The following is a 54,211-nucleotide window of genomic DNA, read 5'->3' as shown; positions in this document are numbered from 1 at the left end:
CTTGCCGGGCACCGCGCCGAGCCGGTCGAACAGCAATTCCCAAGCGGTGATGGAGGTGAGGGGAAGGGCGGCTGATTGCGCGAACGACAGGCTCTTCGGCTTGTTGCCGACGATGCGTTCGTCGACCAGGTGGAATTCGGAATTGGTGCCCTGGCGCAGGATCGAGCCGGCGTAAAACACCTCGTCGCCCGGCTTGAACAGCGTGACTTCGGGCCCGACCGCATCGACCACGCCGGCTGCGTCATAGCCCAGGATCTTGGTCTCGCCCTCGGGCGGCGCTGCGCGCTTGCGCACCTTGTAATCGACCGGATTGGCCGAGATCGCTTTTACGGCGACGCGGATGTCGCGCCCTTTGGGCTCGGGCTTTGCGGTCTCGAAATCGAACAGTGAATCCGCATCCTCGATCGGAAGCGATCTCTTGTAGCCGATGGCCTTCATGGCTTGTCTCCATCAGATGGCATGCTCGCCTGCCGTCCTAACTGTCGCCCTGGCTCCGATTTGGCAAGTACTGTAAATTCGGGGATATAGTCCCTGTTTGGATACTATTGGGAAAATACGCATGAAACGCCGCAATTTTGCCCGCCGTCCCGGCTGCTCGGTCGAGGCGACGCTGGACCTGATCGACGGCAAGTGGAAGGGCGTGATCCTCTATCACCTGCAGAGCGGCACCCAGCGCTTCGGCGAATTGCGCCGCCGGATGCCCGGCATCACCCAGCGCATGCTGACAAAGCAGCTTCGCGCGCTGGAGGAGGACAAGCTCGTCATCCGCAAGGTCTATGCCGAGGTGCCGCCGCGCGTGGAGTATTGCCTGTCCGAGTTAGGTGAGAGCCTCAAGCCTGTCATCGACATCCTGAAGGCCTGGGGCGAGAGCCATCAACGGCTTCTGCCCTGCGGGCCTGCGCCCGAAGTGGAGCCGGTCAAGAGGCGCAAGCGCGCAGCATAGGTCGGGGAACAGCCATCGCGCGAGAACGGATGCGCGGCAAGACGCAGTCATGGTTCGCGCGCGGCAAATGGTCGTTCCGCACGCGTGGCTTGCATGCTTCCGACGTCAGAGGAGGGCCGAATATTGCCGCCCGGCGCCCTTCTATTGGCGGACGAACGCGCCTATATTCCGGCGTCTTTTCCAAGAGGTAGGAATGTTTCGATCGATCTGGACCGCCGTCGTCACGGCCTTGTGCATAGCCTTTTCCGCCCAGTTCAATCCGGCTGCTGCGCAGGACCGTCGGGTCCCGTCCTCGCCGGTCGAGTTGCGGCTGTCCTATGCGCCGATCGTGCAGCGGGTTCAGCCGGCCGTGGTCAACGTCTATGCGGCAAAGGTGGTGCAGAATCGCAACCCGCTGCTGGACGACCCGATCTTCCGCCGCTTCTTCGGTGTGCCGGGCCAGCAGCAGGAGCAGGTGCAGCGCTCACTCGGCTCCGGCGTCATCGTCGATACGTCCGGCCTCGTCGTCACCAACGTCCATGTCATCGAAGGCGCCGACCAGGTGAAGGTGTCGCTGTCGGACAAGCGCGAGTTCGAGGCCGAGATCGTGCTGAAGGATTCCCGCAGCGATCTTGCGGTGCTGCGTCTGAAGGATTCGAAAGAGAAGTTTCCGGCGCTCGAATTCACAAATTCCGATGAGCTGCTGGTCGGTGACGTCGTGCTGGCGATCGGCAATCCCTTCGGCGTCGGCCAGACCGTGACCCACGGCATCATCTCGGCGCTTGCGCGCACGCAGGTCGGGATCACTGACTACCAGTTCTTCATCCAGACCGATGCGGCGATCAATCCCGGCAATTCCGGCGGTGCGCTGGTCGACATGAACGGCCGGCTCGCCGGCATCAACACCGCGATCTACTCGCGCTCCGGCGGCTCGCAAGGAATCGGCTTTGCAATCCCCGCCAACATGGTGCGCGTCGTCGTCGCCTCCGCCAAGAGCGGCGGCAAGGCGGTCAAGCGGCCGTGGCTCGGCGCAAAGTTGCAGGCGGTGACGCCCGAGATTGCCGAGAGCCTCGGCCTGCGCTCGCCGACCGGTGCGCTCGTCGCGAGCGTGGTGTCGGGCGGCCCTGCGGCGAAGGCCGGCCTGAAATCTTCCGATCTCATCACCGGGATCGACGGCCAGACGGTGGATGATCCCAACGCCTTCGATTATCGCTTCGCCACCCGTCCGCTCGGCGGCACCGCGCAGATCGACGTGCAGCGCGGCGGCAAGCCGCTGAAGCTGGCGGTGGCGCTGGAGACCGCGCCCGACGCGGGACGCAACGAGCTCGTCGTCACCGCGCGCTCGCCGTTCCAGGGCGCGAAGGTCTCGACCATCACGCCGGCGGTCGCCGACGAGCTGCATCTGGACGCCGACACCGAAGGTGTCGTGATCACCGATCTCGGCGGCGACAGCGCGGCCGCGAATGTCGGATTCCAGAAGGGCGACATCATCCTCGCAGTGAACAATCAGAAGATTGCCAAGACTGCGGATCTCGAGAAGATTGCTAAAGACACGCCGCGACTCTGGCGCATCACGCTGGTGCGCGGCGGCCAGCAGATCAACGTGACGCTGAGCGGATGAGTCCGAAGCGACCACAGCAGACGCCAACGCTCTTTGCCGCGGCGGGGCTCGATCAGGAGGCTCCGCATCCGCTGCCGGATCGCTTGCGCCCGCGCGCGCTATCGGAGGTCGTCGGCCAGGACCATATCCTCGGACCCGACGGTGCGCTGACGCGCATGCTGGAGACGCGCACGCTGGGCTCGTTGATATTCTGGGGCCCGCCCGGCACCGGCAAGACCACGGTGGCGCGGCTCTTGGCGGATGCGACCGACCTGCATTTCGAGCAGATCTCCGCGGTGTTCTCCGGCGTCGCCGACCTGAAGAAGGCGTTTGACGCTGCCCGCGCCCGCCGCGAGATGGGCAAGGGCACGCTCTTGTTCGTCGACGAGGTACATCGCTTCAACCGAGCCCAGCAGGATTCCTTTCTGCCCGTGATGGAAGACGGCACGGTGGTGATGGTCGGCGCCACCACCGAGAACCCGTCCTTCGAGCTGAACGCGGCGCTTTTGTCCCGCGCGCGCGTGCTGGTGTTTCGCTCGCTCGACGCGGCCGCGATCGAAAAGCTGTTCGCGCATGCCGAGGCGGTCGAGGGCAGGAAGCTGCCGCTTGATGAAGAGGCGCGCGCCGTGCTGGTGCGCATGGCTGACGGCGATGGCCGCGCCTCGCTGACGCTCGCCGAAGAGGTCTGGCGTTCGGCCCGGGCCGACGAGATCTTCAATGCCGCGCAGTTGCAGGAGATCCTGCAGCGCCGCGCCCCGATCTACGACAAGTCGGCGGACGGCCATTACAACCTGATCTCGGCGCTGCATAAGTCGGTGCGCGGCTCCGATCCCGATGCGGCGCTGTATTATCTCGCGCGGATGTTGGACGCCGGCGAAGACCCGCTGTTCCTGGCCCGCCGCGTCGTGCGCATGGCGGTCGAGGACATCGGGCTGGCCGACCCGCAGGCGCTCGTCATCGCCAACGCGGCCAAGGACGCCTTCGACTTCCTCGGCCATCCCGAAGGCGAACTCGCCATCGCGCAGGCCGTGGTCTATCTCGCCACCGCACCGAAATCGAACGCCGTCTACACCGCTTTCGGCACGGCGATGCAGGTCGCAAAGCAAGCCGGCTCGCTGCTGCCGCCCAAGCGCATCCTCAACTCCCCGACCAAGCTGATGAAGTCGGAAGGCTACGGCGCAGCTTACGAGTACGACCACGACGCCCCCGATGCCTTCTCCGGACAAGACTACTTTCCGGAAGCCTTGGGCCGCCAGACCTTCTACGACCCGCCGGAGCGTGGCTTCGAGCGCGAGATCAGGAAGCGGCTGGACTACTGGGCCAAGCTGCGCAAGGAGCGGGGCGGGACGTAGGTTCTGCGGCGCCAAACGAAGGCTTGCATTTGCGTGTCAAAAATGACACACGAGTGCGACCGAATGATCGATCGTGCGAAGAAGCTTCCCGCCAGATTTTATGTCAGCTCGACAGGTCGAAATCCTGTTCGCGAGTGGATATCGGAATTGACTCCGGAAGATCGTCGAACTGTCGGGAAGGATATTCAGAAAGTCGAATTCGGTTGGCCGATAGGACGCCCGCATTGCGCTTCGCTTGGGAGGCGGATTGTGGGAGGTCCGGAGTGATCTCGACAGCAACCGAATTGCGCGAGTGATCTTCTGTCTGGAAGGCGGCCAGATGATCCTGCTTCATGGCCTCATCAAGAAGACGCAGAAAGTGCCAAAGCAGGATCTCGACCTTGCGCTGAAGCGCAGACGGGAGGTGACGTAATGGCGAAGAGAAAAGTGCGCGTGAGCGAAGAGACGTTCGACGAGTTTCTTGCCGAGCAAGGTATCCTTGGGGCGTGTGAGGAGCGTGCCATCAAGGAACTCATTGCCGAGCAACTCACGGAAGCAATGAAGACGCAGGGAATTACGAAGACGGCGATGGCGGAACGTATGAAGACGAGTCGTCGCCAACTCGATAGACTTCTTGATCCGACGACGCCCTCCGTGACGCTTGATACCTTGCAGCGTGCGGCGAGCGCCGTGGGACGGACGCTGAAAGTCGAATTGGTATGACATTGCCTTTATCCCGAGTGACCGCGCGCGGGACATCCATTCATCCCGGTGGGCACCTCGCCGAAGAACTGCGCGAACTCGGCATCACCGCTGACCCGGCGCTGCGCCTGGGTCACTGGTTCGGCACCAGCCCGCAATTCTGGATGAACCTGCCACAGCAATATGAGCTGCGGCTGGCGGAGAAGGAGGTCGGCGCGCAGCTAGCGTCGCTGCCCCGCCGCGCCAACGCCCAGTCGACACGAAAGCTTGGAAAGACCGCATGAGCCGCCGCATCAAGAGAATGAACCCAAAGCCCCGTTCGCGGGACGAGCGCGACGACTCACGTCCGCATCAGGCACGCGGCGCGAAGAAAGCCGGCCCGCGTTCGGGCGGCAAGCCGCCGCGCTTTGCCGGTGAGCGTGCCGAGCGGCGTGCCCCCGAACGCGCCGAGCGGCGGCCGCCCAAAGCTGCACAGGAACGGCCTGTGCCCGAAAAGCCCGTCGAGGCGCTGCTGCCGACCAAGGTGCAGACCGTCAAGGTGACGGCGGACGAGAACAACATGCGGGTCGACCGTTTCCTTGAAGCGCGCTTCCCCGGTCTGTCGTTCTCCCACATCCAGCGCGTCGTCCGCAAAGGCGAGCTGCGCGTCGACGGCAAGCGCGTCGACAGCAAGGACCGGCTGGAGGAGGGACAGAGCGTCCGCATCCCGCCGCTGAAGCTCGACGCGCCCAAGGTGGTCGGCGAGCTCTCGGAGGCTGCGCAGAAGACGCTCAAGGCGCTCAAGGAGATGACGATCTTTGAGGATGACGACGTCCTCGTTCTCAACAAGCCCGCCGGCCTTGCCGTGCAGGGCGGCTCGGGCATGACGCGGCATATCGACCAGATGCTGGAGGTGATGCGCGATGCCAAGGGCCAGAAGCCGCGCCTCGTGCACCGTATCGATCGCGAGACCTCGGGCTGCTTGCTGATAGCCAAGACACGCTTTGCGGCCTCGCATCTGACCGGCGCGTTCCGCTCGCGGTCGGCGCGAAAAGTCTATTGGGCGCTGGTGCCGGGCCTGCCGAAGCCGAAGCAGGGCCGCATTTCGACCTTCCTCGCGAAGGAGGAGAGCGAGGACGATACCATCATGCGCATCGCCCAGCACGGTGACGAGGGCGCGAGCCACGCGGTGACCTACTACGCAGTGGTCGAGACCGCCGGCAACAAGCTGACCTGGGTGTCGCTGAAGCCGGTGACGGGCCGCACCCACCAGCTGCGCGCCCACATGGCCCATATCGGCCATCCCATCGTTGGCGATCCCAAATATTTCAACATCGAGAATTGGCAATTGCCGGGTGGCCTGCAGAACCGGCTGCATCTGCTCGCGCGCCGCATCGTCATTCCGCATCCGCGCGGCGGCGTGATCGACGCCACCGCGCCGCTGCCGCCGCACATGCAGCAGTCGTGGAATCTGCTCGGGCTCGATGCAAGCCGGTTTGATCCGATCGAGAACGCGCCGGAGGAGTAGGGCGCTCAGCTCGCCATATACCCGGTGTCATCGCCCGCCTTGTGCGCACTTGCGCACTGGGGCGGGCGATCCGGTATTCCGGAAGCCGGCATTTGAGAGTTCGCTCTCACGATGTCCGCCGCGGCGTACTGGATGCCCCGGTCAAGCCGGGGCATGACAGCGGTGGTTGGGTTGCCAACTCCACTCCTCACTTCCGAAACTGCTCCAGAAACATCCGCAAGCTGTCATGCGGGCTCTCGACATCCGTGATCAGCCAGCCCTCCGGTCCGTTGACCAGGATGAAGTTCAGCGTCACGGCCTTGCCGCGGTTATCGAAGTTCGCGGCGACATAGGTCTTGTCATATTGCCTGCGGACGACCGTGATCGCGACCGGGCCGAGCTTCCAGCTCCGGCTCTGCACCAGGAAGTCGTAGGGCTCGATTCGCGGCGCGCTCCAGGCCCTGCGCACGGGAGGATCAAAGAACTGGCGGGCGGTCGCCGCATCCCGCGGCAGTCCGTTGGACAGCTCCGGCGCGCCGTCTCCGTAATGGGCATAGACGTTGCGGACCAGCGATTCCGGGGTGCGAAAACCGGCCTCCGCCGCGGCCGGCCAGAGCCCGGCTAACAGGGCCCCAATGCCCGCAAGTTCCCTCATGCCCGCCGCTCGCTTTATCGGCCGCAAGTCTTGGCTTAAAACCCTTATCTTAGAAGCCTAGCATCCAGCGACCGGAACCCAAAACTCACATGCGCGAATTGTTCGAAGAAGCCGCGGGGCAAACCCCGCCCGATCCGCGGGAATCGGCGCGCGCGTCCGCGCGCACGCCGCTGCGCAAGCGCTTCTACAAGGAGGCCGGTGTCACTGATGCCGAGGGCGGTTTTGCCATCACGCTCGATGGCAAGCCGATCCGCACGCCGTCTGGCCGCCAGGTGGTGATCCCTGCGCGGACGCTGGCCGGTGCCGTGGCCGCGGAATGGGCGGCCCAGGGCGAGAGCATCGACCCGGTGAGCATGCCGCTGACGCGAATTGCAAATAGCGTGATCGAGGGCGTCGTCGACCGCGTTGGGCTGGTCAGCGACGACCTCGCAAGATATTTCGAGTCCGATCTGCTGTTCTATCGCGCCGGCCATCCCGAGGGGCTGGTTGCGCGCGAGGCCGCGCATTGGGACCCTGCGGTGTTCTGGGCCGCGGAGACGCTGGGGGCGCATTTCATTTTGTCCGAGGGCGTCATGCACGTGAAGCAGCCCGACGAGGCGCTGAAGGCCGCCCGCGCCGCGCTGCCCGAGGACGCCTGGTCGGTCGCCGCGCTCCACATGGTGACGACCCTGACCGGCTCGGCACTGCTGGCCTTGGCGCTGGCCCATGGCGTGCACGATGCCGGTCAGGTCTGGGCCGCCGCCCATGTCGACGAGGACTGGAACGCCGAGCAATGGGGCGTGGACGAGGAGGCTGCCGCCCGCCGGGCCACGCGCCTGCGGGATTTCGAGGCTGCCGTGACGGTGTTGGCGGCGGTCAAGGCGCCTGTGGCCAAAGGTCCTTAACGAGAGGTTTACGACGAAGGCCTTAGGGTGGGGCGTGCTCGCTCCCGTGCTCCCTTGGGCCCCCTGAGATGCCGACGCCCGTCACTTCCATCCTTCCCGTCAGTGCCGCCAGCCCCGCGGCTGGTGCGACGACGCCCGATCTCGTGCTTCAGGCCGGCAGCGTCGTGGACGCACGCGTCGTCAGCGTGATGGCCGACAATCTGGTGCGGATCGCGATCGCCAACCTCTCGATGGACGTGATGTCGGAGGTGGCGCTGACACCGGGTCAGAATCTGCAGCTCGCAGTGTCGCAGAGCGACGGCACCATCCGCCTTGCGGTCATGAGCGGCGCAGGCGAGGCAACTCCCGATCAGGTCACGCTGACGCCCCGCGCCGCCTCGCTGGTGGAAAGCCCGCCGCTCGCGCCGTCCGCGAGCGCGCCGCGCAATACGCTCACTCCGTTGGAGCAGGTCGCCGTCACCGCAGCCTCGGCCGAGGCTGCGGCAAAGCAGGGCAGCCAGGCGCCGCTGTTCGCCAATCTGGCGGCAATCGTCACCGGCAGCGATTTGCCGGCGGGCTTGAAGCAGGCGGTGCTGGACGTGCTGGCACAGCAGACGACGCTCAACACCGACCTCGAAGGTGGCGACATCGAATCCGCCTTCCAAAAGTCAGGTCTGTTCCTCGAGGCGTCGCTGGCCGCAGGCACGACGCCGTCCTCCGGTGCCGTTCCGGATTTGAAAGCGGCGCTGCTGGTGTTGCGCCAGACGCTGGCCACGATCGAGACGGTCGCGCCGCAGAGCCAGGGCGCCACGATTCCGGCCAGCACCACGGCGATGCCGCAGGTCGCCGCCGCGCCGGCTCAGCCGGCAGGTGAGGTCGCGCAGGCCGTATCGCCGTCAATCGCCCCCGAGATTGCCCAACAGCCGCAAATGCCGCGCAATGCCAATCTCGCGGCCGCGGTGCTGGCCGACATGGCGGCCGACGCGCCTCAGACGGCGACACCCAGGACCATGTCCGCTGGCCTTGCCGCGAGTCTGCTGCAGGAGGTCACGCAAAACCTGCCGCGCCTGACCGGCAATGTCCCCGGCTCCAACAAAGTCGTGCCCGATGGCCACATCCTCGAGGCAGCGGCGCGCGCGACACCGCCACCGTTCCGCGGCGCGCTGCCATCGGCGCAGTCGATCGCCTCGCCATCGCTCGCGCCGGATACGCCGCTCTCTGCGACCGTGCATCGCCTGCTTGACGAGACCGATGCCGCGATTGCGCGGCAGACCCTGCTGCAGGTCGCATCGCTCCCCGATCGCACCGACGCCAGCGGTCACCGCGTTGATCCAAGCGTGCCGCAGTGGAATTTCGAGATTCCCTTTGCAACGCCGCAAGGCACCGCGATGGCGCAGTTCGAGATCTCGCGCGACGGTGCCGGCGAATCCGCCGATTCGGCCAAGCAGGCCTGGCGCGCGCGCTTCACGCTCAATGTCGAGCCGGCAGGCCCCGTCCACGCGCTGATCACGCTGAGCGGCGACAAGACCTTCGTGCGGATGTGGGCGGAGCGGCCGGCAACGGCGCAGCAGCTCCGCGCCGGCATCGGTGAGCTCAGCCAGGCGTTGACGAGGGCCGAGCTCAAGCCCGGCGACATCCTGGTTCGGGACGGCACGCCACCTCAACCGGCGCCGGCCCGCGCCGGCCACTTCCTGGATCGTGCCACATGAGCGACCCGTCCAAGCTCGCGATCGCGCTGCATTACGAGAAGGGTTCTGGCGCGCCGGTTGTCGTCGCCAAGGGCAAGGGCACGATCGGCGAAAAGATCGTCGAGATCGCCAAGGCCCACGACATCCCGATCGAGGAAAACGAGGTCTTGGCCGGCGCGCTGTCCAAGGTCGAGCTTGGCGAGGAGATTCCGCCGGACCTCTACAAGGCCGTCGCCGAGGTCCTGGTGTTCGTGCTGCGGCTGTCGGGCCGGGGGCGGTAGGTCCTACCTGTCATCGTTTCACCATGGAGCGGCTGCATGGTCGCGCCCGCTTTCATCACTCAACGGACATCGCCCTTGCTGACCCGCCGTTCCACCCTCGGCCTTCTTGCTGCGGCCGCCACCATGCCGCAGCGCGCGCTCGCCCACGTCGCGCCGCCGCGCAACGAGATCCGCGAAAGCCTGTCAAAGCGCTTCACCGATCTCGGCACGTCAGGCACCTTCGTCGGCTACAAGGTCGAGGACTATCTGATCGTCGCCAGTGACAAGGAGCGCTCGGGCGAGGGCAAGCTACCAGCCTCGACGTTCAAGATTCCGAACTCGCTGATCGCGCTCGAGACCGGCGTGGTCGCTGACCCCGACAAGGACGTCTTCCCGTGGGACGGCGTGAAGCGTCCAATCGAAGCCTGGAACAAGGATCACACGCTGCGCAGTGCGATCGCGGTGAGTGCGGTGCCGGTCTATCAGGAGATCGCGCGCCGCATCGGGCAGGAGCGCATGCAGAAATATGTCGACGAGTTCGACTACGGCAACCGCGACATCGGCGGCCGCATCGACCAGTTCTGGCTCACCGGAGCCTTGCGCATCGATCCGGTCGAGCAGATCGATTTCGTCGACCGGCTGCGCCGCCGCACGTTGCCGGTCAGCAAGCGCAGCCAGGATCTGGTCGCCGACATCCTGCCGGTGACCAAGGTCGGCGATAGCGTCATCCGCGCCAAGTCCGGCCTGCTCGGCGCCGAGCGCGGCGAGCCGTCGCTCGGCTGGATGGTCGGCTGGGCCGAGAAGGGCGAGGCGCACACGGTGTTCGCGCTCAACATGGATTGCAAAGAGCCGCGCCACATCAGTGAGCGCATGCCGCTGACGCAGGCGTGCCTTGCCGAGATCGGCGCGATCTAGCGCTATCGGATAAGCCTTGAAGCCGCGAGAGCCGTCGGGCTCGTCATTGCGAGGAGCCCTTGCGACGAAGCAATCCAGAAATGTGTCTGCGGAAAGACTTCTGGATTGCTTCCGCCTTCGCCAAGGCTTCGGCGGACAAGTCGCTGCGCTCGCAATGACGGAGTATGTAGCGTCGACGCCGGAGCGCAGACGCGCCTATCCCAGCTTGAACAGCACCTGCAAGAACGCCTCCACGGCCTTGCGCGACTCCGCAGCCGTCTTCGGATTGCCGCCGACATGCGGGTTGAGCTCGACGCAGGCATCCTTGTAGGTGAAGGGCGCGTTGGTATCACCGTTCATGAGCACGCCGCCGTCACCTTCCTTGATGCGGCAGTTGCGCACGGTCTGCGCGTTGGCGGACACGGCAACAGTGGTGACGCCGAGCAGGCCGCTGTCAAAGCCGTGCGCGCTGTCAGGATATTCCGTCAACGCCACGTCGCGGCCCGCGGCCTTGAGCCGCTCGACAAAGGCCTTGCAGCTCTTGACGGGATTGTAGTCGTCGGGCGCGCCGTGGAAGATGCGGATCGGGCGCGCGGCGACCTCGGCATCGCCCTGATACGTCGTCGAGCAGTCCGGATAGAACGGGATGTAGGCCGCGAACTGGATGCCGGACTTGTTCCAGAGCTTGTTGAAGCGCTCGAGGCTCGCATAGAGGGTCGCCTGTCCGCCCCGGGAAAAGCCCATCAGCACGATGCGATCAGGATCGACGCGCGGGTGTTTCGCCAGGATCTCCAGCGAGCGGTAGATGTCGACGATCAGATTGAGCCGGCCGAGCAGCGCCTGGTTTGGTCCCACCACCGTCAGCCCGCGGCCGGTGAATCCGTCGATCACGAAGGTGGAGATGCCCATGGCGTTGAAGGCGTGCACCCAGGCCTCGGTGGTGGCGCCGACGCCGCTGGAGCCGTGCATTAGCACCACGACGGGGAGTTTGCCGGTGCCTTGCGCGACGCGGAATTCGCCCGCCACCGTCACCGCCTTGCCGGCCGCCGCATCGCCGCTGAGGAATTGCTGGTCGGAGAGTGTGAGCGAGGGGATTGGGTAGATCTCGGCACGGGTGGCGACTTCCCTCGGCAGGGATTGCGCATGGGCGAGCACAGTGGAAACGCAGAGCGCAATGAGCGCCATGGCGGCGCGAAATGCCGTCGGCATCAGATCCTCCCTTATGACTTTGAGGGAGTAGAACAACGGAGCCGCGCGCTGTCAATTTGACGCAGGCTGTCGGCTCGTCTCAGGCGGTGTCCGTCTTCTTTGCCGTCAGCGCCTGGTCGATCGCAAAGCCGCCGATCTCGCTCATCGCCTGCGAGATCACGTCACCCTTGTGGGCAAAGCCGCTGGAGAGATAGTCGAACTGCGTCCGCGCCAGCCGCAGCACCTCGATCGGCACCGAGACCGCGGTCTCGTTCAAACTGTCGACGGAGGCGCGCAAGCTGTCCAGCTCGGTCGTCAGCTTGACGATATGGCTCTCGGCATTCTGCATCAGGCCGATCAGCTTGCCGCGCTCGGCATCGAAGGCGGCGCGCTCGGCTGCGGATGCCGCGATGACCTCGGCAAGCTGCGCCCGCAGCGCCTCGCTCTGGCTGACCATGGCATCGGAGGCGAGCTCGGCGGCCTCGCGCAGCTCGGCGTTGCGCGTGCTCTCGATCTGCTGCTCGTGATAGAGCCGCTCGGCCGACATCGCCCGCCGTGCCAGCGACTCGATCAGCCTGGCCGCGCGCAGCAGCATCTCGCCGTTCCGCCCCGACACCATGCTGGCCATCCGCCGCAGGAAGTCGATGGTTTCGGACGATGCGTTCGGCGGCAGGGGGACGACCGTCGCGGACATGTGTGATGCCTAGGCCAAGGCGTGGTGACCGCCGCCGTACCGACTGGGCTCACGCAACATTCGGCGCCTGATCGCAAGCGCGAAGCAAGCCTGAATCGGCAGGCCGGGTCAACCGGGCGGAGCTGCAAATGTGCGGGCAGGATCAGGCGTCCTTCTGTCGGCCGATCCGCCCCAGATGGGTGAAGCCGAACCCCGCGGAATATTTCAGGCCGTAGCCGAGCGCCCGGTCGATGCCGATATGGGCCAGCCAGATGAGGGCGATCGAGAGGGTGAGGGGCGAGGCGAGGCCGAAGCCCAGCGTCAGCAGCGCCACCGGCGCCATGTAGCTGTGGGCGGTGTTGTAGACCAGCGCGCCGAACCGGGGGCCGGAGAGATAGGCGAGGAAGCTCAGATCGGGGACGAAGAACAGCAGGGCAAAGACCAGCCAGGAGCCATCCCAGGCGCAGTACAGCACCACCATGCCGACGAACAGGGTGAGGCCTTCCAGCCGTAGCAGGATGTTGACGCCGCCCGTCACTGAGCCTGTCCCGGCTATTCCTTCGGTCATCGCTGCCTCCCAACAAAACTTTGGAATTCCTTACGCTTTCCCGCTGCTTCAGGGCAGCCCTGCGGCGCGGAAAGGCGCTTTCCGGCTTGCAAAATGCCGTGTTAGAACCCCCGGCAATCGCATTTAGGCTAAGAACTGGCGGGAGCAAATGAAACACATCCTGGACGCCCTTGAAGATCGTCGTGCCGGTGCCAAGCTCGGCGGCGGGGAGAAGCGCATCGAGGCGCAGCACGCCCGCGGCAAGCTGACCGCGCGCGAGCGCATCGAGCTGTTGCTCGACAAGGGATCGTTCGAGGAATTCGACATGTTCGTCGAGCACCGCTCCACCGAGTTCGGGATGGAGAAGACAAAGGTACCCGGCGACGGCGTCGTCACCGGCTGGGGCACCGTCAACGGCCGCAAGACATTCGTCTTCGCCAAGGATTTCACCGTGTTTGGAGGCTCGCTGTCCGAGACCCACGCGCTGAAGATCACGAAGCTCCAGGACATGGCGATGAAGGCGAGGGCGCCCATCATCGGCCTCTATGACGCGGGCGGCGCGCGCATCCAGGAAGGCGTCGCCGCGCTCGCCGGCTATTCCTACGTGTTCCGCCGCAACGTGCTCGCCTCCGGCGTGATCCCGCAGATCTCCGTCATCATGGGCCCCTGCGCCGGCGGCGACGTCTATTCGCCTGCGATGACCGACTTCATCTTCATGGTGAAGAACACCAGCTACATGTTCGTCACCGGCCCCGATGTGGTGAAGACCGTGACCAACGAGGTCGTCACGGCGGAAGAGCTCGGCGGCGCCTCGGTGCACGCCACGCGCTCCTCGATCGCCGACGGCGCCTTCGAGAACGACGTCGAGACGCTGCTGCAGATGCGACGCCTGATCGACTTCCTGCCGTCCAACAACACCGACGGCGTGCCGGAATGGCCGAGCTTCGACGACATCGGCCGGGTCGACATGTCCCTGGACACGCTGGTCCCCGACAATCCGAACAAGCCCTACGACATGAAGGAGCTGATCCTGAAGGTCGTGGACGAGGGCGACTTCTTCGAGATCGCGGAAGCCTTCGCCAAGAACATCGTCACCGGGTTTGGCCGCATCGCGGGCCGCACGGTGGGCTTCGTCGCCAACCAGCCGATGGTGCTGGCCGGCGTCCTCGACTCGGACGCCTCGCGCAAGGCGGCGCGCTTCGTCCGCTTCTGCGACGCCTTCAACATCCCGATCGTCACCTTCGTTGACGTGCCGGGCTTCCTGCCGGGCACCGCACAGGAATATGGCGGCCTGATCAAGCACGGCGCAAAGCTCTTGTTCGCCTACTCGCAGTGCACCGTGCCGCTGGTGACCATCATCACCCGCAAGGCCTATGGCGGCGCCTTCGACGTCATGGCCTCCAAGGAAATTGGCGCCGACATGAACTACGCCTGGCCGACTGCCCAGATCGCGGTGATGGGCGCCAAGGGCGCGGTCGAGATCATCTTCCGCTCCGACATCGGCGATCCCGACAAGATCGCGGCGCGCACCAAGGAATACGAAGACCGCTTCCTGTCCCCCTTCATCGCCGCCGAGCGCGGCTACATCGACGACGTCATCATGCCGCACTCGACAAGGAAGCGGATCGCAAGGGCGCTGGCGATGCTGAAGGACAAGAAGGTGGAAGCGCCGGCGAAGAAGCACGACAATTTGCCGTTGTGAGGGAAGGGAACGTCGATGGCACTTTGGCGTCGACGCTCGAGATTATGGCAGAGCGCCCGTCGATCGCGCGAGCTGATCTTGGGCGTGTTGTCCGCGGTCCTGACGATGGGCATATCGTGTTTCGCACAGGGCAGCGAGATGACCGTTACCGCTCGGGGGGCAGAAGAGACCGTTATCGAAGGCTACGCCGACGCCGACAATACGTGCGCGCCGGTCGAGCTTCCCCGGCTCCTGCTCGTGAAGACACCAGAACATGGGAGCGTCTGTTATCGTATTGAGGATTTCGAGGTGGCGGGCGACTCTGGAAGCGATCGATCTTGTGTCGGGCGCTGGGTCCGCGGCATCAGCGTTTTCTACTCGGCTCGGGCTGGTTACAGCGGGCCCGATAATCTCCGATACGAAGCGATCACCGATCGAAGGCAGGACCGAGTCGCTGTTCGCTTGAAGGTCCTGCCCGGCCCTACAGACGATTCCCACGCAGCGACCAACCCTGGTGGTTCTTCGGGCGAGCAAGCTATGTCGATTGGGCCAATCCCTGCTTGCGTTGTGCCGGTGTCCTAGGCAGCTGAATTTCGTTTATCCCTCGATCTGCTCACTCAAATCCAATGACTGAAGACGATCCGGCCGACGAAATCTCCGACATCGAAGATCGGATCGAGGCTCTGGCCGAGATCGCCGAGCGCTGCCGCAAGTACATCCTGGCGTCCAAGATCGCGATCGGGGGCGGGGCGGCGCTGCTGTTGGTGACGATCCTCGGTCTGTTCGGTTTCGGTCAGACTGCCGCGCTTGGATCCATCGCCCTGGTGCTGGGCGGGATCGTGTCGCTCGGCTCGAACGTCTCGACGCTGCGGCAGACGGACGATGCCATCAGTGCTGCGGAGGCGCGCCGTGCGGCGTTGATCGGCAACATCGATCTTCGCGTCGTTGCCGATGCGCCGCTGAAGCTGGTGTGACGCGCGCGCGTCTTGGATGCGTAGGGTGGGTTAGCGTTAGCGTAACCCACCTTTTTCTTTCCGCGGCGGCAGAATTGGTGGGTTACGTCCAGCGGACTGCGCTTTGCGCAGCTGCAAGGCTAACCCACCCTACGAGGTCCCGCGCGTCTTATCCGCCGCAGCGAAATGCGCCATCTGGTCGGCGTGCGCCTTTGCGAACGCCGGGCGGCCGGTGGCGCGCGCGACGTAGGCGCGGCAGGCGGGACTGTCCGCCAGCCCGTCGAAACCATCAACGACCCGCAGCACGTCCGACATCAGGATGTCGGCCACGGAGAAGGATCCCGCGAGCCATTCGTGGCTGGCCAACACCGGCTCGAGATGCCTCAGCCGAAGCTTGAGGAAGTCGTCGACGAATTTCCACGCCGCCGTGTCGGTCGGATGTCCCATGAACTTCGACATTCCCCAAGGTAGGCTCGCCATCTCCACCGAGTTGAGCGCCGCGAACACCCATTCCGTCGCCTCAGCGCGGCCGCGCGGATCGGATGGCATCAGCTTATCGCTGCGCTCGCCGAGATGCAGCAGGATGGCGCCGCTCTCGAAGATCGAGAGGTCGCCGTCGGTCAGCCACGGCACCTGGCCAAAAGGCTGGTGCGCGAAATGCGCAGGCCCCCGGTCGCCGAACGGAGCGCTCGCGACGCGATAGGGCAGCGCGGCCTCTTCGAGCGCCCAGCGCACGCGAAGGTCGCGCACGAAACCCCTGGGCTTCTCGGGAACCCAATCGAAGGTGGTCAGCGTGAGGTCGGCCATCGTGCATCTCCTCGTCCCGGGTCAGAGCAGAGGACGAGCGACGGGCGCGCGTTCCGACATCGGGTCCAGCTCTTTTTGTCGCCGGCGACTTGAGCGGTTAGTCTCGCGCCAAGCAACAGGAGGAAACCCGATGCCGTCAGCCTTCTTCGTCGTCCGCGCCGCCGTCTCCGATGCCGAAAAGCGCGCCGCGTTCGACAGATGGTACGAGACGGAACATCTGCCCGACGCCGTGAAGGCATTCGGTGTGAGCAAGGCGTCGCGGTTCTGGAGCCTCGACGATCCCTCGCTGCACCAGGCGATGTATCAGTTCGACGACGAGGCCAAGCTCGTGGCGATGCTGAAAGGTAACGCGCTGTAAAAGCTCGTCGCCGATTTCAACCGCGACTGGCCGGAGGTAAAGCGCTCGCGCGAGACGATGGTGCTGACGCAGGAGTTTTCGACGTAGAGCACATCGAACCGTCGCTTCGCAGCGAATCTGAACACAGGATTCAGCCTTGGTTCATGTCGTGGCCGCGACACTTCCTCTGCATCACGGGCACGATGATCGAAGAGGAAGAAGTCATGGAGCGCCGGAACTTTTTGAGACTTGCATTGGGACTGACGGCGGGCGCCGCCGCCTTCGCCGCGACCGCGCAGGCCGCGCCGCTGTCACCGCAGCCGCTCGGTGATCCCGCTCGCATGCCGCAAGGCAATCCCGACGCTCATCCGGCCGTCACCAGCACCGAGGAAGCCGCCAAGCTGACGCCCGAGCAGGTGCACTGGCATGGCTATCACCGCCACTGGGGCTGGCGACGCCGTCATTGGCGCCGGCATTACCGGCGCTGGCACCGCCGCCATTACTGGTAAGCTCGCCGCAGCGAGTGAATTGGACGGGGATCGCAGCCGGCGGTCCCCGTTTCGATTCCGAGGTGCTCCAATTTTTCGTGGCGGACGAATAGCCGCCAGCGCCCCCGAAATGAAAATGGCCGCGCAGGCTAATCCCGCGCGGCCATCTTGCGATGCGAAGAGATCAGAACGGGCGGCAGCGGCCGGCGTACCAGTGGAAGCCGTAGGGGCACACGCGCGCACGGGGCACGACGACAACCGGCGGAGCCACCACCACGGGGCCGGGGCGCACCACGACCGCGCCGCGCATCGGGCGGCAATTGCCATAGCGACCGCGATAGAAACCGGGGCCGCAGCCCTCAGCGGCGCTGGCCGCCTCGCTGAAACCGACGACCGCGCTGGCAAGCATGGCAGCGGCGAACAGGTATTTCATTTGATCTTCCTTCTTGTCCTTGGGGCAAATCTTTGGGGGGCGGCGCTCGCGGCGCACAATGAATCAAAAGACGCGATTCGACATGTCAAATCTTGCAACACATCGGCACGGCGCGTTCCCAACCTGCCAATCATGACCTGAATGCGGTATGAACGTTCCCCGCATGCGGCCTGGCACGACAGAAGCTGGCGCTGGCGGCCGGAAACATCCAGCACCGGCTCCACATTGGGCCGTTACATATGGGGCAATTTCTGTGCGGCCATCCTTCGAGACGCCCGCCGTTGGAGGGCCCTCAGGATGAGGACCGAGTGTGCTGCGGTGATTTCAACGATCACCGATGCTACTTAGCCTCATCCTGAGGAGACCGCGAAGCGGTCGTCTCGAAGGACGAGGCGCGCGCCCAGGTCGTGCAAAATGCCGTATGGATGGCCTGCAGCTCCCATGCCGCTGCGAGCGCGCGGTCAGTCCTTTCCGTTGCCGAACAGCGCGGCAAACTGCTTCTCGCCGGTGCGGGTGAAGTTCACGACGCGGCTGCCGGGGGTGGCGTCGCGTGCCGCCCATTTCAACTCGGCGAAGCGCTGCATCATGGCGGCGCCCAGCGTGCCGGCGAGGTGATGCCGCCGCTCGCTCCAGTCGAGGCAGGCCTTGCAGACCGGGCGGCGCGGATGGGCGAGCATGTCGGGCGAGATCTGCAGATGTTTGGCGAGAAAGCGCTCGCCCTCGGCCGTCAGCTCGATATCCTGCTTCTTCTGCCTGACCAGATTCCGCTCGCGCAAGGAATCGAGCATCTGCACGCCGAGATCGCCGGCGAGATGGTCGTAGCAGATCCGCGCGCGCCGCAACGCCGGATCCTTTGGCCCGGTGCGCACCCGCATATGGCCGGTGCGCGCCGCAAGACCGGCGAGGCCTTCGAGCACGCCGGCGACGTCGTCGTCGGTGAGGCGATAATAGCGGTGGCGGCCCTGCTTCTCCGGCTCGACCAGGCCGCCGGCCTCGAGCTTTGCCAGATGTGAGCTCGCAGTCTGTGGCGTGATGCCGGCCTCCTGCGCCAGCTCGCTCGCGGTCAGCGCGCGGCCGTTCATCAGCGCGGTGAGCATGTTGGCGCGGGCGGGGTCGCCGACCAGCGAAGCGACCATGGCGATGTCGGGTCCTGATTTCATGCTTCGATGTTAGCCGAAGCATCGTGGTCGGGCAAGGCTGTAGCGTGCTTCTGCAAACACGTCATTGCGAGCGACGCGAAGCGATCCAGATGCTTCAGCGGCGACGGTGTTGCTTGAGCCTTTCGCAGGAAAATTGGGAGTCCGCCATGTCCGTCACCGTCTTCATCCGCTACCAGCTCGATCCCTTCAAGCGCGCGCAGTTCGAGGAATATTCGAGACGCTGGCTCACCATCATCCCCAAATGCGGTGGTGATCTGATCGGCTATTTCATGCCGCACGAGGGCACCAACAACATTGCGTTTGCGCTGATCTCCTTCGAGAGTCTCGCCGCCTATGAAGCCTATCGCGCCCGGCTGCGGCAGGATGCCGAAGGCATGGCCAATTTCCATTTCGCCGAGGACCACAAATTCATCCTCGCCGAAGAGCGCACCTTCCTGCGCCAAGTGGTCTTATAAGTGGTCTCTTAAGTGGTATTGTAGGCCAAATAGCAGCAGGAGATGCCCATGATCGCCGTGATCTTCGAGGTCTGGCCCAAGCCGGAACACCGCCAGGATTATTTCGACCTCGCAGCCGACCTGAAGCCGATCCTGCAAACCATCGACGGCTTCATCTCGGTCGAGCGCTTCGAGAGCCTGACCGAGAAGGGCAAGATCCTGTCGGTGTCGTTCTGGCGGGACGAGGCGGCCGTTGCGGCCTGGCGCAACACGATGGAGCACCGCCGCACCCAGGCCAAGGGCCGCGCAAAGATTTTCGCCGATTATCATTTGCGCATCGCCAGTGTCGTCAGGGACTACAGCATGAATGATCGCGAGCAGGCGCCGAAGGACAGCCGGGCGGTGCACGACGCGCACTAGCGCTGCCCGGCGCGCTCTGGTGCTGCCCGGCGCGCTCTGGCGCTGCCGTGTGAGCGCGCCTATCTGTGCGCGGCCAACAAGGGAGAAGAAACATGCACGTCACGACGGCGGACAAGCGCGCCACGTTCAAGCAGATGCACGAGAGCGGGTGCTTCATCCTGCCCAATCCGGTCGACGTCGGCAGCGCCAAGGCATTGCAGCATCTCGGTTTCAAGGCGATCGCCTCGTCGAGCGCGGGCTTTGCCTGGACCATCGGCAAGGCCGACAATCACGTCACGGTCGAGGACGTCTGTCAGCATCTGGCAGCATTGAGCTCGGCCGTCGACATCCCCGTCAACGCCGATTTCGAGGGCGGCTTTGCGGTCGAGCCGGACAGGGTCGCAGACAATGTCGAGCGCTGCGTGCGCACCGGCGTTGCCGGCCTGTCGATCGAGGATTCCACCGGCGACAAGGACAATCCGATCTACGAGCGCGCGCTCGCGGTCGAGCGCATCAAGGCATCGCGCAAGGCGATCGGCGACAGCGGCACGTTGCTGGTCGGCCGCTGCGAAGCCTATTTGTGGGGCGTGACCGATCTCAAGCTGGTTATCGACCGGCTCACCGCTTATGCCGACGCCGGCGCGGACTGCCTTTATGCGCCGGGCCTGAAGTCCCGCGAGGACATCAGCGCCGTGGTGAAGGCGGTCGCACCAAAGCCGTTCAACCTGTTGATCGGTGCGCCCGGCCTGTCGTTGCAGGAAGCCGCCGACCTCGGCGTACGCCGGATCAGCGTCGGCGGCTCGCTTGCCCGCGCCGCCTGGGGCGGCTTCATGCGCGCGGCGAAAGAGATGGCGGAGAAGGGCACTTTCACCGAGCTCGGCAACTCTTATCCCGGCGGCGAGCTCAACAAGATGTTCAGCTGAGCGAACGACAACTCAGGAAACGAAGAGCGGAGAGACATGAGTCCGCCGCTCTCTCATCCTCTCCGTGTCGTGCCCCGCGCAGGCGGGCCATCCAGTACGCCGCGGCCTTTCGATTCAATCACGACTGTCTCGGAGTACTGGGTCGCCCGATCAGGCCGGGCGATGACAGTTGTGCGTGAAGCGAAGACGGTCGCCTGTTACTTCGCGCCGTCAGACGGCGCCTGGGTATCCGGGGCCGGCTTGCTCGGCGCCGCGCCCGTGGTCACGCCCGGTCCGGTGTTGGTGCGTGGCGTCACGTCACGCATGCCGGGAGGCGCGGCCGGATTGGTGGGCTGCGTCTGTGCGGTCTGCGAGGTCGGTGGGTTGCTGGCCTGATTGGTCGTGCTGGTATTGTTCAGGCCGTAGAACACGGCACCCAGCACCAGTGCAATCGCAACGGCGAACAGCGCAATCTTGCCGCTGGAAGCGGGGCCTTCGCCAAGCTCGGGATCGGCCTGAAGGTCGGCATCCCGGCGCGCCGCGCGAAGGTACTCATCGTCGGCGAGGTTCGGGCGGTACGGATCGTTGGGAAAACGGTCGTCAGCCATCGATTGGGTCTCCTCGGTTATGACGCCCGGACAACCCGTGGATGCGAGATTCTGTTCCGCGCTCCCTAATGCTTTCGTCGCATGTTGCCCTCGTGGCGGGAATCGGGAACCTGTTCGGACGCGAACCCCAGCGTAGGTTCCATCGTCAAGCGGGAGGGAACAAAGCGAATGTGGAACCTGCCGCCGAGCGATACGGTGCTGCATGTGCTGTCGTTGGTCGCCTTGGCCGCGCAGGGTATGACGGCCGCGCTGGCTGCGGGGCGGCGCAGCATGGACTGGTTAGGGGTCTGCTTCCTCGGCTGCATCACGGCGCTCGGCGGCGGCACGTTGCGCGATCTCTTCCTTGGGCACTATCCGCTGGTCTGGGTTGCCAACCCGATCTATCTCGCGCTGGCCGGCGGTGCCGCCTTCCTCACCATCCTGTTCGCGCGTCTCGTGCACCGGCTGAAAGTCGCCTTCATCGTGCTCGATGCCATCGGGCTCGTCGTCTTCACCATGGCGGGCTGCGACGTCGCCTGGCAGATGGGCGCCTCGCTGCCGATCGTCATCGTCTCGGGCATGGTGACTGGCTGCGCTGGCGGCGTGTTGCGCGACGTGCTCTGCAACGACGTGCCGCTGCTGTTCCGCTCCGAGCTTTACGCCAGCGTCTCGGTGGTGACGGGCCTGTTCTACGCCACCGCATTCAGCCTCAAGCTCAACGCCGAGCTCTCGACCGTCTTGACCTTCGCACTCGGCATCAGCTTCCGCCTGCTGGCGGTGCGCTACAAATGGGAGATGCCGAAATTCGTGTTCACGGGGGATGAGGAGCGGTAGGGCTCTTCCTCGTCAGCAAGCGCGCAGCTCTATCCACGACGACAGGCGACTAAGGCTCCTTCCTTGCCTTCGCGACCTGCGCCGGCGTCACCAGCAGCCCCGCATTGCCCCAGGAATTGCGGATGTAGTTCGTCACTGCCGCGATCTCCTCATTGGACAATTGCTTGGCATAGCCCGGCATCTCGCCGGTGTTGGGTGCACGCGGCGTGGTCACGGTGTGGGCGCCGTCGAGCATGATGCGCAAGGTGGAGGACGGATTGTTGGATTGCAGCAGCGCATTGCCCGGCAGCGGCGGATAGATGCGCGGGGCACCTGTGCCGTCGGCCTCATGGCAGGCGATACAGAGTTTTGCGTAGACGGCCTGGCCGGCCTTCATCTCGGCGTCGTCAGGCGGCGTCACGATGGCCTCGCGCCGGGCTGGCGGCAGGCTCTTCAAGTAAACCGCGATCGCGCGCATATCGGTTTCGCTCATCCTGGAGGTCGAGTTGACGATGACTTCCGCCATCGGTCCGCCGGCATGGCTCCTGGCGTTGCGTCCGCTCTGCAGATACTCCGTGATCTCCGCCTCGCTCCACGATTTCAGTCCCGTGCGCGCGGCGCCATCGAGCCGGGGAGCAAACCAGCCCGCGACCTCATTGCCCGACAGTGCCTGCGCGTCCCTGTCCGCGCCAAAATAGTTCTTCGGCGTATGACAGGCACCGCAATGACCGAGCCCGGTGACGAGGTAACCGCCTCTGTTCCAGGCCGCGCTCTTGCTCTGGTCCGGCTCGAATAGGCCGGGCTTGAAATACACGGCGTTCCAGACCCGCATCAGGCCGCGATAGCCGAACGGCCAGTGCAGCTCCGGCGGCTTGTTGCGGCTCACGACAGGCGCGAGCGTGCCGAGATAGGCGCGGATCGCCAGCGTGTCGTCCTTCGTCATTCTCGTGAAGTAGGGATAGGGGAAGGCCGGGTAATAGTTCGAGCCGTCAGGCGCGACGCCGGTGCGCACCGCGCGCACGAAGTCGGCGTCCGTCCAGGCGCCGATCCCGGTGTCGCGGTCCGGGGTCAGGTTGGGCGCATAGATCGCACCGAAGGGCGTGTCGATGCGCTTGCCGCCGGCGAAGGGCTTTGCCGGATCAGCAGTGTGGCAGCCCGCGCAGCCGCCGGCCTCGACCAGCGTCTTGCCGTAGGCGATCAGCTCCGGCGACGGCTCGGCGGCGCAGGCTGCGCTTCCAACCGCACTGCACAACGCCAAGCCCGCAACAGCCAAGCCAGTCAGAATCGTCCGCATCCAAAGCTTCTCCTGCGACCAATCGACCTCACCGACGTCGGCGGGACGTCAATTCATTTCGCCACAGTGGGGGTATGGTGACACAAATTGAAAATGCCCAGCGTGTTTCAGGCCACGAAATTGCGATTTTTACCCGGCGCTCCCTTTGGTCCAGATTTGTGATGCGGATCGTGAAATATCCGACATAGAGTGGCGCAATTGGTCGGCGCGCCCTAGCTAAAAATAACGGGAAGGCAACGGCTTAAGTCGGCATGACCGGAACAGGGCGGTAGCGAGGACAGCATGGGCATCAACCAGGGTCCGATCAGTCTCGATCAAAAATACACCCAGGAAACCGGGCACGTCTTCACCACGGGCATCCAGGCCCTGGTCCGCCTGCCCATGGCCCAGATCCGGCGCGACCGCGCGGCGGGACTGAATACCGCGGGCTTCATCTCCGGCTATCGCGGCTCGCCGCTCGGCGGCTACGACCAGCAGCTCTTTGCCGCCCGCAAGCATCTCGAACAGTACAACATCAAGTTCCAGCCCGGCGTGAACGAGGATCTGGCGGCCACCGCGGTGTGGGGCTCGCAGCAGCTCAACCTCTCGCCCGGCGCCAAATATGACGGCGTGGTCGGCATCTGGTACGGCAAGGGCCCCGGCGTCGACCGCTGCGGCGACGTGTTCCGCCACGGCAATGCCGCAGGCTCGGCCAAGAACGGCGGCGTGCTGTGCCTCGCCGGTGACGACCACGGTGCAAAATCCTCCACCGTCCCGCATCAGTCCGACCACGCCTTCATGTCGGCGCTGATGCCCTATCTCTATCCCTCGAGCATCCACGAGATGATCGAGATGGGCCTGCTCGGCATCGCGATGTCGCGCTATTCCGGCTGCTGGGTCGGCATGAAGGTGATCACGGAGACGGTGGAGACCACCGCGGAGATCGACCTCACGGACGAGATGAAGCCCTTCATCATCCCCGCCGATTTCGAGCTGCCACCCGGCGGCCTCAATTTGCGTTGGCCCGACGACCGTTTCGAGCAGGACCGCCGGCTGCAGGACTACAAGGGCTTTGCCGCCATCGCCTTTGCGCGCGCCAACAGGGTCAACCGCGTCACCATGGACTCGCCGAATGCCCGCTTCGGCATCATGGCGTCGGGCAAGAGCTATGAGGACGTCCGCCAGGCGCTGCGCGAGCTCGGGATCACCGAGGAGGTCGCGGCCAAGATCGGCATGCGCCTCTACAAGATTGGGATGCCCTGGCCGCTGGAGCCGGAAGGCGTGCATGAATTCGCCGTCGGTCTCGAAGAGATCTTCATCGTCGAGGAGCGCCGCGAGATCGTCGAGAACCAGGTCAAGCAGGTACTGTTCAACTGGCGCGATGACGTCCGTCCGCGCATCGTCGGCAAGATGGACGAGCACGACAAGCGCTTCCTGACCTTCGCCGCTGAGCTCAGCGTCGCCTCGCTCGCGACCTCGCTCACCGAGCGACTTCTCAGGCTTAATCTCAATCCTGAAATTGCGGAGATGCTCCGCGTCAAGGCCGACTGGTTCAACGGCCGCCAGGCGACCCAGATGCAGGCGGTCGCACCCGTCTCCCGCACCCCGTATTTCTGCTCCGGCTGCCCCCACAACACCTCGACGAAAGTCCCCGAAGGCAGCCGCGCGCTCGCCGGCATCGGCTGCCACTTCATGGCGCTGTGGATGGACCGCTCGACCGAGACCTTTACCCATATGGGCGGCGAGGGCGTGCCGTGGGTCGGCATCGCGCCGTTCACCAACGAGAACCACATCTTCGCCAATCTCGGCGACGGCACCTACTTCCACTCGGGCATTCTCGCAATCCGCCAGGCGGTCGCCTCCAAGGCCAACATCACCTACAAGATCCTCTACAACGACGCGGTGGCTATGACCGGCGGCCAGCGCCACGACGGCGATCTTTCGCCGCAGCAGATCACGCACCAACTCCACGCCGAAGGCATCCGCGAGATCTACCTGGTCTCGGAGGCACCTGACTCCTATCCGGCCGATACCATCGCGCCCGGCGTGAAGAAGTATCACCGCGACGAGCTCGACAACGTCATGAAGATGTGCCGCGAGTTCAAAGGCACCTCGGCGATCGTGTTCGTGCAGACCTGCGCGGCCGAGAAGCGCCGCCGCCGCAAGCGCGGGCTGATGGAGGATCCGGCGCGCCGCGTCATGATCAATCCGGCCGTCTGCGAAGGCTGCGGCGACTGTTCGGTGCAGTCGAACTGCATCTCGGTCGAGCCGTTGGAGACCGAGTTCGGCCGCAAGCGCGCCATCAACCAGTCCTCCTGCAACAAGGATTATTCCTGCCTGAAAGGCTTCTGCCCGTCCTTCGTCACCGTGGACGGCGGCAAGCCGCGCCACCGTGCGCCGGCGGAGCTCGCCGACATCGGCGAACTTCCCGAGCCCGCGTCGCGCCCGACGCTCGACAAGCCTTACAACATTGCGGTCGGCGGCGTCGGCGGCACCGGCGTGCTCACCATCGGCGCGCTGCTCGGCATGGCCGCCCATATCGAGGGCAAGGCCTCGATGATCCTCGACATGTCCGGCCTCGCACAAAAGGGCGGGGCGGTGCTCAGCCACGTCCGCCTGTCGGATCATCCGGCGGAGGTGACCTGCTCGCGCATCGTCACCGGCACGGCCGATCTGGTGCTTGCCGCGGACGAGGTGGTCGCAGTCGCCAAGGACACGATCTCGCTCTGCGACTCCAGCCGCACGCGCGGCATCATCAACAGCCACGTGATCCCGACCGCCGACTTCGTGCTCAACCGCGACTTCAACTTCCAGACCCGCAAGCTGAACGCGGTGCTGGAGACGGCGCTGCACAAGGACTCCGTGTTCTTCGATTTCACCAAGCCGGCCGAGCAGCTGCTCGGCGATGCTATCGCCACCAACATGATGATGATGGGCTATGCCTATCAGAAGGGGCTGTTCCCGCTGTCGGCGGAAGCGATCGAGAAGGCCATTGAGGTCAACGGCGTCTCGATCAAGATGAACAAGGAGGCCTTCCGCCTCGGCCGCCTCGCGGTCGCCGATCCCAAGCGTCTCGCCGACATGCTGAAGGGCACGGACGAAGTTGTTGCGCCCAAGACCCTGGATGCAATGAGCCTCGACGAGGTCATAGAGCATCGCGCCAAGCATCTGACCGCCTTTCAGAACAACCGTCTGGCCAAACGCTACCGCAAGCTGGTCGACCAGGTCCGCGACGCCGCGGTGAAGGGCGCCTATGGCGATGCGCTGCCCCGTGCGGTCGCGGTGAATTACGCCAAACTGCTGGCCTACAAGGACGAATACGAAGTCGCGCGGCTCTACACCGACGGCGCCTTCGAGCAGCAGCTTCGCGACCAGTTCGAGGGCGATTTCAAGTTCAACTTCAACCTCGCGCCGCCGATCCTGGCGAGCGGCGTCGACGCGCTCGGCCGCCCCAAGAAGCGCGCCTTCGGCCCGTGGATGCTGAACGTGCTCCGCGTGCTGGCAAAGTTCAAATTCCTGCGCGGCACCCCGTTCGACATCTTCGGTCGCAGCGCCGACCGCAAGCTCGAGCGCGACCTGATCGCCGGCTACGAGAAGGACGTCGCCACCGTGCTCGGCCTGCTGTCACCTGTTACGATCGACACCGCGGTCGAGTTGCTCTCACTGCCCGACCGCATCCGCGGCTACGGCCCGGTGAAGGAGAAGGCGGTGGCCGATGCCAAAGCCCGCTACGCCCAGCTCGCTGCCGACCTCGCGAGCCCGCCGTCGGCACCGCGGCAGATCGCGGCGGAGTAGGGCGCTTTCGTAGGGTGGGCAAAGGCGCAAAGTGTCGTGCCCGCCATCTCGTCGGGTATGCACCAAAGACATGGGTAGCTTCCGCCTTCGCTCTCCGAGCTACGGCGAACAAGTCGCTTTGCCTGCCTATAAACTCCGCGCGATGCGCGTTTGACATCAGTTGTGGCGCTGCGATATCAACAACCTTCGATGGTGAGGCAGCGCGCCGGTTGATGCGGTCGTGCGCCATGCAGGGCGGCGATCGATGTCATTGCGCAATGGGCTGATCGTGTTTCTGGTCGTCGGCGTGTTGGCGTCGTTGGGGATGTACTGGAATCAGCGTTCCATCGAATACGTCATGCGTGACGGCTATGCCACCACGGGCAAGATCACGTCCGCCGCAATCATCTCGTCTCGGTTTCCGTTCGTCTTCGACGGAGTCTGGCCCCGCTATGTCGACGAGAGTTTGGCGGTCGGACTGCAATGGACCGGGAAGGACGGCGTTCAGCGCGAACACAAGGGCATTGCGGTCAGCGCCGCCTATGCGGCCCGGATCATGGTCGGCAATCAGGTCAGGCTGCTGACGATCCCCATTGAGGTTATCGACGATGATTCGTCGCTTCCTGTGATTGTCGAGGATCTCGGCGACCACCTGAACCATGTCCGATCCATGTTCAAGTTCATGCTGGGAGGCACAGGAATTTGCGCCGTGCTCCTGGCGCTCGTGATCGGGTGGCAGACATGGTCGGCGCATGGACGCGGGCCGGGGCGTACCTCAGCCGCCCCCGGATCGCGGCGTCCCGTTCCGTTCAGCCTCGCGGTGCTCGCGATCGCGATGGTCGTGTTCGGCGGGTACATGATGGTCAACTCCTATGCCGAGCAAAGGACGTTGAATGAAATTCTCGAACACGGCGATGAAGCGACCGCTGATCTCACGCGCGCCTACGGTGAAGTGAACAAGGCCGGCGAGGCGCCGAGCTATCTCGTCACCCTGGCGTGGACCGATGGAAACGGACAGCGGCGGACCTATGGGCCGACCCATATCAGCCCGGCCTTCTGGGGGCAGATCACGCGCAACGGCGTCCAGACCGTCCGCCAAGCCAGGATCCGATATCTTCCCGGCAGGCCTGATGCGCGGCCTCTGATCGTCGACGACGCAGCCGAACACCAGTACCAGGATGGTATCGGCGTGAAGGCAGGCGCGGTTTTTCTGGCCTTCGGCCTGCTCCTGGCCGGGGTGATCGCGCTCCGCTATCGCGCACGGCCGAGCGCGTAAGGTGGGACAAGGCGCAAAGCGGCGTGCTCATCATCTCACCACGATGAGCCAGTAATCTCGTAGGGTGGGCAAAGCGAAGCGTGCCCAGGTCTTCCGGACTGATCTCGGCGAATAGTGGGCACGGCGCGTTGCGCCTTTGCCCACCCTACGACAGCTACCACACCATCCCTAGCGTCGTCCGCTGGGCAAAACACCCACGCCGTGGGTCAATGCCCACGGGCAAAAACATTCCACTTTACCGAAATTCGGAATTGTCGTATCGCGCTGCCACCTCATCCCCCTCAGAGGGGCGTATCGCGATCGTCACGAAACGCGGGATGGGCAGCGGTGGACGCGGGCTGCGTCGCACGGGCAATCGTCTCGTGCATACGACAGGCGCGGTCCTGCGTACGGCAAAATCGTGTGGTCCTGACGTCATTTCGCGCACAGCGGACCGTGGGTGCCCAGCCGGCACCCGGTCTTCCCTGCGCCCTCTGTTTCGAGAGGGAGCAAGACGGAAGCAAAGCTCGGGCGAGAACCGCCGCGAGGATGCGTGGGCGTGTCTCAAGGCTCTCGTGCCCCGGACGCAGCGCAGCGCCTCTTAGCGGTGCGCTGCAGAGCCGGGGCCCATGTCGCAACGATGTGCGCGGCCGCTTGGGTCCCGGCTCTGCGCAGCAACGCTAAGGCGTTGCAGCGCGTCCGGGACACGAGAGCATCGCCCACTTGCGCTCACCCGCTGCCCTCTCGCGGGGCGGAATATTTCCGCGCTTGCCAATCAGGCCAGTGCGGTTCAGAAAAAAGAGCCAAGAAGAAACGCGAGCGGAGACTGTTTTGACCATCAAGGGCAAGGCCTACATTGCCGGGATCTACGAACACCCGACCCGGCATGCGCCGGACAAATCCACCGCCCAGCTCCACGCCGAGGTCGCCAAGGGCGCGATCGAGGATGCCGGGATCAGCAAGGACGATGTCGACGGCTATTTCTGCGCGGGCGATGCGCCCGGCGGCGCTTGGCCGATGGTCGATTATCTCGGCCTCAACACCAAGAAACTCCGCCATGTCGATTCCACCGAGACCGGTGGCTGCTCCTACATCATCCATCTCGGCCATGCCGCCGAGGCGATCGCCGCGGGCAAGTGCTCGATCGCGCTGATCACGCTGGCCGGCAAGCCGCGCACCGGCGTGATGCCGCCGCGCGCGGCCGGCGCCGAGGTCGATTTCGAGTCCGCTTACGGCGCGACCACGCACAATGCCTATGGCATGTGTGCCATGCGCCATATGCACGACTACGGCACCACCTCGGAGCAGCTCGCCTGGATCAAGGTCGCGGCCTCGCATCACGCGCAATACAATCCGCATGCGATGCTCAAGGACGTCGTCACCGTCGAGGACGTGCTGAACTCGCCGATGATCTCCGATCCGCTGCATCGCATGGATTGCTGCGTCGTCTCCGACGGCGGCGGCGCGCTGATCGTGACGACGCCGGAGATTGCGAAGAGCCTGAAGAAGCCGCTCGTGCGCCTGATCGGCCATGGCGAGGCCATGAAGGGTCCGCGCGGCGGCAAGGATCTCGACCTCACTTATTCCGCCGGCATCTGGTCCGGCCCGCGTGCGTTCGAGGAAGCCGGCATCACGCCGAAGGATATCAAATACGCCTCGATCTACGACAGCTTCACCATCACGGTGCTGATGCAGCTCGAGGACCTCGGCTTCTGCAAGAAGGGCGAGGGCGGCAAGTTCGTCGCCGACGGCAATCTGATCTCGGGCGTCGGCAAGCTGCCGTTCAACACCGACGGCGGCGGCCTCTGCAGCAACCATCCCGTCAACCGCGGCGGCATGACCAAGATCCTCGAGGCTGTACGCCAGCTGCGCGGAGAGGCGCATCCGAAGGTGCAGGTTAGGAATTGCGACCTCGCCGTCGCCCACGGCACCGGCGGCCTTTTGGGAGTTCGCCACGCCGCCTCGACGGCCATTCTGGAGCGCGTGTGATGAGCGAGACGAAGAAATATCCGGCCCCGGTGACCAACCCCGAGACCGCCGCGTTCTGGGACGCGGCCAAGCAGGGCAAGTTCATGATCAAGCGCTGCACGGCGTGCGGCGAGGCGCATTACTTCCCGCGCTCGATCTGCCCGTTCTGCTACTCCGACAAGACGGTGTGGGAGAAAGCCTCGGGCGAGGGCACGATCTACACCTGGAGCCTGATGCGGAAGTCGCCGACCGGTCCTTACGCCATCGGCTACGTCACGCTGAAGGAGGGGCCGTCGGTGCAGACCAATTTCGTCGACTGCGATCTCACGACGCTGAAGATCGGCCAGAAGGTGAAGGTGGTGTTCAAGCCGACCGACGGCGCGCCGCTGCCGTTCTTTACGGTGGCGTAGACGGTCCTCATCCTGAGGAGCTTGCGAAGCAAGCGTCTCGAAGGATGGCCACAGCAAGAAGCGTTTCGGGCATCCTCATGGTTCGAGACGGCGCAAGAGCGCCTCCTCACCATGAGGATGAGAACCAGAGGAAACCAGAAAAATGTCCGCCAGATACGAAGAGCTCAAAGGCCTCAAAAACCTCGGCCAGAAATACGCCTACACCGATCGCGAGGTGATGCTCTACGCCTATGGCATCGGGCTCGGCGCCGATCCCATGGACGAGAACGAGCTCGCCTTCGTCAACGAGGGCACGTTCACGCCGCGGCCGCTCAAGGTGGTGCCGACCTTCGCGTCCGTTGCGGCGTGGGGCTCGGGGCCGGGCGAGATGAACCTCAACCGCGTCATGGTGGTCGACGGCGAACGCGACATCACCTTCCACCAGCCGCTGCCGGTCGCCGCCAACATCACCGCGGACTCCTCGGTGCTCGAGGTCTACGACAAGGGCAAGGACAAGGGCGTCGTCATCGTTCACCAGACCGTGCTGAAGAACGAGAAGGGCGAGAAGCTCGCGACACTCGTCGCCTCGCGCTTCGCCCGCGGTGACGGCGGCTTTGGCGGGCCGAACCTGACCCAGCCCGATCCTCACAAGATCCCGTCGCGCAGCCCCGACAGGACCATCGACATCACCACGCGCCCCGACCAGGCGCTGGTCTACCGCCTCTGCGGCGACCGCAATCCGCTGCACTCCGATCCCGAGTTCGCCAAGAAGGCCGGCTTCCCGCGCCCGATCCTGCACGGCATGTGCACCTACGGCATCACCTGCCGCGGCGTGCTCCAGACTTATGCCGATTACGATGCGAGCGCGTTCCGCCAGCACGTCGCGCGGTTCTCGTCGCCGGTCTATCCCGGCGAGACCGTGACCATGGACCTCTGGAAGGACGGTGACGTGATCTCGTTCGAAGCCAAGGTGAAGTCGCGCGGCGTCACCGTGATCAAGAACGGCAAGACGGTGCTGGGTTAGATCGGTCTCGCGCCCCGGACGCAGCGCAGCGCTTCTTCAGCGGTGCGCCGCAGAGCCGGGGCCCAGCATACGTCGCAAAGAACTGGGTCCCGGCTCTGCGACGCAGCGTTTCACGCTGCATCGTGTCCGGGACACGAAAGAACAAGAAAACAGGGAGAAGCCACCATGGGACTACTCGACGGCAAGGTTGCGCTGATCACCGGTGCGGGCGGGGGGCTCGGTGAGGCCTATGCGAAGCTGTTCGCGCGGGAAGGGGCATCGGTCGTGGTCAACGACCTCGGCGGGCCCCGTGACGGCTCCGGCGCCGACACGTCGATGGCGCAGCAGGTCGTGGACGCGATCAAGGCCGACGGCGGCAAGGCCGTCGCCAACGGCGCCGACATCTCCACCATGGAGGGCGGCCAGTCGGTGTTCGACGACGCCATCAAGCATTTCGGCCGCGCCGACATCCTGGTCAACAATGCCGGTATCCTGCGTGACCAGACCTTTCACAAGGCCTCCGAGGCCGACTGGGACAAGGTCATCAAGGTCCATCTGAAGGGCACCTTTTGTTGCACCATGCCGGTGTTTCGCTGGATGCGGGAAAACGGCGGCGGCGTCATCGTCAACACCTCCTCGACATCAGGGCTGATCGGCAATTTCGGCCAGACCAATTACGGCGCAGCCAAGGGCGGCATCTGGGGCCTCTCCAATGTGCTGGCGATCGAGGGCCGCAAGTACAACATTCGGATCTGGACTCTGGCCCCGGGCGCGCTGACCCGCATGACCGCAGACCTGCCCCGCTATAAGGAGAACCCGGGGGCGGCGCTGGGGCCGGACGGCATCGCGCCGGCCGTGCTATACATGGTCAGCGACTTGTCGGGCGACCAGACCGGCAAGGTGCTGGGCGTGTCCGGGCCCCGCGGCGTGCGCGAAATGCGGATGATGGAAATGGAAGGCTGGAAACCGCCGCACACGGGCTGGAAGGCCCAGGACATCGCCGATCATGCCAAGGAGATCTTCTTCTCCGAGGAGCAGATCAAGATGGGCGCGCGGCGGTTTTAGCTACACTGTCATTCCGGGGCGCGACGAAGTCGCGAGCCCGGAATCCATAACCCCGACTTGTGGTTATGGATTCCGGGCCTGTCCCTTCGGGCCATCCCGGAATGACGAAGAGAGAGACAAGGAAAGACGATGAAACTCACCGCCGACGCCAAGGGCACTTTTGCAATCGCGCCGACGCCGTTCCACGACGACGGCCGGATCGACGAGCGCTCGATCGACCGCCTGACCGATTTCTACGAGGAGGTCGGTTGCGACGGCGTCACGGTGCTGGGCATTCTCGGCGAGGCGCCGAAGTTGGATGCCGCTGAAGCCGAGCAGGTGGCGGTGCGCTACGTCAAGCGCGCCAAGAAGATGCAGGTGATCGTCGGCGTCTCCGCGCCGGGCTTTGCCACCATGCGCTCGCTGGCCAAGGCCTCCATGGATGCCGGCGCGGCTGGCGTGATGATCGCGCCGCCGCCCTCGCTTCGCACCGACGACCAGATCGTCGGCTATTTCAAGCAGGCGGCCGAGGCGATCGGTCCGGATGTGCCCTGGGTGCTCCAGGACTATCCGCTCACCTTGCAGGTCGTGTTCACCCCTGCCGTGATCCGCAAGATCGTCATGGACAATCCGAACTGCGTGATGCTCAAGCACGAGGACTGGCCGGGACTGGAGAAGATCACGACGCTCCGCGGCTTCCAGAAGGATGGCTCGCTCCGGCCGCTGTCGATCCTATGCGGGAATGGCGGCACCTTCCTGGACTTCGAGATGGAGCGCGGCGCCGACGGCGCCATGACCGGCTATGCGTTCCCGGAGCTTTTGATCGACGTCGTCAACCTCTCCAAGGCCGGCAAGCGCGATGCCGCGCATGATCTGTTCGACGCGCATCTGCCGCTGATCCGCTACGAGCAGCAGCCTGGCGTCGGCCTGACCATACGCAAATACGTCCTGCAGAAGCGCGGCATCATCGCCTCCAGCGCGCAGCGCAAGCCGGGCGCGACGATCACGGCGACAGCGAAGGCGGAGGTCGAGTACCTGCTGTCGCGCGTTGCCCGTTTCGACAAGCGCGCCAATCTCGGCCCGCAATCCAGCGCCGCAGGCTAGTTGAATGGCTGAGATCGCAGCATCACGCCCGGCCTCGACGATCCTTCTGCTGCGCGATGGGACGCAGGCCGACGGCAAGGGCCGCGGCGAGATCGAGGTCTTCATGATGGTCCGCCATCATCAGATCGAGTTCAATTCGGGTGCGCTGGTGTTTCCCGGCGGCAGCGTCGATGCTGGCGACAAGGAGATCGTCGCCCGCTCGGACCTGTATTCAGGCGGCGAAGGCTTGGGCGAAGCGGACCGCGGTTTTCGCATCGCCGCGATCCGCGAGACTTTTGAGGAAAGCGGCATCCTGCTGGCGCGGTCGAAGGCGACGGGGGCGCCAGTCGATGCCAGTCGTGCCGGCGAGATCGCAGACGCGCATCGCGTCGCGCTCAACGAGCACAAGGTCAGCTTCCTGAACATTCTCGCCGACAACGACCTCCAGCTCGCGCTCGACACGCTGGTGCCGTACGCCCACTGGATCACGCCGGAAGGCATGCCCAAGCGTTTCGACACCTGGTTCTTCCTTGCGGCCGCGCCGCCCGATCAACTCGGCGCCCATGACGGCCGAGAGTCGACGGACTCGATCTGGGTTTCGCCGCGCGAGGCGGTGGAGGGCGGCGAAAGCGGCCGCTTCAAGCTGCCGTTCCCGACCACGCGCAATCTGATCCGCCTCGCCAAACAGGGCAGCGTGGACGCGGCCCTGGACCATGCCCGCAGCCTATCCATCATCACCGTGATGCCGGTCATGACCAAGACCCAAACCGGCCGCCAGCTCCGCATCCCCCGCGAGGCCGGCTATGACGGTGAGGTGTTCGAGGTCGGGGCGCTGGGCTAATACACTTCGACGCCGAGCGAAGTATTGAGGGCCGCGGCCGCGCTAGGTTCCGTCCATCGTGGGACGGAGCGGGCGATGGACACCAGACAGGACACCAACATCGCCGTCGAACTGGCGCTGCTGGTTGCGCTCGCAACGCTGTGGGGCGGCTCCTACACTTTCATCAAGCTCGGCGTCGCCACCATTCCTCCGATCACGCTGATTGCGGCGCGAACCACGATCGCCGGCCTGCTGCTGCTCGTCGTCATGGGGGCGCGTGGCGTCAGGATGCCGACGGATGGCGCGACGTGGCGGCGCTTCGCCTTCCAGGCCGTACTCAACAGCGTCATCCCCTGGACGCTGATCGCCTGGGGCGAGCGCCATATCGATGCCGCGCTCGCCACCATCCTCAACTCGGCCGCACCGATCTTCACCTTCCTGCTCACCGCCGGCGTCACCCGCCATGAGGCGACGCCCCGCGAAAATTGTTCGGCGTCGCGGCGGGGATGGCCGGCATCCTGCTGATCGTCGGCGTCGATGCCTTCCACGACGTTGGCAGCGGCCTCCTCGCAGAGGCCGCCATCGTCGCTGCCACCATCTGCTACGCCTGCGCCGCGATTTTCGGCCGCAGCTTTGGGGGCCTCGACCCCATGGCGCCAGCCGCCGGCTCGCTGCTGGCCGGGGCCGCCGTCCTGATCCCGGCCTCGCTAATGGTCGAGCAACCCTGGACGCTCTCGCCCTCGCTCAGCTCCGTGCTGGCGTTGCTCGCGCTCGCCGTGTTCTCGACGGCTGCGGCGTTTGCGATCTACTTCCGCCTGATCCAGACCCTGGGCTCGGTCGGCACCACCGCGCAGGCCTATCTCCGTGTGCCCATTGGAGTCGCCATCAGCGTCGTCTTCCTCGGCGAGAGCCTGAGCCGGACGGCGTGGGCCGGGCTGGCCTGCGTCGTCCTCGGGGTCGCCGCCATGACCATCCCGGCCAGGCGGCCGGCCATTGTGAAATCGCCATAAAGGCAAGGCGGACCAAGCGGCAGGCGCACAATATTAAGGATATTCGGCGGCCCGTGGCATGTTTCCCCAAGGGTACAATACGTCGTATATTGGGCCTCCAATATCCCGGTCCTCGAAGCCCAATGTCCGCCGAATTGACGCCGATCCCTGAGAAAAAGCGAACCTTCTCGCTCTCCATCGGCCAGCTCACCTTCGGCAGCTTTCTGCTCGTGCTGGCGGTGATCATCGTCACCTCGACCGCGAGCGTGATCGCGATCCGGCACATCGACACGACCTTCGCCGAGCTGCAGCGGCTCCAGAGCGTCGGCGACCTCGCCGAGGACATCGACCGCCGCATGAACGAATTGCGCCTCGCCGCGCGCGACTTCGTCACCGATCCCGGCGCCGGCATCCAGTTCAAGCAGGTAGGCGAGGCGGCCTCCACGCTCAGCGACATCCTGAAGAAGACCCGCATCGAGCTCGCGCCCGAGCAGCAGGACATGATCGACGGGGTCACTGAGCGCCTGGCGACCTATCGGACCGGCCTCGAGCGGATCTCGACCCTGATCGACCGCCGCGCCCAGCTGCTGGCCGGCCTGCCGCCGCTGCGCGACCAGTTCGATGTGGCCGTCTCCGGCACCGCCGACCGTGAGCTGGCCTCGCGCCTGTCGGAGGCGCAGAGCCGCATCGCGCTCGGGCTGCTCGCGCGCAACCCGTCCGCGGCGGAGCAGGCCGCCCAGAACATGCGGGCACTGAACATTGCCGATGCCAGGTTGAGATCGGCGGTGAACGACTATGCCGAGGCCATCATGGCCGTGGCCGTCCGCGAGCGGCAGATCGCCGACATCGACCGCGAGGTGCTGGGAACCGAGGGCCGGCTGATCGGCCGCGTCACCGAGCTCCTGCGCGAAGTCAGCGACCGGCGCGGCCACGTGCTGTCGCGCGACTTTGCCCGGACGCTGACGGAAGCGCGATGGCAGAGCATCGTGCTCGGCACCATCGGCGTCCTGATCGGCATTCTCGCGGCCGGCTTCGTGGTGCGGCGGACGGTTCGTCCGCTCGCCCAGATCGCACGCTCCATTCGCGCGCTTGCGGCGGGCCAGAAGAACACCTCGATCCCGTCTGCCGACCTCGACAATGAGATCGGCGACATCGCGCGTGCCGCGGAAGTATTCCGCCGCGCGCTGGAGGAGGCGGACACGGCGCGCGAGGCGGCGGTGCGCGCGCTCACCGAGCAGCGCCTCGCCGAAGAGAGCTACCGAAAACTGTTCGAGGGCTCGATCGACGGCATCTATGTGACGACGCCGGCCGGCGATCTCCTCAACGCCAATCCGGCGCTGGCGCGAATGATGGGCTACGACAGCCCGCAGCAGCTGATCGACTGCATCAGCGACATCGCCCACACCATCTACGTTCATCCCGAGGCACGCGCCGAATACCAGCGGCTGATGGCGCGCGACGGCATGGTGCGCGAATTCGAGTATCAGGTGCGCCAGCGCAGCGGCGACATCCTGTGGCTCTCCGACAGCGCCACCGGCGTGCGGGACGAAGCGGGCAACATCGTCCGCTATGAGGGCACGCTGCGCGACATTACCGATCAGAAGCGGGCGGAAGACGCCATTGCCGAAGGCCGGCGCCTGCTCCAGCAGGTCATCGACACCGTGCCCGCGGTGATCAACGTCAAGGACCGCGACCTGCGCTACGTGCTGATGAACCGCTACATGGCGGGCATCTTCGGCATCGAGCCCGGCGACGCGCTCGGCCGCACCACGGCGGATCTGATGTCGCGCTATGGCGCGGCCAAGACCGACGAGAACGACAAACGCGTGCTCCAGCTTCGCAAGGGGCTCGGCTTTTACGAGGAGGAGTACAAGGACGCCGCCGGCAACATGCGGCAATGGCTGGTCAACAAGCTGCCGCTGCTCGATGTCGAGGGCGAGATCGAGCGGATCGTGACCGTCGCGCTCGACATCGGCGAGCGCAAGCGCGGCGAGCAGGAGATGCGCAAGGCCAAGGAAGCCGCCGAGACGGCGCTGCGCAATCTGCGCGAGACACAGGCCTCGCTGATCGAGGCCGAGAAGCTCGCCGCGCTCGGGCGCCTCGTTGCCGGCGTCGCGCACGAGGTCAACAACCCCGTCGGCATCAGCCTCACTGTCGCCTCCGCGCTGGAGCGCAAGACCGCGATATTCACCGCCGAGGTCGAGCGTGGCGAGCTCCGCCGCTCCACGCTCAACGATTTCCTCAGCACCAGCCGCGATGCGTCCTCGCAGCTCGTCTCCAATCTCAACCGCGCCGCCGAGCTGATCCAGTCGTTCAAGCAGGTCGCCGCCGACCGCAACTATTCGGACCAGCGCACTTTCGATCTCGGCGACCTCACCGAGCAGGTGGTGCTGAGCCTGCGACCGGGCTTGCGCAAGCACAATCTGACGCTCAATGTCGAGTGCCAACCCGATCTCACCATGAACAGCTATCCGGGTCCGTACGGCCAGGTGCTCACCAATCTGTTTCTCAACTCGGTGGCGCACGCCTTCCCGGACGGCCGGCCGGGGACGATCGACATCCAGGTGCGGGAGTCCGGCAAGGACAATGTCGAGATCATCTTCTCCGACAATGGTTGTGGCATGTCGCTCGACGTTCGTCGCCGAGCCTTCGATCCGTTCTTCACGACGCGACGCGACCAGGGTGGCACCGGTCTCGGATTGCACATCGTCTACAGCATCGTCACCAATCGGCTCGGCGGGCGGCTCGATCTCGATTCCGAACCGGGCAGCGGCACGCGCATCCAGATCATCCTGCCGCGCGTGGCGCCGCTGGAACAGGCTGCGGAATAGCTAGTCGACGTCAGCGAGCTTATGCAGCGTTGCGCCGAAGATCAGGCTGGCCTTGCCGACCAGCGCCGTGCCTGTCATCTCCGCGCGGGTATCCGTGTAGGTCCCGCTGACACCGATGCCGACCGGGGCAGGACCGCCGAACAGCGGATTATCGTCGCCCCGCGGCGAGGTGTGCCGTTGCACCAGCACTTCGCCTTTGAAGGTGGTGTCGTCCTTCACCACGTAGCTGCCGGTGTAATAGAGATAGGCATCGCCGCCAAGAATCTTGCCGTCGCGAAAAAGGATCACGCCGCTACCCTTGCCGACTCGACCATCGAGCAGGGTCACGTGAATCGAATAAAGGCCGTTCTTCATAACGTCCCACGGGCCGGCCGCCATCGCCCAATGGCGTAACCGGTCCGGGTTTTATGCCAAAGCGTATCGCCTCGCGCAACGCGGCAGTTTGCCGGCCGGCCGCGGGAAGTTGCCACCGCGAGCCGTATTTGTCCCGACTTGTGCGTGACGCCTCATGACGGCCTGATGATGGGGCGAGGCCGGCCGCCTGCGAATCGAGGTTGGCCCGCGAAATGCACAGCAATAGCTGCACCGGCCGCGGGGTGCTGGAGCAAGACGATGAGCAACTGGATCGATTCCGGCGGCGATGAGCCGCGCCTGTACAATGCGCGTCCCACGAATTGCAAAAGCGAACGACGACGTTCCGGCGGCGCAACTCGCTGGCGAGGCGTGACGCGACTGGCAGCGGCCCTGGTCCTGGTTGGGCTCGCAGCCCCCATCGGCCATGCGCGCGACCGCGGCCAGTTCGCCAACACCAATGCGGATTTGAAAGCCTGGTTCGATGGCCTGCGCAGCGGCAAGGGGCCGTGCTGCTCCGATGCCGACGGCTCGGCGCTCTCGGATACCGACTGGGACAGCAAGGACGGGCACTATCGCGTCCGCCTCCCGCGCTACGGCTCCGGGCTCGAAGGACAGCCGCAGGAACTGGTCTGGGTCGACGTCCCCGAGGAGGCCGTGATCTCCGAGCCGAACCGGGTGGGGCGCACCATGGTATGGCCGATCTACGGCTACATGGGCGTCACCGTCCGCTGCTTCATGCCGGGTAGCATGACTTAGCCGCGCCGGGCGGCGTGTCGTCCGGTGCGTTGACGCGGCATGCGCCGCGTCAGGTATATTTCTTGTCGCGCTCGAGCAGCTCGATGGAGATGCCTTCGGGGCCGCGGATGAAGCAGATGCGCACGCCGGGCCGGATCGTGGTCGGCTCGCGCGTGAAGGTGACGCCCTTGGCCTTGATCTCGGCCGCGACGGCATCGATGTCCTTCACCGTCAACCCGAAATGGTCGAGGCCCTGATGCGGGTGCGGAGGCGGCGGGTTGACGGCGCTGTCGCCTTCGAGCGGCGCGATGAATATCCTGGCACCGCCAAGGTTCACGTCGATCCGTCCCGGCGCGTGGACGATCTCGCCACCGAGGATGTCCCGCAGCCAGGCCGCCGTGGCCTCCGGGTCGGGGCTGCGCAGATGGACGTGATCCCAAGTGACGGCGACTGGCATTTCATGTTCTCCCAACGGGGCTTTGATGTTGCAGTGCATGTTAGCGGCCGTGGCCGGTGATCACCACCGCCCTTGCCGATTCGCAACTGCGCGGGAACCTTAGGTCGTCTTCCGGATTAAGGTAAGCAGTGGCCCATTCCGTCGTTGGACGGGCTTCGGCCGCGATCGGTGATCCAACCATGAACGCCAGGCTCGATCGGATCGGATGGGGGCGCTTTGCCAGGACCGGCGAACGAGTGGCGCGGGCCGTCACGATCGCAAGCGTCTCATTTGGCCGCAGCCTTCTGTGGCTGCTGGCCGCCATCATCGTCGGCTGCGGCGTCTGGATGCTGCTGCCTCCCTCCAAAGGCAATAGCGCTGAGCAGGTGAAGTCGGAGGTGGCAGCCGTCGAGGCGGCTCCTTCGGGCGATCCGGCAGCATCGGCATCGCCGGCTGCCGAAGCTCAGGTACCGGCCGTGGTAGACCTCGGTCGTCTCAGGATTTCGTCGCAGACCTGGCGCCGCGGCGGTCTTGGCTCAAAAGCCCTGGTGACGTTTACGCTGCGAAACGACAATGACTATGCCGTAAAGGATCTGGAAATCGTCTGCGCGTTTGTGCGGCGTGACGGCAGCCATCTCACCGATCGCCGTCGCGTGCTAGCAGATCCGGTCAGCATGAAGAGCCGCAAGACCTTTGCGCGGATTTCCGTCGGCTTCGTCAACGTGAATGCCGATCAGGCGAAATGCTCGCTGGTTGCAGCGCGCCGCGCGTAGCGGCGGCATGTTCCGGTAGCGGAAAAGTTACCCTCCTTGGCCCTTGGCGAAAAAACCTCGCATCGCCATTTGAACCGAACGGCTGGGCTAGGAACCAATTAAGAGATCGCCTGTTGAGGCGAAGAGCCCACGCGGGGATGCGGGGGGCGGAGCGTGGCCAATGCCCATCTTTCGCTATTTCGTCTATGTCGGTGGAGCTTTGCTCGCACTGCTATTCGCAGCAGACTTCGTTCGGCCATCGCAGCCGGTTGCTCAGGCCGTCGCCACCGTAAGCAATGATCAGCCGCTGATCCGGATCCGCTCCGATCGCCATCTGCCCGAGCGTGTCGTGCTCGACACCACCCAGCCCACGATCGTCCCGCCTGCGGTGAAGACAGCCGCTGTCGTCGCGCCTCAGCCGCCGGTGCAGGACAGCGCGTCGGCCGCTCTCGCGGAAATGTCGGCCAAGGCGCGGGTGCGCGAGACATTCGCCCAGTTCACGCCGGGCTCGAAGGCCGACGCCGCAGCAGCCGGAAGGAGCGATGGCAGGTCTCAGGCCCAGGCGCAGACGCCTCCGGCTTCTCCGCCTCAGCCCAAGCGCAAGGTCGTGAGGGCGCATTCGGCCCCGCCGCCCGGCCGGCCGATGATGCTGGTCGCGCAGCAGCCGCATTTTGGCCTCTTCAACACGACCTGGTGAGAGCGCCTTCGATCCGCCCCGAAACGAGGCGGGGAGGGCTTTTTATTGAGCGGCCTCTCTGCTAATTCGAATCCCTCCGAACGCTGTCCGGTGTGCTGGCTTGCCAGCATTGGTCCGGCGTATCGGTTTGCGGCCCGGTTTTCCGGGCCAGGGCGCTCGTAGCTCAGCTGGATAGAGCATCGGATTTCGATTCCGAGGGTCGGAGGTTCGAATCCTTCCGAGCGCGCCACTTCTGCGTTGCGTCCAGCCCGTTCCAGATATGTTCCGAACCGGCGCTGAGGCCGGGTCACTATCGCAAGGGCTGGCTGCGTCAGTCAGCCTGACGGACACCGCTTTGCCGCCCGCGGGCCAGCGTGTCGGAAGGCGTCTCGTGGAATGTCGCGCGGTAGGCTGCGGCAAATTCACCGAGATGATGGAAGCCCTGGGCGCGCGCGCATGTGGCAACGGTGGCGCCGCCGCCCTTGAGGAGACGGGCGCGGGTCGCCCACAGCCTCTTGAGGCGGATGTACTGATGCAGGCTCATGCCCCGCACCTTGCTCACCGCGCCGCCGAGCGTCCGGGTCGAGACGCCGAACTCGCCGGCGAGATCGGCGGTATAGATCGGCGCGGTCGGACGGGCCGCGACGTAATCGTCGATCCGCTGCACGAGCTTGATCGAACGCTCGCCCTGGACCGAGGCGCAGCGATCCGACATCGGATCGATCTGAAACAAATCGTCGAGCGCGAGCAGCAGTCCTTCCTGGAGATGGGCCGCCACCTCGGTGGTTTTGAACAAGAGCGGCTGCACCGAGGCGGTTCGCAGGATGTCGAGCAGGAGTTGCCGCGTGTGGAGCAGGGCGGGCCGGTTCGCGACATGGGCCCGTAAATCGTCGGCGTGATCGAACCAGCCCCGGTCTTTCAGCTCAGGGGAGAAGATGATCATCGCATGATGATTGGTTTGCGGCTCGACGAAATGGCATTCGTCGTTGCCGCGGAGCGTAACGAAGAAGCGCGCATCGAGATCCAGGCCCTTGAGGTTGACCTGGAGGTCGTCGGTCATGGACAGGATCACCATCCCGCCCGGCATCCTATAGGCGGTATCGAGGATGCGCGCGAACGATCGCATCATGATGATGCGGCACGCCGGAAGGGAGACGACGGCGCGGGCCGCGGCGAAGTTCGGGATGTCGAGCGGAATGCTTCGCGCATCCTCCATCGACTCGACCGGCCGAAACGCGTCGACATTGGCAAAGCCGATCAGCTGAAGCGCGGAGGATGGAGCGAGAGCGTCGAACAACATGGGTCTGGCCGGCTACTGAAATGTGACAATCAAATGGACGTCGATGTACCGCCATCAATGGCGAAACATCGCGTTTCAGTAAATCGAATTTCAGGCCGTAGTATTGCGGACATCATGCCATGACGTCCGTCGGACCGATGCCACCGTCAACGTTCTCGGCTCATCGGCTTTCCGGAAGCGAGGTCGATGAAGTGCAGCCGCGTGCAGGCGGGACAGGCAAAGGACGCAAAGCTTCGTCCCTCCGTTCTCTCCTGCTTCTCCAGATGCGTCTGCACGTTCATGCCCGTCTCAGGGCATCGAAAGACGATAAACTCGGCCATGGCCGCAGAATGACGGTGTGGGCGGCCTTCATCTTTGATCTAGATCAGTTTTGGAATCGCTCCAACCTGGCGACAACCGCGCAAGTCGTGATCTCGCAAATGCGAAGGGGCCCCGGGGGGCCCCTTCAGATATTACCAGCCGCGATAGCCGTAGCCATAATAGCGCGGGCCGTAATAGCGCGGCGGCCCATAATATCGAGGCCCGTAATATGGCCGCGGCCCGTAATATCCATAGTAGTTCGGGCGCCACCAGCAGCGCCCCCAGGCGTTGCAGACCATGCGCACCTGCTCGACGCCGGCGATATCCGGTGTTGCAGGCGCCGGCGCGATAGGCATGGCAGACGCCGCCGGCGATGCCGCCAGGGCACCCAGCATGGCACTGAACAGGCCTGCGGCGACGAGGCCGATCTTGCGAGTCATGATGTCTTCCTCCGCTTAGGCGGAACAGGATATCGAAGTTGTTCTGATCAAATTGTGGCGGAGCCGAAATGTAATGCTGATGAACGGATCTTCAGCAAATTCGCCCGGCGGGCTGGCTTTGGCCGCATGGCCAATGCCGTGCCATAGACCTTGATCCTGCGCAATTCGCAAGTCTGCCTCGGCTCATAGTGTTGCTGCGTGGTAGCAGCATGGGGCTCGCTGCCGGGCAGGGTGAACAGGATGCGAGTCATTCCAAATCTGTCGATCTCGCCGGAGAAGGTCTTCTTCGTCATCTCGAAATCGCGCCGGTCCGACAGCGAGGCGGCCGGAGGTGGCGTCATCCTGGAGTTCGGCGACGACGACATGAGCTACGGCCGCAATGGGCGCGGCGGGACCACCGACCGTGCGGAGCTCGCGGGCTTTATCCGCGATCTCAACGTCGACGAGCAGATCGACCTCGTGGCGTTGACCTGGCTTGGTCGCGGCGACGGCGATCTTTCCAATTGGAGCGAATTGCATACCCAGGCCGCGCAGGCGCACAACCAGCGCACGGCTTCCTACCTGATCGGCACGCCAATGCTCGCTGACTATTTGGAGGAGGCGATGACGCAGTTCGGCAAGTCCTTCGAGGAATTCGAAGAACATCTCTGATGCCGGACGCGGCGTCGATAAGTTTCAAGGAGAGTTGCAATGGATAAAATGAGAATCGACAAGGGCGACTGGCTGGTGGTGTGCGACGGGCGCAAGGCGCTGATTCTGGAAAACCTCGGCGACGAGATGTTTCCTAACCTTCACACCAAGGAGGTGCACGAGCAGCCCAATCCCTCGACCAGCGCGCAAGGGAGCGACGCGCCGGGGCGATTGCATGCCGCTACCGGGGGCGCCCGCAGCTCGGTCGAGCAGACCGATTGGCACGACGAGGCCGAGCGCGCCTTCCTGCGAAGCCTGGCCGGCCGGCTCGATGCCGCCGTCAGCTCCGGCGAGACCACCGGCCTGACCATGGTGGCCTCACCGCGCGCGCTTGGCATGATCCGCGCCGATTACTCGGACCTCCTGCGCAAGGCGATCCAGAACGAGGTCGGCAAGGATCTCGTCAAGCTGCCGGTCTACGAGATCGAGAAGCAATTGCTGCTGTCAGGCGCTGCCAAATAGAGGCGCCCCGCAGGGCAGGGGCCGGTATCCCTCAGTAGCAGGGGTGCCGGCGGCGATCCTGGCCGACATAGGCGGCCGCGCTCTGGTAGCAATGGTTGGTCGACGGGCCGTCGTAAAAGGCGAAAGTGCCAGGGGTGATGCCGGGCCCGTAATTGTGGACGTAGCTGATCGGGTAGGGCAGCGGATTGGCGTAGGCGCGGTAGTGCCGGTGATGGCCCCGCGCCTCCGCCAGGTCAGGGGCTAGGATTGCGGCCGACAGGGCAGCAACCGCGGCGACTAGCGTCAACTTGCTCATCTTGATTCTCCGGAACCCGCGCGAATAGGTCCGCCATCTATAGCCACTTCGAGCCGCCGGGGCACCGGTTCGATGCCTGGAAAGCCGGGCCGATCCCGCAGATTCCCGGGTGGGTGTGACAGAATTGCCGGAGGCCCCCCCAGGCCTGCCCATTTTTGGCCTTTTCGGGATGCTTAACGAATTCCCCACACAAGTAGGACCAAAGACTATTCGGTTAAGAATCCTGACGCCGGCCTTTGGGGGCTCCTGCGAGGCCGGTACATTCCTGAAGGCTGTAGCCGTCACCTCGCCATGCGCATCACGCTTTTGAGCCTGCTGTTGCTCTGCCTCGCCGCCGCCACGCCGGCGCGGGCCGAGCTGCACATCACCCGCGACCACGGCGGCTATGTCGAGGAATACAAGGCCAAGTACAAGCGCGTCCGCGAGAAGGGCGAGCGCGTCATCATCGACGGCATCTGCAATTCGGCCTGCACGCTGGTGCTCGGCATCGTGCCGATGAACAAGATCTGCGTGACGCCGCGCGCAAGCCTCGGCTTCCATCAAGCCTATTACGACAAGGCCTTCACCTTCGGCATCAAGGTAACCAGCTCCGAGGGGACGTCCGACCTGATGTCCTACTATCCCGACACGGTGAAGGACTGGATTCGGCGAAATGGCGGGCTCACCACCGACATGAAGAAGATCAAGAACGGCGTCGAGCTCTGGAAGATCATCGACCCCTGTCCAGAAGAATGGTGAGCGGCTGAGCTGAGCCGCGATCGTCCGTCGCAACGCAACATCGTCCCGGACGAAATTCGCATTGCCGCATGGCCCCCGCTGGGGCAATGAGGGCGGCAATGAATCATAATCAAGAAGCCCTGACCGCCCGCGCCGCGCCGATCCTGTTCGTCCTGCTCTGGAGCACCGGATTCATCGGTACCAAATACGTCGTCAACAACGCCGATCCCTTGACCTATCTCGCCATCCGCATGGCGATCGTGGTCGGCCTGATGGCGATCATTGCCGGCCTTGCGCGGCCGAAATGGCCCGACCGGACCGGCATCGTGCACAGCGCGGTCGCCGGCATCCTCGTCCATGGCTTTTATCTTGGCGGCACCGCGATCGCGATCGCGCATTCGATCCCTGCCGGGCTCTCCGCGCTGATCCCGGGCCTTCAGCCGATCCTGACCTCGACCATTGCCAATCGTTGGCTCGGCGAGCGGGTGACGCCACTGCAATGGACCGGACTCGTGCTTGGCCTCGGCGGCGTGGTGATGATCCTGCACAACCGTCCCATGACCGGCGAAGCCGGGCTTGGCTGGCTCGCCTCGGTGGTGTCGCTGATCAGCATCACGCTCGGCACGCTCTATCAGCGCCGCTACTGCAACCAGATCGACTGGCGCGCCGGCAATCTCGTGCAATATGTCGCTGTCACCATCTTCTTCGCGATCGGGGCCTTCCTGTTCGAAGACCGCGTGGTGCACTGGACGCGGGAGTTCGTGCTCGCGCTCGCCTGGCTCGCGGTGGCGCTCTCGATCGGGTCGATCGGGCTGCTCTACTGGCTGATCCGCCACGCTGCGGCGACCTCGGTCGCGAGCCTGTTCTATCTCGTGCCTGCGGTGACTGCGCTGATGGCCTACATGCTGTTCGGCGAGAAGCTCGATGCACTGGCGATTGCCGGCATGGCGATGTGCGCGGCTGCGGTGTTCGTGGTCAACCGGCGCTTCTAGCGCGAGGACAGGTCTCCGGACGCGCTCGCATCCGGAGACCCGATCTGAGCGCTTCGATCAGCGCTTCGCCTTCTTGGCCTTCTTCTTTGTCTTTGCAGTCTTCTTGGCGGCCTTCTTCGCGGTCTTCTTGGCCGCTTTCTTCGAGGATTTCTTGCTGGCCTTCTTGGCGGCTTTCTTCGAAGTCTTCTTCGGGGCCTTCTTGGCCTTCTTGGAAGCCTTCTTCGGCGCTACTTTCTTCGTGACCTTCTTGGCGGCTTTCCTGACCTTCTTGACGGCGGTGACTGCCGCGTCCTTGGTCGCTTCCACGGCGCTGGTGATCGTCTCGATCGCCTGTTCGGTGATCGGCTTATCGTCGTCCATATCGTGTCCCCCACGGTTTGTATGGAGCGGTGACGATAGCGCGTTTCATAATTGTGTCAAAGCAACGCTCAACCTTTGCGGATCTTCGCGTAGGCGGCGAGCGCGCGCTCGCGTCCCCTCGCGTGATCGATGATCGGGTGCGGATAGGTCTTGCCGAGCGTGATGCCTGCGCTCGCGAGCTCGATCGGCGTTGCCTGCCAGGGCCGGTGGATCAGCTTGGCCGGCATCTCTTTCAGCTCCGGTACCCAGCGCCGGACATAGGTTCCATCCGGATCGAACCTCTCGCCCTGCAGCTGCGGATTGAACACGCGGAAATAGGGCGCGGCGTCGGCGCCGCAGCCGGCGACCCATTGCCAATTGGCGGGATTGCTGCCGGCGTCCGCATCGACCAGGGTGTCCCAGAACCAGGCTTCGCCCTCGCGCCAGTCGATCAAGAGGTGCTTGACCAGGAATGAGGCCACCACCATCCGCACCCGGTTGTGCATCACCCCGGTGTGCCAGAGCTCGCGCAGGCCGGCATCGACGATCGGATAGCCGGTGCGGCCGCGCTGCCAGGCGGCGAGCGCCCTGACGTCGCGCCTCCAGGGGAAGCCGTCGAAATTTGCTTGCAGGTTTTCGCTGCCGAGGTCGGGATGATCGTGGAGCAGGTGGCGGCAGAACTCGCGCCAGCCGAGCTCGCTGAGGAATTTTTCGATGCCCGGCCCGAGTGCCGGGTCTTCCTCCGCGGCAAACCGCGCCGCATGCCAGATCTGGCGCGCGCTGAGCTCGCCGAATCTCAAATGCGGCGACAGGCCTGAGGTGCCTTCACGATCCGGGCGGTCGCGGTCTCCGACATAGGCGCCCGCGGTGTGTCTGAGGAAGTCGCGCAGGCGCTCTTGTGCTGAGGCCTCGCCCGGGGTCCATGTCTCGCGCAGGCCGCCCGCCCAATCCGGCTTGCCCGGCTCCAGCCTCCAGCTCTCCAGCACATCGCCGGCGATCTTCGGCGCGGGGCGCAGCTGTTTCGGAGCAGGCAGCGGTTTTGCCGGATCACCCAGCGACAGCACGCGCCGCCAGAACGGCGTGAACACGCGCAAGCCGCGGCCTTCCTTGGTGCGGATGGCGGAGGGCGGGACCAGGAGATCGCCGGGGAAGGTTTGCGAGTCCACGCCAAGCTTTGCCAGTGTCGCCTCGAGCTGGCTCTCGACGGCCTGATGCGGCGCCTGCGCAATTCCATTCCAGTAGACGGCGCGGGCGCCGCTTTCGCGTGCCAGTTCCGGGATCACCCTGGCCGCCGGTCCCCGGCGCAGGACGAGGGATCCGCCGCGCGCAGCGATCGCTGTACCGAGCGCTCGCAACGACTGCGCCAGCCACCAGCGCGTTGCCGCGCCGGGCGGACGTCCGACGCTGTCGTCGAGGACGTGGAGGCCGAGCACCGGCGCACCTGATGTCGCGGCGGCGTGCAGGGCGGGATGGTCGGACAGGCGAAGGTCGTCGCGAAACCAGACGATGATGGGCGGCACGCTTGGCGGGGTCAGGGTGGCCTCGTTTACGATTTGGAAAGCATGTCGGGCGCGGCGACGGGAACCCGTCGTTAATCGGACCGTAAGGCGGCTGCACGAATATGCAGGGATTACGGGGGTGGTTCCATTCATGTCCAGGGTCTTGACCGGGAAGTTCTTGCCGCAGTTCAAGCTCGGCACCAAGGCGGTTCTGTGCGCCGTGTTGCTGATCGCCGTGAACACGGCGCTCGTGGTCGGCGCCGGCTATTGGTCGCTGACCTCCGCCTTCAACGATCGCGCATTGCGCGACATCGAGGTCAACCTGCGCACGCTGGCGCTGGCCTTCACCGAGATCGTTCCGGCCGTCAAGATCACGATGCGCGATGGCTCGGTGGTGCGCGCCGAAATCCCCAAAATGCCCGACTTCAGGGATCACGCCATCGTCGACCGCGCGGTGTCCTATGTCGGCGGCAACGCGACCCTGTTCGTGTTCGACGATGCGAGCGGGCAGTTCGTCCGCCGCTCCACCAACGTCAAAAAGGAAAACGGCGACCGCGCCGTCGGCACCCAGCTTGCCGCCGACCATCCGGGGCAGGCGCCGCTGCGCCGTGGCGAGGCCTATAAAGGCCCGGCCACGCTGTTCGGCAAGTCGTTCATGACCGCCTATTTCCCGGTTCTGGACGCGGGCGGCAAGGTCGTCGGCATTCTCTATGTCGGCATCCCGATGATCCAGTACGAGAGCATGCTGGCCCATGCGATGGAGAGCATGGCCGCGGCCGCCGGACTTGCCGCGCTGCTGGTGCTGGCCCTGACCCTGCTGATCGTCCGTCGCGTCACCCGGCCGCTCACCTCGGTGACGCACTCGCTCACCGCACTTGCCAACGGCCAGAGCGACGTTGCGATCGAATGCGAGGATCGCGCCGACGAGATCGGCGAGATCGCGCGCACCGTCGCGGTGTTCAAGAGCAATTCGCTGGAGCGGGCGCGCATGCGCAGCGAGCAGGCGGCGGCCTCGGCCGCAGCGGTCGAGCAGCGCAAATCCGACCTGCGCAACTTCGTCGAGGAATTCCGCGGCAGCGTCGGCGGCATCCTCGACAAGGTGCTGACGTCGTCGGGCGAGTTCGAGCGCGCCGCGCGACAACTGACCGACGTCGCACGCTCCACCGCCGATCTGTCGGCGCAGTCCGCGGGCGCTTCCGAAAATGCCTCCGAGCACGTGCGTTCGGCGGCATCGGCTTCCGACGAGCTGTCTCAATCGATCTCCGAAATCGCGCGACGGGTGCAGGAATCGAACGCGATTTCCGCCGAAGCCGTCCGGCAGGCCGAGGCCACCGACCAGCGCATCGCGCAGCTCTCGGAAGCCGGCGCGCGCATTGGCGATGTCGTCAAGCTGATCACCTCGATCGCCGAGCAGACCAACCTGCTGGCGCTGAACGCCACCATCGAGGCCGCGCGCGCGGGCGATGCCGGCCGCGGCTTTGCCGTGGTGGCTCAGGAGGTCAAGACGCTGGCGGGCCAGACCGCGAAAGCGACCGACGAGATCTCGAACCAGATCGAGAGCATGCAGCTCGCGACCGAGGAATCGGTGTCCGCCATCAAGGCGATCAGCCAGACGATCGAGCGCATCAGCGGGATTGCCGGCTCGATCTCGGCTGCGGTCGAGCAGCAGAAAAGTGCGACCCACAACATCGTGGCGAGCGTTCGCGCGGCGGTCTCAGGCACGGCCGAGGTGGCCGTCAACGTCCGACATGCCGCCAAGGACGCCAGCGAGACGGGCGAGACGTCGAGCCGGATGTTTGCCTCGGCCCAGGCACTGTCGGGCGAGAGCCTGCATCTGAAGGCAGAGGTCGACGGCTTCCTCGACCGCGTGCGGGCGGCTTAATCGCTACCGTCATTCCGGGGCGGTCCGTAAGACCGAGCCCGGAATCTCGAGATCCCGGGTTCGATGCTGACGCATCGCCCCGGGATGACCTTTTGCGGTCGCTATGCGCGACCGCAAAAAGTCATTTCGGCTGCGGCACGATGCGCAGGTAGGGCTTCGGCTCCTTCCAGCCCTGCGGATAGATCGTCTTGGCCTCGTCGTTGGAGACCGAGCCCGCGATGATGACGTCGTCGCCCTGCGACCAGTCGGCCGGCGTGGCGACGCGATGCTTGGCGGTGAGCTGGAGCGAGTCGATGACGCGCAGGATCTCCTGGAAGTTCCGCCCGGTCGTCATCGGATAGACCAGCACCAGCTTGATCTTCTTGTCCGGCCCGATGATGAAGACGTTGCGGACCGTCTGGTTGTCGGCCGCGGTACGCTTGAGGGGATCGCCCGAAATGGCGGCCGGCAGCATGCCGTAGAGCTTCGAGACGTTGTAATCGGTGTCGCCGATCATCGGGTAGTTCGGAGCTGCGCCTTGCGTCTCCTTGATATCCTCCGACCAACGGGCGTGGTTGTCGACGGGGTCAACCGAGAGCCCCATCAGCTTGACGCCGCGCTTGTCGAATTCTGGCTTCAGCTTGGCGAGGGCGCCGAGCTCGGTGGTGCAAACCGGCGTGAAGTCCTTGGGGTGCGAGAACAAGAGCACCCAGCTGTTGCCGATCCAGTCGTGGAACTTGATCTTCCCTTCGGTGGTCTCGGCTTCGAAGTCGGGTGCGGTGGTGCCGATCGGAAGTGTCATGATTTTACCTCATCGCATTGAATCTACTTGGAAATTCTTCCCTGGCCGTCCGCCTCAGTATAGGGGTCTTACAAGGCCAAGTGAACGCAAACTGAACAGGCTCAAGTAAAATGTGAATTCCTGCCTTGAAGGGCAGATTTTCTAGCAACTTATTGTTACGGCGGCACCTGCGGCGAAACAGCTCCACCCGGGGTCACACGGTCTCGCTCGCCCCGATAAAGCCTTTTATGACTTCCATCACGCTCGCCCGGCGCGTCCTAGAACCAAAACGGTCCTGACAGCGACCAATTGGCAACCATCTAGAAAAGTCGCGATCCCCGTATCGAATCGTTAACCACCCCTTTACGCCGGCATGAAAATGCTGGCCGATCGGAAGAAGTCTGGAAGTGAACTATGTCTGCCGCTGCACCTAAATCTGTCGAGTCCTCGTCCCTCGAACCGTCCTGCCGCGATACCGCAGCCCATGCACTCTCCATCGTGCGCGACGGCGTGATCACCGGCGAAGGCCCGACCACCAAGGGAAGGGTGCATTTCTCCCGCTCGCTCGATGCCGACGACACCGCCTGGTGCACGCGGATCCTGACGGCCACCGCCGTCAACGACCAGCCGGTCAGCCGCGCCGAGGCGGAAGTCCTGTTCGAGATCAACGAGGCCGCAACCGAGCGCACCGATGGCGGCCGCTTCGACGACCTGCTTGCCAAGGCCGTTGCCCATTATGCCGCAAGCGCCTCCGGCCTGAAGGTGCCGCCGCGCAGCGTCGCGCTGTCGGCCGAGACCGACATCGAGAGCTGGGCGCCGTCCTATGCCTCCAAGGTCAATAGCGAGATGCTGGAGTGGATCGCGGGCCAGATGCGCGGCAAGCGCCACAACAACCGTCGCCTGATGGCGATGGTGGCGACGTTCCTCGGCGCCACCGCGCTGCCTCTGGCGGGCCAATTGCCGAACGTGTTCGACATTGGAATGTAAAGACTTGGGCATGTAACATTGACGCGCCTCCGATGAGGACGCGATCGAGCGGCGGGGTTATTTCCCCGCCGTTTTTTGTTTGCCGGCGTCCTGCTCGAGCCCCAGCGTGCGGCCCGGGAAACCGGCGGCGTCGAAATAGCGCTGGCTGCCGATGCGCTGGAAGTTCAGCACTGTCGTCAGGCCGCCCTCGGCGGGCTTGGACTTCAGCGTGCCGACATAGGCCTTTGGCACGGTGCCGTTGGGCATGGCCTCCGACATCACGCGGCCGACCAGGTCTCCTTTCTGCGTCGCGCGCAGGCCCATGAGCCGGGCGGCCGTCATGCCGACGTCGGCATTGCTGACCGGCAGCTCGTCGACGAAGCCGGCTTTGAAGTCCGGTCCGATCGCGGCCATGAAGTTCATGGTGTCACCGCGGCTGAAGCTGCCATGCATGCCCTGGCCCTGGCGCAGCACGGTGTCGGCGACCTGCACCGAAGAATTGGTCGGCGCCTCGCCGCAATCGCTGGCGTAGGAGCGGAAGTTGACGACGATTGACGGCGTCGGCGTCGCGGCCTTGCCGTGCAGATTGATGCGAGACAGCGGCAGCGTGCCGGGGAAGCGGCCGAGCGAATCCTCGACGAACAGGCCTGAGACGTAGTCCTGCTGGAGCAGCGCCTTGATGGTCTTCTCCGCCAGCTTCTTGTTCGGGAGATAGACGAGGTCGGAGCCGCCATTGGTGGCGACGACGAGATCGGGCTTCTCCGGATCCTTGCCGAGCACGCCGTTGCCGGCCTTGGGATGCTTGTTGCCTTCGACCTTCGCGTTCTTGTCGTTGGGATCGAACAAGGGCAGGTCGAGCGCCTTGGCGAGATCGAGCGCCAGAAAACCCATCGGCAGGAAATCCTTCGGCGTGTCGTCGTAGTCGACCTTGGCCGAGGCGCTGGTCTTGCTCTCCTTCGAGATGGTGGAGAAGCCGTGGTCAGCCGAGACGATGATGTTGGTCGAGGCGGTGAGCCCGAGCTCGTCGAGCGCCCTGCGCAGCTGGGCGAGGTTGTTGTCGGCGTTCTTGATGCCGGCCATCGAGGTCGGGCCGTTGATGCCGGGCTTGATCTGGTTGAGGCTGTCGCCGGTATTGTGCTGGCTGCCGTCGGGATCGCGCGACCAGAACACCAGCACGAACGGCTTGTTGCGGGCCTTGAACATCGGCAGCACCACCTTGGCGGCGACGTCGGCGAAATAGGCCTGCTGCGCGACGTTGGCCACCGTGGTACCCGGCGTCTTGGCATCGCCCGCCTTGGAATTGTCGCCGCGCGGCGGCGTTGCGGTGGGCAGGCCGGCCTTGGTCAGCGCGTCCTTCACTTCGTCGGACAGGGCCACTCCGTGCCTGCCGCCGGTGGCGTCGTCGAACACGATCGAATGCAAGCCCGCCTTTTCGGGCTTGTCGGTATGGTCGAACTGGTACGTCGGACCGTGCTTGCCGAGCGCAGCGGTGCTGTACCCCTTGTCGCGGGCCATCTTCAAGATGGTGTCCTCGTTGAGGTAGTTGCCTCCAAAATGCTCGTCGATGTCGCCGAGCACCTCGTCGTTCTCGATGAAGGGGACCACGGTGTTGCCGGCCGGGACGGAGGTATAGCCGGTCCAGATCGTGTTGGAGAACACGCCGGTATCGCCGAGATAATGGCCAGTCGACATCGCCGAGCCGTTGGCCATGGTGAAGGTCGGGAAGAGCGAGTGCGGGTTCTTGAAGTTGACGCCCTTGTCACGGACCTCGGCCATGGCGGGCGCGGTGTCGGGGTTGACCTTCAGCGCGCGCAGACCGTCCGGAATGAACAGGATCAAATTGCGGGGCGTGTTGTTCTGGGCGGAGGCCAATCCGGTGGACAACAGGGTCAATCCGGCGGACAGCAACAGCAATGAACGGCGCATCAGATCTCTCCCTGCGGTGAGCGGCATGGCCGCAACCCGCGGCCCCCCGGATCGTTTAGTTTCGCTGCATGACGGTCTTGTTACAAGAGCGGAGAGCCGTGCAAAGAAGGGCAGGGAGCACACACGTGTCCCGGACACGCTGCAACGCTTTTAGCGTTGCGGCGCAGAGCCGGGACCCAGCAGGCCACAGCACGCGCCGCCACATGGGCCCCGGCTCTGCAGCGCACCGTCGAACCGGACGATGCTTCGCATCGCCGGGGAGACGCTGCGCTGCGTCCGGGGCACGAGAGCATCTGTTACGCACCACTGCATCAACGCGTCATTGCGAGCGTAGCGAAGCAGTCCAGACTGCCGCCGCGGAAAGACTTGATCTTCCCCCAAAAAAGTGGACAGGGTTCAAGCCGATTTTAGCTCCATCTCGACCGGGCTGATATAGCCGATAGCCGAGTGTCTGCGGT

Annotated in this window: 57 protein-coding genes, 1 tRNA gene and 2 pseudogenes (1 of these 60 cut by a window edge); 39 read left to right on the top strand and 21 right to left on the bottom strand. The window is 64.8% G+C overall.

All coding sequences use genetic code 11. From position 1 onward, the window contains the following. On the bottom strand, positions 1–438 hold the 5' end (the start) of the coding sequence (locus XH84_RS37290; protein ID WP_128919627.1) for a zinc-binding alcohol dehydrogenase family protein. Its footprint begins 576 nt before the window's first position; only the first 438 of its 1,014 coding nucleotides appear in the window; its start codon is at positions 436–438; its stop codon lies beyond the left edge, outside the window. 121 nt (positions 439–559) lie between these two features. Between XH84_RS37290 and XH84_RS37285 the strand changes: the two genes are divergently transcribed. The 3 genes from XH84_RS37285 to XH84_RS37275 all read left to right on the top strand — a co-directional run bounded on the left by XH84_RS37285 (position 560) and on the right by XH84_RS37275 (position 3,874). Further along, positions 560–943: a winged helix-turn-helix transcriptional regulator gene (locus tag XH84_RS37285; protein WP_128919628.1), complete on the top strand. Its 384-nt coding sequence runs from the start codon at positions 560–562 to the stop codon at positions 941–943. A 193-nt stretch (positions 944–1,136) separates the two neighbouring features. Further along, entirely contained in the window at positions 1,137–2,543 is a 1,407-nt protein-coding gene (locus tag XH84_RS37280) for a DegQ family serine endoprotease (protein ID WP_164936277.1), read from the top strand. Further along, positions 2,540–3,874, top strand: coding sequence for a replication-associated recombination protein A (locus tag XH84_RS37275; RefSeq protein WP_128919629.1), 1,335 nt, complete (start codon positions 2,540–2,542; stop codon positions 3,872–3,874). The genes XH84_RS37280 and XH84_RS37275 overlap by 4 nt, the downstream gene beginning before the upstream one ends. A 103-nt stretch (positions 3,875–3,977) precedes the next feature. On the opposite strand, the gene XH84_RS41730 is transcribed toward XH84_RS37275, so the two are convergent. Continuing rightward, positions 3,978–4,208 carry a hypothetical protein gene (locus tag XH84_RS41730; protein ID WP_347338756.1) on the bottom strand — a complete coding sequence of 77 codons (231 nt, stop codon included), beginning with the start codon at positions 4,206–4,208 and terminating at the stop codon, positions 3,978–3,980. Here XH84_RS41730 and XH84_RS41725 point away from each other — a divergent pair. From XH84_RS41725 to XH84_RS37255, 4 genes are read left to right on the top strand one after another with little or no spacing between them, the layout of a single operon-like run. Then, the gene (locus XH84_RS41725; RefSeq protein WP_347338752.1) at positions 4,167–4,286 is read left to right on the top strand and encodes a type II toxin-antitoxin system RelE/ParE family toxin; all 120 of its coding nucleotides are present in this window, start codon (positions 4,167–4,169) and stop codon (positions 4,284–4,286) included. The two genes, XH84_RS41730 and XH84_RS41725, sit on opposite strands and share 42 nt — an antisense overlap. After that, on the top strand, positions 4,286–4,576 hold the full coding sequence (locus XH84_RS37265; RefSeq protein WP_128919630.1) for a helix-turn-helix domain-containing protein: 291 nt from the start codon (positions 4,286–4,288) through the stop codon (positions 4,574–4,576). Before XH84_RS41725 ends, XH84_RS37265 begins: the two co-directional genes overlap by 1 nt. Further along, complete coding sequence (locus tag XH84_RS37260) at positions 4,573–4,839, top strand: helix-turn-helix transcriptional regulator (RefSeq protein ID WP_128919631.1); 267 nt, start codon at positions 4,573–4,575, stop codon at positions 4,837–4,839. The genes XH84_RS37265 and XH84_RS37260 overlap by 4 nt, the downstream gene beginning before the upstream one ends. Beyond that, positions 4,836–6,062: an RluA family pseudouridine synthase gene (locus XH84_RS37255; protein WP_128919632.1), complete on the top strand. Its 1,227-nt coding sequence runs from the start codon at positions 4,836–4,838 to the stop codon at positions 6,060–6,062. The genes XH84_RS37260 and XH84_RS37255 overlap by 4 nt, the downstream gene beginning before the upstream one ends. Before the next feature lie 187 nt (positions 6,063–6,249). Here XH84_RS37255 and XH84_RS37250 read toward each other — a convergent pair whose 3' ends face one another. Next, positions 6,250–6,696: a hypothetical protein gene (locus XH84_RS37250; RefSeq protein WP_128919633.1), complete on the bottom strand. Its 447-nt coding sequence runs from the start codon at positions 6,694–6,696 to the stop codon at positions 6,250–6,252. 89 nt (positions 6,697–6,785) lie between these two features. Here XH84_RS37250 and XH84_RS37245 point away from each other — a divergent pair, with 89 nt between their 5' ends. The 4 genes from XH84_RS37245 (at position 6,786) to blaOXA (ending at position 10,422) form a co-directional block, all read left to right on the top strand. Continuing rightward, a complete protein-coding gene (locus XH84_RS37245) occupies positions 6,786–7,580 on the top strand; it encodes an ATP12 family chaperone protein (RefSeq protein WP_128919634.1) in 795 nt (264 codons plus the stop codon). 68 nt (positions 7,581–7,648) lie between these two features. After that, the gene (gene fliK / locus XH84_RS37240) at positions 7,649–9,268 is read left to right on the top strand and encodes a flagellar hook-length control protein FliK (protein WP_164936278.1); all 1,620 of its coding nucleotides are present in this window, start codon (positions 7,649–7,651) and stop codon (positions 9,266–9,268) included. Then, the gene (locus XH84_RS37235; protein WP_063195078.1) at positions 9,265–9,528 is read left to right on the top strand and encodes an EscU/YscU/HrcU family type III secretion system export apparatus switch protein; all 264 of its coding nucleotides are present in this window, start codon (positions 9,265–9,267) and stop codon (positions 9,526–9,528) included. Before fliK ends, XH84_RS37235 begins: the two co-directional genes overlap by 4 nt. A 36-nt stretch (positions 9,529–9,564) precedes the next feature. Beyond that, a complete protein-coding gene (gene blaOXA / locus XH84_RS37230) occupies positions 9,565–10,422 on the top strand; it encodes a class D beta-lactamase (RefSeq protein ID WP_430642020.1) in 858 nt (285 codons plus the stop codon). Between the two features lie 195 nt (positions 10,423–10,617). On the opposite strand, the gene XH84_RS37225 is transcribed toward blaOXA, so the two are convergent. The 3 genes from XH84_RS37225 to XH84_RS37215 all read right to left on the bottom strand — a co-directional run bounded on the left by XH84_RS37225 (position 10,618) and on the right by XH84_RS37215 (position 12,830). Next, on the bottom strand, positions 10,618–11,610 hold the full coding sequence (locus XH84_RS37225; RefSeq protein WP_128919636.1) for a dienelactone hydrolase family protein: 993 nt from the start codon (positions 11,608–11,610) through the stop codon (positions 10,618–10,620). 79 nt (positions 11,611–11,689) lie between these two features. After that, positions 11,690–12,283 (bottom strand): hypothetical protein, encoded by a 594-nt coding sequence (locus XH84_RS37220; protein ID WP_128919637.1) that lies wholly within the window; start codon positions 12,281–12,283, stop codon positions 11,690–11,692. A gap of 142 nt (positions 12,284–12,425) precedes the next feature. After that, entirely contained in the window at positions 12,426–12,830 is a 405-nt protein-coding gene (locus XH84_RS37215; protein ID WP_128919638.1) for a DUF4260 domain-containing protein, read from the bottom strand. A gap of 148 nt (positions 12,831–12,978) precedes the next feature. Between XH84_RS37215 and XH84_RS37210 the strand changes: the two genes are divergently transcribed. Together XH84_RS37210 and XH84_RS37205 are read left to right on the top strand one after the other, a co-directional pair. Continuing rightward, positions 12,979–14,511: an acyl-CoA carboxylase subunit beta gene (locus XH84_RS37210; protein WP_128919639.1), complete on the top strand. Its 1,533-nt coding sequence runs from the start codon at positions 12,979–12,981 to the stop codon at positions 14,509–14,511. 605 nt (positions 14,512–15,116) lie between these two features. After that, on the top strand, positions 15,117–15,464 hold the full coding sequence (locus XH84_RS37205; protein WP_128919640.1) for a hypothetical protein: 348 nt from the start codon (positions 15,117–15,119) through the stop codon (positions 15,462–15,464). Positions 15,465–15,593: 129 nt separating this feature from the next. Here XH84_RS37205 and XH84_RS37200 read toward each other — a convergent pair whose 3' ends face one another. Next, complete coding sequence (locus XH84_RS37200; protein WP_128919641.1) at positions 15,594–16,250, bottom strand: glutathione S-transferase family protein; 657 nt, start codon at positions 16,248–16,250, stop codon at positions 15,594–15,596. A 130-nt stretch (positions 16,251–16,380) separates the two neighbouring features. Here XH84_RS37200 and XH84_RS37195 point away from each other — a divergent pair. Further along, a pseudogene (locus XH84_RS37195) lies at positions 16,381–16,695 on the top strand (hypothetical protein). A 116-nt stretch (positions 16,696–16,811) separates the two neighbouring features. Further along, positions 16,812–17,096 carry a twin-arginine translocation signal domain-containing protein gene (locus XH84_RS37190; RefSeq protein WP_128919685.1) on the top strand — a complete coding sequence of 95 codons (285 nt, stop codon included), beginning with the start codon at positions 16,812–16,814 and terminating at the stop codon, positions 17,094–17,096. Positions 17,097–17,259: 163 nt separating this feature from the next. Here the strand turns inward: XH84_RS37190 and XH84_RS37185 are convergent, their stop codons facing one another. Both XH84_RS37185 and XH84_RS37180 read right to left on the bottom strand, forming a co-directional pair. Next, on the bottom strand, positions 17,260–17,508 hold the full coding sequence (locus XH84_RS37185; RefSeq protein WP_128919642.1) for a GCG_CRPN prefix-to-repeats domain-containing protein: 249 nt from the start codon (positions 17,506–17,508) through the stop codon (positions 17,260–17,262). A 461-nt stretch (positions 17,509–17,969) separates the two neighbouring features. Next, positions 17,970–18,668 carry a winged helix-turn-helix domain-containing protein gene (locus tag XH84_RS37180; protein ID WP_128919643.1) on the bottom strand — a complete coding sequence of 233 codons (699 nt, stop codon included), beginning with the start codon at positions 18,666–18,668 and terminating at the stop codon, positions 17,970–17,972. Between the two features lie 146 nt (positions 18,669–18,814). Here XH84_RS37180 and XH84_RS37175 point away from each other — a divergent pair, with 146 nt between their 5' ends. The 3 genes from XH84_RS37175 to XH84_RS37165 all read left to right on the top strand — a co-directional run bounded on the left by XH84_RS37175 (position 18,815) and on the right by XH84_RS37165 (position 20,424). After that, positions 18,815–19,123, top strand: a complete 309-nt coding sequence (locus tag XH84_RS37175) for an NIPSNAP family protein (protein WP_128919644.1) — start codon at positions 18,815–18,817, stop codon at positions 19,121–19,123. Between the two features lie 48 nt (positions 19,124–19,171). After that, on the top strand, positions 19,172–19,522 hold the full coding sequence (locus XH84_RS37170) for an antibiotic biosynthesis monooxygenase family protein (protein WP_128919645.1): 351 nt from the start codon (positions 19,172–19,174) through the stop codon (positions 19,520–19,522). A gap of 92 nt (positions 19,523–19,614) precedes the next feature. After that, the gene (locus XH84_RS37165; protein WP_128919646.1) at positions 19,615–20,424 is read left to right on the top strand and encodes an isocitrate lyase/PEP mutase family protein; all 810 of its coding nucleotides are present in this window, start codon (positions 19,615–19,617) and stop codon (positions 20,422–20,424) included. 197 nt (positions 20,425–20,621) lie between these two features. On the opposite strand, the gene XH84_RS37155 is transcribed toward XH84_RS37165, so the two are convergent. Next, positions 20,622–21,011, bottom strand: a complete 390-nt coding sequence (locus tag XH84_RS37155; RefSeq protein ID WP_128919647.1) for a hypothetical protein — start codon at positions 21,009–21,011, stop codon at positions 20,622–20,624. 168 nt (positions 21,012–21,179) lie between these two features. Between XH84_RS37155 and XH84_RS37150 the strand changes: the two genes are divergently transcribed. Continuing rightward, a complete protein-coding gene (locus XH84_RS37150) occupies positions 21,180–21,824 on the top strand; it encodes a trimeric intracellular cation channel family protein (RefSeq protein WP_128919648.1) in 645 nt (214 codons plus the stop codon). Positions 21,825–21,873: 49 nt separating this feature from the next. On the opposite strand, the gene XH84_RS37145 is transcribed toward XH84_RS37150, so the two are convergent. After that, positions 21,874–23,097 carry a c-type cytochrome gene (locus XH84_RS37145; protein ID WP_128919649.1) on the bottom strand — a complete coding sequence of 408 codons (1,224 nt, stop codon included), beginning with the start codon at positions 23,095–23,097 and terminating at the stop codon, positions 21,874–21,876. 282 nt (positions 23,098–23,379) lie between these two features. Between XH84_RS37145 and XH84_RS37140 the strand changes: the two genes are divergently transcribed. The 10 genes and pseudogenes from XH84_RS37140 to XH84_RS37095 all read left to right on the top strand — a co-directional run bounded on the left by XH84_RS37140 (position 23,380) and on the right by XH84_RS37095 (position 38,232). Further along, positions 23,380–26,871 (top strand): indolepyruvate ferredoxin oxidoreductase family protein, encoded by a 3,492-nt coding sequence (locus tag XH84_RS37140; protein ID WP_128919650.1) that lies wholly within the window; start codon positions 23,380–23,382, stop codon positions 26,869–26,871. Positions 26,872–27,115: 244 nt separating this feature from the next. Beyond that, the gene (locus tag XH84_RS37135) at positions 27,116–28,126 is read left to right on the top strand and encodes a hypothetical protein (RefSeq protein WP_245471994.1); all 1,011 of its coding nucleotides are present in this window, start codon (positions 27,116–27,118) and stop codon (positions 28,124–28,126) included. An 810-nt stretch (positions 28,127–28,936) separates the two neighbouring features. Continuing rightward, positions 28,937–30,094: a thiolase domain-containing protein gene (locus XH84_RS37130; protein WP_128919652.1), complete on the top strand. Its 1,158-nt coding sequence runs from the start codon at positions 28,937–28,939 to the stop codon at positions 30,092–30,094. Further along, a complete protein-coding gene (locus tag XH84_RS37125) occupies positions 30,094–30,483 on the top strand; it encodes a Zn-ribbon domain-containing OB-fold protein (RefSeq protein ID WP_128919653.1) in 390 nt (129 codons plus the stop codon). Before XH84_RS37130 ends, XH84_RS37125 begins: the two co-directional genes overlap by 1 nt. Before the next feature lie 142 nt (positions 30,484–30,625). After that, positions 30,626–31,486, top strand: a complete 861-nt coding sequence (locus XH84_RS37120) for a MaoC family dehydratase (protein ID WP_128919654.1) — start codon at positions 30,626–30,628, stop codon at positions 31,484–31,486. 165 nt (positions 31,487–31,651) lie between these two features. Beyond that, entirely contained in the window at positions 31,652–32,530 is an 879-nt protein-coding gene (locus tag XH84_RS37115; protein WP_128919655.1) for an SDR family oxidoreductase, read from the top strand. Positions 32,531–32,659: 129 nt separating this feature from the next. After that, a complete protein-coding gene (locus XH84_RS37110; RefSeq protein ID WP_128919656.1) occupies positions 32,660–33,613 on the top strand; it encodes a dihydrodipicolinate synthase family protein in 954 nt (317 codons plus the stop codon). Between the two features lie 4 nt (positions 33,614–33,617). Further along, positions 33,618–34,433 (top strand): NUDIX hydrolase, encoded by an 816-nt coding sequence (locus XH84_RS37105; RefSeq protein ID WP_128919657.1) that lies wholly within the window; start codon positions 33,618–33,620, stop codon positions 34,431–34,433. 75 nt (positions 34,434–34,508) lie between these two features. Continuing rightward, a pseudogene (locus XH84_RS37100) lies at positions 34,509–35,422 on the top strand (DMT family transporter). 122 nt (positions 35,423–35,544) lie between these two features. Further along, positions 35,545–38,232 carry a PAS domain S-box protein gene (locus tag XH84_RS37095; protein ID WP_128919658.1) on the top strand — a complete coding sequence of 896 codons (2,688 nt, stop codon included), beginning with the start codon at positions 35,545–35,547 and terminating at the stop codon, positions 38,230–38,232. Here XH84_RS37095 and XH84_RS37090 read toward each other — a convergent pair whose 3' ends face one another. After that, the gene (locus XH84_RS37090; protein ID WP_164936279.1) at positions 38,233–38,586 is read right to left on the bottom strand and encodes a GrlR family regulatory protein; all 354 of its coding nucleotides are present in this window, start codon (positions 38,584–38,586) and stop codon (positions 38,233–38,235) included. Positions 38,587–38,844: 258 nt separating this feature from the next. On the opposite strand from XH84_RS37090, the gene XH84_RS37085 reads away from it, so the two are divergent. Beyond that, positions 38,845–39,342, top strand: a complete 498-nt coding sequence (locus tag XH84_RS37085) for a hypothetical protein (RefSeq protein ID WP_128919660.1) — start codon at positions 38,845–38,847, stop codon at positions 39,340–39,342. A 49-nt stretch (positions 39,343–39,391) separates the two neighbouring features. Here XH84_RS37085 and XH84_RS37080 read toward each other — a convergent pair whose 3' ends face one another. After that, a complete protein-coding gene (locus XH84_RS37080) occupies positions 39,392–39,778 on the bottom strand; it encodes a VOC family protein (RefSeq protein WP_128919661.1) in 387 nt (128 codons plus the stop codon). Positions 39,779–39,957: 179 nt separating this feature from the next. Between XH84_RS37080 and XH84_RS37075 the strand changes: the two genes are divergently transcribed. The 3 genes from XH84_RS37075 to XH84_RS37065 all read left to right on the top strand — a co-directional run bounded on the left by XH84_RS37075 (position 39,958) and on the right by XH84_RS37065 (position 41,435). Further along, positions 39,958–40,530 carry a hypothetical protein gene (locus XH84_RS37075; RefSeq protein ID WP_164936280.1) on the top strand — a complete coding sequence of 191 codons (573 nt, stop codon included), beginning with the start codon at positions 39,958–39,960 and terminating at the stop codon, positions 40,528–40,530. A gap of 160 nt (positions 40,531–40,690) precedes the next feature. Further along, positions 40,691–41,206, top strand: a complete 516-nt coding sequence (locus XH84_RS37070; RefSeq protein ID WP_128919663.1) for a hypothetical protein — start codon at positions 40,691–40,693, stop codon at positions 41,204–41,206. A gap of 152 nt (positions 41,207–41,358) precedes the next feature. Continuing rightward, positions 41,359–41,435 (top strand) — tRNA-Arg (locus XH84_RS37065). Positions 41,436–41,516: 81 nt separating this feature from the next. Here the strand turns inward: XH84_RS37065 and XH84_RS37060 are convergent. The 3 genes from XH84_RS37060 to XH84_RS37050 all read right to left on the bottom strand — a co-directional run bounded on the left by XH84_RS37060 (position 41,517) and on the right by XH84_RS37050 (position 43,225). Beyond that, on the bottom strand, positions 41,517–42,485 hold the full coding sequence (locus XH84_RS37060; protein WP_164936281.1) for an AraC family transcriptional regulator: 969 nt from the start codon (positions 42,483–42,485) through the stop codon (positions 41,517–41,519). A 146-nt stretch (positions 42,486–42,631) separates the two neighbouring features. Further along, positions 42,632–42,766, bottom strand: coding sequence for a hypothetical protein (locus XH84_RS41545; protein WP_283811999.1), 135 nt, complete (start codon positions 42,764–42,766; stop codon positions 42,632–42,634). 171 nt (positions 42,767–42,937) lie between these two features. Next, entirely contained in the window at positions 42,938–43,225 is a 288-nt protein-coding gene (locus tag XH84_RS37050; RefSeq protein ID WP_128919665.1) for a hypothetical protein, read from the bottom strand. A gap of 240 nt (positions 43,226–43,465) precedes the next feature. Here XH84_RS37050 and XH84_RS37045 point away from each other — a divergent pair, with 240 nt between their 5' ends. Both XH84_RS37045 and XH84_RS37040 read left to right on the top strand, forming a co-directional pair. Beyond that, complete coding sequence (locus XH84_RS37045) at positions 43,466–43,876, top strand: DUF3775 domain-containing protein (RefSeq protein WP_128919666.1); 411 nt, start codon at positions 43,466–43,468, stop codon at positions 43,874–43,876. 39 nt (positions 43,877–43,915) lie between these two features. Beyond that, the gene (locus XH84_RS37040; protein WP_128919667.1) at positions 43,916–44,377 is read left to right on the top strand and encodes a host attachment protein; all 462 of its coding nucleotides are present in this window, start codon (positions 43,916–43,918) and stop codon (positions 44,375–44,377) included. Positions 44,378–44,408: 31 nt separating this feature from the next. Here the strand turns inward: XH84_RS37040 and XH84_RS37035 are convergent, their stop codons facing one another. Further along, a complete protein-coding gene (locus tag XH84_RS37035; RefSeq protein ID WP_128919668.1) occupies positions 44,409–44,672 on the bottom strand; it encodes a hypothetical protein in 264 nt (87 codons plus the stop codon). Between the two features lie 291 nt (positions 44,673–44,963). Between XH84_RS37035 and XH84_RS37030 the strand changes: the two genes are divergently transcribed. Both XH84_RS37030 and XH84_RS37025 read left to right on the top strand, forming a co-directional pair. Then, positions 44,964–45,410, top strand: a complete 447-nt coding sequence (locus XH84_RS37030) for a hypothetical protein (protein WP_011088070.1) — start codon at positions 44,964–44,966, stop codon at positions 45,408–45,410. Positions 45,411–45,508: 98 nt separating this feature from the next. After that, positions 45,509–46,381, top strand: coding sequence for a DMT family transporter (locus XH84_RS37025; protein WP_128919669.1), 873 nt, complete (start codon positions 45,509–45,511; stop codon positions 46,379–46,381). Positions 46,382–46,438: 57 nt separating this feature from the next. On the opposite strand, the gene XH84_RS37020 is transcribed toward XH84_RS37025, so the two are convergent. Together XH84_RS37020 and XH84_RS37015 are read right to left on the bottom strand one after the other, a co-directional pair. Then, a complete protein-coding gene (locus XH84_RS37020; protein ID WP_128948687.1) occupies positions 46,439–46,741 on the bottom strand; it encodes a histone in 303 nt (100 codons plus the stop codon). A 68-nt stretch (positions 46,742–46,809) separates the two neighbouring features. Then, positions 46,810–48,255 (bottom strand): cryptochrome/photolyase family protein, encoded by a 1,446-nt coding sequence (locus XH84_RS37015; RefSeq protein WP_164936283.1) that lies wholly within the window; start codon positions 48,253–48,255, stop codon positions 46,810–46,812. Positions 48,256–48,370: 115 nt separating this feature from the next. Here XH84_RS37015 and XH84_RS37010 point away from each other — a divergent pair, with 115 nt between their 5' ends. Beyond that, entirely contained in the window at positions 48,371–50,101 is a 1,731-nt protein-coding gene (locus XH84_RS37010; RefSeq protein ID WP_128919670.1) for a methyl-accepting chemotaxis protein, read from the top strand. A gap of 121 nt (positions 50,102–50,222) precedes the next feature. Here XH84_RS37010 and XH84_RS37005 read toward each other — a convergent pair whose 3' ends face one another. Beyond that, complete coding sequence (locus tag XH84_RS37005) at positions 50,223–50,882, bottom strand: peroxiredoxin (protein WP_128919671.1); 660 nt, start codon at positions 50,880–50,882, stop codon at positions 50,223–50,225. Between the two features lie 393 nt (positions 50,883–51,275). Here XH84_RS37005 and XH84_RS37000 point away from each other — a divergent pair, with 393 nt between their 5' ends. Next, positions 51,276–51,848 carry a hypothetical protein gene (locus tag XH84_RS37000; protein ID WP_128919672.1) on the top strand — a complete coding sequence of 191 codons (573 nt, stop codon included), beginning with the start codon at positions 51,276–51,278 and terminating at the stop codon, positions 51,846–51,848. A gap of 57 nt (positions 51,849–51,905) precedes the next feature. On the opposite strand, the gene XH84_RS36995 is transcribed toward XH84_RS37000, so the two are convergent. Further along, positions 51,906–53,753, bottom strand: a complete 1,848-nt coding sequence (locus tag XH84_RS36995; RefSeq protein WP_128919673.1) for an alkaline phosphatase family protein — start codon at positions 53,751–53,753, stop codon at positions 51,906–51,908. Between the last annotated feature and the right edge of the window lie 458 nt (positions 53,754–54,211).

It is taken from the genome of Bradyrhizobium nanningense, assembly GCF_004114535.1.
In the GTDB taxonomy this organism is placed as follows: Bacteria; Pseudomonadota; Alphaproteobacteria; order Rhizobiales; family Xanthobacteraceae; genus Bradyrhizobium; species Bradyrhizobium nanningense.
The sequence above is the reverse complement of the archived record's forward strand: the minus strand, read 5'-3'. Positions and strand labels throughout refer to the sequence as shown.

Bases quoted from the DNA above. Each gene is read 5' to 3' on its own strand.
- XH84_RS37285 (WP_128919628.1), top strand. From the start codon at position 560: ATGAAACGCCGCAATTTTGCCCGCCGTCCCGGCTGCTCGGTCGAGGCG.
- XH84_RS37280 (WP_164936277.1), top strand. From the start codon at position 1,137: ATGTTTCGATCGATCTGGACCGCCGTCGTCACGGCCTTGTGCATAGCC.
- XH84_RS37275 (WP_128919629.1), top strand. From the start codon at position 2,540: ATGAGTCCGAAGCGACCACAGCAGACGCCAACGCTCTTTGCCGCGGCG.
- XH84_RS41730 (WP_347338756.1), bottom strand. From the start codon at position 4,208: ATGAAGCAGGATCATCTGGCCGCCTTCCAGACAGAAGATCACTCGCGC.
- XH84_RS37265 (WP_128919630.1), top strand. From the start codon at position 4,286: ATGGCGAAGAGAAAAGTGCGCGTGAGCGAAGAGACGTTCGACGAGTTT.
- XH84_RS37260 (WP_128919631.1), top strand. From the start codon at position 4,573: ATGACATTGCCTTTATCCCGAGTGACCGCGCGCGGGACATCCATTCAT.
- XH84_RS37255 (WP_128919632.1), top strand. From the start codon at position 4,836: ATGAGCCGCCGCATCAAGAGAATGAACCCAAAGCCCCGTTCGCGGGAC.
- XH84_RS37250 (WP_128919633.1), bottom strand. From the start codon at position 6,696: ATGAGGGAACTTGCGGGCATTGGGGCCCTGTTAGCCGGGCTCTGGCCG.
- XH84_RS37245 (WP_128919634.1), top strand. From the start codon at position 6,786: ATGCGCGAATTGTTCGAAGAAGCCGCGGGGCAAACCCCGCCCGATCCG.
- fliK (WP_164936278.1), top strand. From the start codon at position 7,649: ATGCCGACGCCCGTCACTTCCATCCTTCCCGTCAGTGCCGCCAGCCCC.
- XH84_RS37235 (WP_063195078.1), top strand. From the start codon at position 9,265: ATGAGCGACCCGTCCAAGCTCGCGATCGCGCTGCATTACGAGAAGGGT.
- blaOXA (WP_430642020.1), top strand. From the start codon at position 9,565: ATGGTCGCGCCCGCTTTCATCACTCAACGGACATCGCCCTTGCTGACC.
- XH84_RS37225 (WP_128919636.1), bottom strand. From the start codon at position 11,610: ATGCCGACGGCATTTCGCGCCGCCATGGCGCTCATTGCGCTCTGCGTT.
- XH84_RS37220 (WP_128919637.1), bottom strand. From the start codon at position 12,283: ATGTCCGCGACGGTCGTCCCCCTGCCGCCGAACGCATCGTCCGAAACC.
- XH84_RS37215 (WP_128919638.1), bottom strand. From the start codon at position 12,830: ATGACCGAAGGAATAGCCGGGACAGGCTCAGTGACGGGCGGCGTCAAC.
- XH84_RS37210 (WP_128919639.1), top strand. From the start codon at position 12,979: ATGAAACACATCCTGGACGCCCTTGAAGATCGTCGTGCCGGTGCCAAG.
- XH84_RS37205 (WP_128919640.1), top strand. From the start codon at position 15,117: ATGACTGAAGACGATCCGGCCGACGAAATCTCCGACATCGAAGATCGG.
- XH84_RS37200 (WP_128919641.1), bottom strand. From the start codon at position 16,250: ATGGCCGACCTCACGCTGACCACCTTCGATTGGGTTCCCGAGAAGCCC.
- XH84_RS37190 (WP_128919685.1), top strand. From the start codon at position 16,812: ATGGAGCGCCGGAACTTTTTGAGACTTGCATTGGGACTGACGGCGGGC.
- XH84_RS37185 (WP_128919642.1), bottom strand. From the start codon at position 17,508: ATGAAATACCTGTTCGCCGCTGCCATGCTTGCCAGCGCGGTCGTCGGT.
- XH84_RS37180 (WP_128919643.1), bottom strand. From the start codon at position 18,668: ATGAAATCAGGACCCGACATCGCCATGGTCGCTTCGCTGGTCGGCGAC.
- XH84_RS37175 (WP_128919644.1), top strand. From the start codon at position 18,815: ATGTCCGTCACCGTCTTCATCCGCTACCAGCTCGATCCCTTCAAGCGC.
- XH84_RS37170 (WP_128919645.1), top strand. From the start codon at position 19,172: ATGATCGCCGTGATCTTCGAGGTCTGGCCCAAGCCGGAACACCGCCAG.
- XH84_RS37165 (WP_128919646.1), top strand. From the start codon at position 19,615: ATGCACGTCACGACGGCGGACAAGCGCGCCACGTTCAAGCAGATGCAC.
- XH84_RS37155 (WP_128919647.1), bottom strand. From the start codon at position 21,011: ATGGCTGACGACCGTTTTCCCAACGATCCGTACCGCCCGAACCTCGCC.
- XH84_RS37150 (WP_128919648.1), top strand. From the start codon at position 21,180: ATGTGGAACCTGCCGCCGAGCGATACGGTGCTGCATGTGCTGTCGTTG.
- XH84_RS37145 (WP_128919649.1), bottom strand. From the start codon at position 23,097: ATGCGGACGATTCTGACTGGCTTGGCTGTTGCGGGCTTGGCGTTGTGC.
- XH84_RS37140 (WP_128919650.1), top strand. From the start codon at position 23,380: ATGGGCATCAACCAGGGTCCGATCAGTCTCGATCAAAAATACACCCAG.
- XH84_RS37135 (WP_245471994.1), top strand. From the start codon at position 27,116: ATGTCATTGCGCAATGGGCTGATCGTGTTTCTGGTCGTCGGCGTGTTG.
- XH84_RS37125 (WP_128919653.1), top strand. From the start codon at position 30,094: ATGAGCGAGACGAAGAAATATCCGGCCCCGGTGACCAACCCCGAGACC.
- XH84_RS37120 (WP_128919654.1), top strand. From the start codon at position 30,626: ATGTCCGCCAGATACGAAGAGCTCAAAGGCCTCAAAAACCTCGGCCAG.
- XH84_RS37115 (WP_128919655.1), top strand. From the start codon at position 31,652: ATGGGACTACTCGACGGCAAGGTTGCGCTGATCACCGGTGCGGGCGGG.
- XH84_RS37110 (WP_128919656.1), top strand. From the start codon at position 32,660: ATGAAACTCACCGCCGACGCCAAGGGCACTTTTGCAATCGCGCCGACG.
- XH84_RS37105 (WP_128919657.1), top strand. From the start codon at position 33,618: ATGGCTGAGATCGCAGCATCACGCCCGGCCTCGACGATCCTTCTGCTG.
- XH84_RS37095 (WP_128919658.1), top strand. From the start codon at position 35,545: ATGTCCGCCGAATTGACGCCGATCCCTGAGAAAAAGCGAACCTTCTCG.
- XH84_RS37090 (WP_164936279.1), bottom strand. From the start codon at position 38,586: ATGAAGAACGGCCTTTATTCGATTCACGTGACCCTGCTCGATGGTCGA.
- XH84_RS37085 (WP_128919660.1), top strand. From the start codon at position 38,845: ATGAGCAACTGGATCGATTCCGGCGGCGATGAGCCGCGCCTGTACAAT.
- XH84_RS37080 (WP_128919661.1), bottom strand. From the start codon at position 39,778: ATGCCAGTCGCCGTCACTTGGGATCACGTCCATCTGCGCAGCCCCGAC.
- XH84_RS37075 (WP_164936280.1), top strand. From the start codon at position 39,958: ATGAACGCCAGGCTCGATCGGATCGGATGGGGGCGCTTTGCCAGGACC.
- XH84_RS37070 (WP_128919663.1), top strand. From the start codon at position 40,691: ATGCCCATCTTTCGCTATTTCGTCTATGTCGGTGGAGCTTTGCTCGCA.
- XH84_RS37060 (WP_164936281.1), bottom strand. From the start codon at position 42,485: ATGTTGTTCGACGCTCTCGCTCCATCCTCCGCGCTTCAGCTGATCGGC.
- XH84_RS41545 (WP_283811999.1), bottom strand. From the start codon at position 42,766: ATGAACGTGCAGACGCATCTGGAGAAGCAGGAGAGAACGGAGGGACGA.
- XH84_RS37050 (WP_128919665.1), bottom strand. From the start codon at position 43,225: ATGACTCGCAAGATCGGCCTCGTCGCCGCAGGCCTGTTCAGTGCCATG.
- XH84_RS37045 (WP_128919666.1), top strand. From the start codon at position 43,466: ATGCGAGTCATTCCAAATCTGTCGATCTCGCCGGAGAAGGTCTTCTTC.
- XH84_RS37040 (WP_128919667.1), top strand. From the start codon at position 43,916: ATGGATAAAATGAGAATCGACAAGGGCGACTGGCTGGTGGTGTGCGAC.
- XH84_RS37035 (WP_128919668.1), bottom strand. From the start codon at position 44,672: ATGAGCAAGTTGACGCTAGTCGCCGCGGTTGCTGCCCTGTCGGCCGCA.
- XH84_RS37030 (WP_011088070.1), top strand. From the start codon at position 44,964: ATGCGCATCACGCTTTTGAGCCTGCTGTTGCTCTGCCTCGCCGCCGCC.
- XH84_RS37025 (WP_128919669.1), top strand. From the start codon at position 45,509: ATGAATCATAATCAAGAAGCCCTGACCGCCCGCGCCGCGCCGATCCTG.
- XH84_RS37020 (WP_128948687.1), bottom strand. From the start codon at position 46,741: ATGGACGACGATAAGCCGATCACCGAACAGGCGATCGAGACGATCACC.
- XH84_RS37010 (WP_128919670.1), top strand. From the start codon at position 48,371: ATGTCCAGGGTCTTGACCGGGAAGTTCTTGCCGCAGTTCAAGCTCGGC.
- XH84_RS37005 (WP_128919671.1), bottom strand. From the start codon at position 50,882: ATGACACTTCCGATCGGCACCACCGCACCCGACTTCGAAGCCGAGACC.
- XH84_RS37000 (WP_128919672.1), top strand. From the start codon at position 51,276: ATGTCTGCCGCTGCACCTAAATCTGTCGAGTCCTCGTCCCTCGAACCG.
- XH84_RS36995 (WP_128919673.1), bottom strand. From the start codon at position 53,753: ATGCGCCGTTCATTGCTGTTGCTGTCCGCCGGATTGACCCTGTTGTCC.